General features: G+C 61.4%; 57 protein-coding genes (2 of these 57 only partly in view). 45 read left to right on the top strand and 12 right to left on the bottom strand.

Annotation, left to right across the window (positions count from 1 at the left end):
* The 8 genes from AC07X9_RS06875 to AC07X9_RS06840 all read left to right on the top strand — a co-directional run.
* Nucleotides 1-73, top strand: partial view of a two-component system sensor histidine kinase NtrB gene (locus tag AC07X9_RS06875; RefSeq protein WP_017184540.1) — the 3' end only. Its footprint begins 1,037 nt before the window's first position; 73 of the gene's 1,110 nt are visible here — the last part of the coding sequence; the start codon falls outside the window, past its left edge; the stop codon is at nt 71-73.
* Entirely contained in the window at nt 73-1,524 is a 1,452-nt protein-coding gene (ntrC, locus tag AC07X9_RS06870; RefSeq protein WP_017184539.1) for a nitrogen regulation protein NR(I), read from the top strand. The genes AC07X9_RS06875 and ntrC overlap by 1 nt, the downstream gene beginning before the upstream one ends.
* Nucleotides 1,525-1,633: 109 nt before the next feature.
* Nucleotides 1,634-3,889, top strand: coding sequence for a sensor histidine kinase (locus tag AC07X9_RS06865; protein WP_026002656.1), 2,256 nt, complete (start codon nt 1,634-1,636; stop codon nt 3,887-3,889).
* Nucleotides 3,879-5,249, top strand: a complete 1,371-nt coding sequence (gene ntrX, locus AC07X9_RS06860; RefSeq protein ID WP_017184537.1) for a nitrogen assimilation response regulator NtrX — start codon at nt 3,879-3,881, stop codon at nt 5,247-5,249. The genes AC07X9_RS06865 and ntrX overlap by 11 nt, the downstream gene beginning before the upstream one ends.
* A 157-nt stretch (nt 5,250-5,406) precedes the next feature.
* Nucleotides 5,407-5,889, top strand: coding sequence for an RNA chaperone Hfq (gene hfq / locus AC07X9_RS06855; RefSeq protein ID WP_006960545.1), 483 nt, complete (start codon nt 5,407-5,409; stop codon nt 5,887-5,889).
* A 129-nt stretch (nt 5,890-6,018) separates the two neighbouring features.
* The gene (locus AC07X9_RS06850) at nt 6,019-6,963 is read left to right on the top strand and encodes a glutaminase (protein ID WP_017184536.1); all 945 of its coding nucleotides are present in this window, start codon (nt 6,019-6,021) and stop codon (nt 6,961-6,963) included.
* Nucleotides 6,964-7,808: 845 nt separating this feature from the next.
* Complete coding sequence (locus AC07X9_RS06845) at nt 7,809-8,459, top strand: PAS domain-containing protein (protein WP_254908059.1); 651 nt, start codon at nt 7,809-7,811, stop codon at nt 8,457-8,459.
* Nucleotides 8,411-8,941 carry an ATP-binding protein gene (locus AC07X9_RS06840; RefSeq protein ID WP_369596852.1) on the top strand — a complete coding sequence of 177 codons (531 nt, stop codon included), beginning with the start codon at nt 8,411-8,413 and terminating at the stop codon, nt 8,939-8,941. Before AC07X9_RS06845 ends, AC07X9_RS06840 begins: the two co-directional genes overlap by 49 nt.
* 19 nt (nt 8,942-8,960) lie before the next feature.
* On the opposite strand, the gene AC07X9_RS06835 is transcribed toward AC07X9_RS06840, so the two are convergent.
* The 5 genes from AC07X9_RS06835 to AC07X9_RS06815 all read right to left on the bottom strand — a co-directional run bounded on the left by AC07X9_RS06835 (nt 8,961) and on the right by AC07X9_RS06815 (nt 14,410).
* Nucleotides 8,961-9,332, bottom strand: a complete 372-nt coding sequence (locus tag AC07X9_RS06835) for a MerR family transcriptional regulator (protein WP_254908099.1) — start codon at nt 9,330-9,332, stop codon at nt 8,961-8,963.
* 171 nt (nt 9,333-9,503) lie between these two features.
* On the bottom strand, nt 9,504-11,180 hold the full coding sequence (locus AC07X9_RS06830) for a long-chain-fatty-acid--CoA ligase (RefSeq protein WP_495197982.1): 1,677 nt from the start codon (nt 11,178-11,180) through the stop codon (nt 9,504-9,506).
* Nucleotides 11,180-12,481 carry an OmpP1/FadL family transporter gene (locus AC07X9_RS06825; protein ID WP_414690573.1) on the bottom strand — a complete coding sequence of 434 codons (1,302 nt, stop codon included), beginning with the start codon at nt 12,479-12,481 and terminating at the stop codon, nt 11,180-11,182. The genes AC07X9_RS06830 and AC07X9_RS06825 overlap by 1 nt, the downstream gene beginning before the upstream one ends.
* A 36-nt stretch (nt 12,482-12,517) precedes the next feature.
* Nucleotides 12,518-12,919 (bottom strand): DUF2147 domain-containing protein, encoded by a 402-nt coding sequence (locus AC07X9_RS06820; RefSeq protein WP_176342114.1) that lies wholly within the window; start codon nt 12,917-12,919, stop codon nt 12,518-12,520.
* Between the two features lie 126 nt (nt 12,920-13,045).
* Complete coding sequence (locus tag AC07X9_RS06815) at nt 13,046-14,410, bottom strand: DUF3422 domain-containing protein (protein ID WP_086485706.1); 1,365 nt, start codon at nt 14,408-14,410, stop codon at nt 13,046-13,048.
* Nucleotides 14,411-14,686: 276 nt separating this feature from the next.
* Here AC07X9_RS06815 and AC07X9_RS06810 point away from each other — a divergent pair, with 276 nt between their 5' ends.
* From AC07X9_RS06810 to AC07X9_RS06770, 9 genes are all read left to right on the top strand, one after another.
* Complete coding sequence (locus AC07X9_RS06810) at nt 14,687-15,823, top strand: thiolase family protein (protein WP_084277353.1); 1,137 nt, start codon at nt 14,687-14,689, stop codon at nt 15,821-15,823.
* Complete coding sequence (locus AC07X9_RS06805; RefSeq protein WP_086485705.1) at nt 15,820-18,147, top strand: 3-hydroxyacyl-CoA dehydrogenase/enoyl-CoA hydratase family protein; 2,328 nt, start codon at nt 15,820-15,822, stop codon at nt 18,145-18,147. Before AC07X9_RS06810 ends, AC07X9_RS06805 begins: the two co-directional genes overlap by 4 nt.
* A gap of 55 nt (nt 18,148-18,202) precedes the next feature.
* The gene (locus tag AC07X9_RS06800; protein WP_086485704.1) at nt 18,203-19,993 is read left to right on the top strand and encodes an acyl-CoA dehydrogenase C-terminal domain-containing protein; all 1,791 of its coding nucleotides are present in this window, start codon (nt 18,203-18,205) and stop codon (nt 19,991-19,993) included.
* Nucleotides 19,990-20,892: an NAD(P)H-dependent flavin oxidoreductase gene (locus tag AC07X9_RS06795; RefSeq protein ID WP_254908058.1), complete on the top strand. Its 903-nt coding sequence runs from the start codon at nt 19,990-19,992 to the stop codon at nt 20,890-20,892. The genes AC07X9_RS06800 and AC07X9_RS06795 overlap by 4 nt, the downstream gene beginning before the upstream one ends.
* A gap of 16 nt (nt 20,893-20,908) precedes the next feature.
* A complete protein-coding gene (locus AC07X9_RS06790) occupies nt 20,909-21,658 on the top strand; it encodes an electron transfer flavoprotein subunit beta/FixA family protein (protein ID WP_086485703.1) in 750 nt (249 codons plus the stop codon).
* Between the two features lie 25 nt (nt 21,659-21,683).
* Entirely contained in the window at nt 21,684-22,616 is a 933-nt protein-coding gene (locus AC07X9_RS06785) for an electron transfer flavoprotein subunit alpha/FixB family protein (RefSeq protein ID WP_086485702.1), read from the top strand.
* A gap of 3 nt (nt 22,617-22,619) precedes the next feature.
* Complete coding sequence (locus AC07X9_RS06780) at nt 22,620-23,042, top strand: PaaI family thioesterase (RefSeq protein ID WP_086485701.1); 423 nt, start codon at nt 22,620-22,622, stop codon at nt 23,040-23,042.
* A 20-nt stretch (nt 23,043-23,062) separates the two neighbouring features.
* The gene (locus AC07X9_RS06775) at nt 23,063-23,362 is read left to right on the top strand and encodes a polyhydroxyalkanoic acid system family protein (protein ID WP_086485700.1); all 300 of its coding nucleotides are present in this window, start codon (nt 23,063-23,065) and stop codon (nt 23,360-23,362) included.
* 101 nt (nt 23,363-23,463) lie between these two features.
* Nucleotides 23,464-23,700, top strand: coding sequence for an acyl carrier protein (locus AC07X9_RS06770; protein WP_086485699.1), 237 nt, complete (start codon nt 23,464-23,466; stop codon nt 23,698-23,700).
* Nucleotides 23,701-23,796: 96 nt separating this feature from the next.
* On the opposite strand, the gene AC07X9_RS06765 is transcribed toward AC07X9_RS06770, so the two are convergent.
* Both AC07X9_RS06765 and AC07X9_RS06760 read right to left on the bottom strand, forming a co-directional pair.
* Nucleotides 23,797-25,632: a sensor domain-containing diguanylate cyclase gene (locus AC07X9_RS06765; RefSeq protein WP_086485698.1), complete on the bottom strand. Its 1,836-nt coding sequence runs from the start codon at nt 25,630-25,632 to the stop codon at nt 23,797-23,799.
* 44 nt (nt 25,633-25,676) lie between these two features.
* Nucleotides 25,677-26,623 (bottom strand): IS630 family transposase gene (locus tag AC07X9_RS06760; protein WP_140159574.1). Its coding sequence is split into 2 segments (ribosomal slippage): nt 25,677-26,287 and nt 26,287-26,623, totalling 948 coding nucleotides; the frame shifts between segments, so codons are not numbered across the junction.
* A 453-nt stretch (nt 26,624-27,076) separates the two neighbouring features.
* Between AC07X9_RS06760 and AC07X9_RS06755 the strand changes: the two genes are divergently transcribed.
* The 11 genes from AC07X9_RS06755 to AC07X9_RS06705 all read left to right on the top strand — a co-directional run bounded on the left by AC07X9_RS06755 (nt 27,077) and on the right by AC07X9_RS06705 (nt 40,418).
* Nucleotides 27,077-27,928: an alpha/beta fold hydrolase gene (locus AC07X9_RS06755; RefSeq protein ID WP_086485697.1), complete on the top strand. Its 852-nt coding sequence runs from the start codon at nt 27,077-27,079 to the stop codon at nt 27,926-27,928.
* A 69-nt stretch (nt 27,929-27,997) separates the two neighbouring features.
* Nucleotides 27,998-28,213: a hypothetical protein gene (locus AC07X9_RS06750; protein ID WP_140159573.1), complete on the top strand. Its 216-nt coding sequence runs from the start codon at nt 27,998-28,000 to the stop codon at nt 28,211-28,213.
* Entirely contained in the window at nt 28,210-29,187 is a 978-nt protein-coding gene (locus tag AC07X9_RS06745) for an HlyD family secretion protein (RefSeq protein WP_025291871.1), read from the top strand. Before AC07X9_RS06750 ends, AC07X9_RS06745 begins: the two co-directional genes overlap by 4 nt.
* Nucleotides 29,184-31,964, top strand: a complete 2,781-nt coding sequence (gene rbbA, locus AC07X9_RS06740) for a ribosome-associated ATPase/putative transporter RbbA (protein ID WP_025291872.1) — start codon at nt 29,184-29,186, stop codon at nt 31,962-31,964. The genes AC07X9_RS06745 and rbbA overlap by 4 nt, the downstream gene beginning before the upstream one ends.
* Nucleotides 31,961-33,088: an ABC transporter permease gene (locus AC07X9_RS06735; RefSeq protein WP_086485696.1), complete on the top strand. Its 1,128-nt coding sequence runs from the start codon at nt 31,961-31,963 to the stop codon at nt 33,086-33,088. Before rbbA ends, AC07X9_RS06735 begins: the two co-directional genes overlap by 4 nt.
* A gap of 2 nt (nt 33,089-33,090) precedes the next feature.
* Entirely contained in the window at nt 33,091-34,608 is a 1,518-nt protein-coding gene (locus AC07X9_RS06730) for an efflux transporter outer membrane subunit (RefSeq protein WP_086485695.1), read from the top strand.
* Nucleotides 34,605-36,359, top strand: a complete 1,755-nt coding sequence (locus AC07X9_RS06725) for a PHA/PHB synthase family protein (RefSeq protein WP_086485694.1) — start codon at nt 34,605-34,607, stop codon at nt 36,357-36,359. Before AC07X9_RS06730 ends, AC07X9_RS06725 begins: the two co-directional genes overlap by 4 nt.
* Nucleotides 36,360-36,361: 2 nt before the next feature.
* Nucleotides 36,362-37,774, top strand: a complete 1,413-nt coding sequence (locus tag AC07X9_RS06720) for a bifunctional enoyl-CoA hydratase/phosphate acetyltransferase (protein ID WP_086485693.1) — start codon at nt 36,362-36,364, stop codon at nt 37,772-37,774.
* On the top strand, nt 37,771-38,970 hold the full coding sequence (locus tag AC07X9_RS06715; protein ID WP_086485692.1) for an acetate/propionate family kinase: 1,200 nt from the start codon (nt 37,771-37,773) through the stop codon (nt 38,968-38,970). Before AC07X9_RS06720 ends, AC07X9_RS06715 begins: the two co-directional genes overlap by 4 nt.
* The gene (gene fabI, locus AC07X9_RS06710; RefSeq protein ID WP_086485691.1) at nt 38,967-39,740 is read left to right on the top strand and encodes an enoyl-ACP reductase FabI; all 774 of its coding nucleotides are present in this window, start codon (nt 38,967-38,969) and stop codon (nt 39,738-39,740) included. The genes AC07X9_RS06715 and fabI overlap by 4 nt, the downstream gene beginning before the upstream one ends.
* Before the next feature lie 12 nt (nt 39,741-39,752).
* Nucleotides 39,753-40,418, top strand: a complete 666-nt coding sequence (locus AC07X9_RS06705) for a TetR/AcrR family transcriptional regulator (RefSeq protein ID WP_176342113.1) — start codon at nt 39,753-39,755, stop codon at nt 40,416-40,418.
* A 59-nt stretch (nt 40,419-40,477) separates the two neighbouring features.
* Here the strand turns inward: AC07X9_RS06705 and AC07X9_RS06700 are convergent, their stop codons facing one another.
* The 4 genes from AC07X9_RS06700 to AC07X9_RS06685 all read right to left on the bottom strand — a co-directional run bounded on the left by AC07X9_RS06700 (nt 40,478) and on the right by AC07X9_RS06685 (nt 44,361).
* Entirely contained in the window at nt 40,478-40,684 is a 207-nt protein-coding gene (locus AC07X9_RS06700; RefSeq protein ID WP_254908057.1) for a hypothetical protein, read from the bottom strand.
* A gap of 343 nt (nt 40,685-41,027) precedes the next feature.
* A complete protein-coding gene (gene istB, locus AC07X9_RS06695; protein ID WP_069338825.1) occupies nt 41,028-41,834 on the bottom strand; it encodes an IS21-like element helper ATPase IstB in 807 nt (268 codons plus the stop codon).
* Nucleotides 41,824-43,347 (bottom strand): IS21 family transposase, encoded by a 1,524-nt coding sequence (gene istA, locus AC07X9_RS06690; protein ID WP_086485527.1) that lies wholly within the window; start codon nt 43,345-43,347, stop codon nt 41,824-41,826. The genes istB and istA overlap by 11 nt, the downstream gene beginning before the upstream one ends.
* 258 nt (nt 43,348-43,605) lie before the next feature.
* Nucleotides 43,606-44,361 carry a Ros/MucR family transcriptional regulator gene (locus tag AC07X9_RS06685; protein WP_086485687.1) on the bottom strand — a complete coding sequence of 252 codons (756 nt, stop codon included), beginning with the start codon at nt 44,359-44,361 and terminating at the stop codon, nt 43,606-43,608.
* A gap of 355 nt (nt 44,362-44,716) precedes the next feature.
* Between AC07X9_RS06685 and AC07X9_RS06680 the strand changes: the two genes are divergently transcribed.
* The 4 genes from AC07X9_RS06680 (at nt 44,717) to AC07X9_RS06665 (ending at nt 47,542) form a co-directional block, all read left to right on the top strand.
* Nucleotides 44,717-44,923, top strand: coding sequence for a hypothetical protein (locus AC07X9_RS06680; RefSeq protein WP_086485686.1), 207 nt, complete (start codon nt 44,717-44,719; stop codon nt 44,921-44,923).
* 278 nt (nt 44,924-45,201) lie between these two features.
* Nucleotides 45,202-46,827: a PRTRC system ParB family protein gene (locus AC07X9_RS06675; protein ID WP_086485685.1), complete on the top strand. Its 1,626-nt coding sequence runs from the start codon at nt 45,202-45,204 to the stop codon at nt 46,825-46,827.
* Nucleotides 46,828-46,864: 37 nt separating this feature from the next.
* On the top strand, nt 46,865-47,293 hold the full coding sequence (locus tag AC07X9_RS06670) for a PRTRC system protein E (RefSeq protein WP_086485684.1): 429 nt from the start codon (nt 46,865-46,867) through the stop codon (nt 47,291-47,293).
* Nucleotides 47,294-47,335: 42 nt separating this feature from the next.
* Nucleotides 47,336-47,542, top strand: coding sequence for a PRTRC system protein C (locus AC07X9_RS06665; RefSeq protein ID WP_086485683.1), 207 nt, complete (start codon nt 47,336-47,338; stop codon nt 47,540-47,542).
* A 5-nt stretch (nt 47,543-47,547) separates the two neighbouring features.
* On the opposite strand, the gene AC07X9_RS06660 is transcribed toward AC07X9_RS06665, so the two are convergent.
* A complete protein-coding gene (locus AC07X9_RS06660) occupies nt 47,548-47,751 on the bottom strand; it encodes a hypothetical protein (RefSeq protein WP_176342112.1) in 204 nt (67 codons plus the stop codon).
* A 76-nt stretch (nt 47,752-47,827) separates the two neighbouring features.
* Between AC07X9_RS06660 and AC07X9_RS06655 the strand changes: the two genes are divergently transcribed.
* The 13 genes from AC07X9_RS06655 to AC07X9_RS06595 all read left to right on the top strand — a co-directional run.
* Entirely contained in the window at nt 47,828-48,709 is an 882-nt protein-coding gene (locus tag AC07X9_RS06655; protein ID WP_254908056.1) for a hypothetical protein, read from the top strand.
* Nucleotides 48,710-48,716: 7 nt separating this feature from the next.
* Complete coding sequence (locus AC07X9_RS06650; protein WP_086485681.1) at nt 48,717-49,535, top strand: PRTRC system protein B; 819 nt, start codon at nt 48,717-48,719, stop codon at nt 49,533-49,535.
* Nucleotides 49,532-50,191 (top strand): PRTRC system protein A, encoded by a 660-nt coding sequence (locus AC07X9_RS06645; protein WP_086485680.1) that lies wholly within the window; start codon nt 49,532-49,534, stop codon nt 50,189-50,191. The genes AC07X9_RS06650 and AC07X9_RS06645 overlap by 4 nt, the downstream gene beginning before the upstream one ends.
* The gene (locus AC07X9_RS06640; protein WP_086485679.1) at nt 50,181-50,939 is read left to right on the top strand and encodes a PRTRC system ThiF family protein; all 759 of its coding nucleotides are present in this window, start codon (nt 50,181-50,183) and stop codon (nt 50,937-50,939) included. The genes AC07X9_RS06645 and AC07X9_RS06640 overlap by 11 nt, the downstream gene beginning before the upstream one ends.
* A gap of 120 nt (nt 50,940-51,059) precedes the next feature.
* Nucleotides 51,060-51,527, top strand: a complete 468-nt coding sequence (locus tag AC07X9_RS06635) for a hypothetical protein (RefSeq protein WP_086485678.1) — start codon at nt 51,060-51,062, stop codon at nt 51,525-51,527.
* Nucleotides 51,528-51,650: 123 nt separating this feature from the next.
* The gene (locus AC07X9_RS06630; RefSeq protein ID WP_086485677.1) at nt 51,651-51,893 is read left to right on the top strand and encodes an antitoxin; all 243 of its coding nucleotides are present in this window, start codon (nt 51,651-51,653) and stop codon (nt 51,891-51,893) included.
* The gene (locus AC07X9_RS06625) at nt 51,890-52,282 is read left to right on the top strand and encodes a type II toxin-antitoxin system VapC family toxin (protein ID WP_086485676.1); all 393 of its coding nucleotides are present in this window, start codon (nt 51,890-51,892) and stop codon (nt 52,280-52,282) included. Before AC07X9_RS06630 ends, AC07X9_RS06625 begins: the two co-directional genes overlap by 4 nt.
* Before the next feature lie 388 nt (nt 52,283-52,670).
* Nucleotides 52,671-53,909, top strand: coding sequence for a hypothetical protein (locus AC07X9_RS06620; protein ID WP_086485675.1), 1,239 nt, complete (start codon nt 52,671-52,673; stop codon nt 53,907-53,909).
* 381 nt (nt 53,910-54,290) lie between these two features.
* Nucleotides 54,291-54,779, top strand: coding sequence for a hypothetical protein (locus tag AC07X9_RS06615; RefSeq protein WP_086485956.1), 489 nt, complete (start codon nt 54,291-54,293; stop codon nt 54,777-54,779).
* On the top strand, nt 54,776-55,051 hold the full coding sequence (locus AC07X9_RS06610) for a hypothetical protein (protein ID WP_086485674.1): 276 nt from the start codon (nt 54,776-54,778) through the stop codon (nt 55,049-55,051). Before AC07X9_RS06615 ends, AC07X9_RS06610 begins: the two co-directional genes overlap by 4 nt.
* 78 nt (nt 55,052-55,129) lie before the next feature.
* Complete coding sequence (locus AC07X9_RS06605) at nt 55,130-55,348, top strand: hypothetical protein (RefSeq protein ID WP_140159572.1); 219 nt, start codon at nt 55,130-55,132, stop codon at nt 55,346-55,348.
* 342 nt (nt 55,349-55,690) lie between these two features.
* On the top strand, nt 55,691-56,167 hold the full coding sequence (locus AC07X9_RS06600) for a hypothetical protein (protein WP_086485672.1): 477 nt from the start codon (nt 55,691-55,693) through the stop codon (nt 56,165-56,167).
* Nucleotides 56,168-56,327: 160 nt separating this feature from the next.
* Nucleotides 56,328-56,990 carry the start of a helicase-like domain-containing protein gene (locus AC07X9_RS06595; RefSeq protein WP_140159571.1) on the top strand. 4,482 nt of this gene lie beyond the right edge of the window, so the window shows 663 of its 5,145 coding nt (coding positions 1-663); the start codon lies at nt 56,328-56,330; its stop codon lies beyond the right edge, outside the window.

Here is a 56,990-nt window from a genome sequence, read left to right as displayed (position 1 = left end):
TGTGCAATATGCGCGCGATGCGGAGGCGGGTGAATCCACCTTCCGCATCCTGTTGCCGATGGGGATGGGCTGATGGCCGCGACGGGAACGGTGCTGGTGGTCGATGATGATCCGGCCATCTGCGTGGTGGTTGGTGAAGCGCTGCGGCGGCAGGGGCACAAGGTCAAGACCGCCGGGTCGATCCGCGAGCGCGCCGCGCTGATGGACAGTTTCACGCCCGATGTGCTGATCACGGACGTCATGCTGCCCGATGGCGACGGGTTGGAAGGGGTGGCGGACATCATCGCCGACCGCCCGGCGCTCAGCGTCATCATCCTGTCGGCGCAGAACACGCTCAACACGGCGATTCGCGCGACCGAAAAGGGCGCGTTTGAATATCTGCCCAAGCCGTTCGATCTGAACGAACTGACTCGCGCCGTATCCGATGCGCTGGGCACCCGGCAGGCTGAAAATGGAGAGGCGGAGGAGGGAGAGGGGGCTCTGCCCCATGACGGGCTGCCGCTCGTCGGGCGATCGCCTGCGATGCAGGAAGTCTATCGGACCATTGCGCGCGTGCTGTCCAACGACCTGTCGATCCTGGTGCTGGGCGAATCGGGCACCGGCAAGGAACTGGTGGCCGAAGCCATCCACAGTCTGGGCCAACGTCGCACCAAGCCTTTCGTCGCGATCAACATGGCCGCCATCCCGCGCGAATTGATCGAAGCAGAACTATTTGGTTATGAAAAAGGCGCTTTCACTGGCGCCCACGCCCGTACCGCCGGGAAATTTGAGCAGGCGCAGGGTGGCACGCTGTTCCTCGACGAAATCGGCGACATGCCGATGGAGGCGCAGACCCGGCTGCTGCGGGTGCTGCAATCGGGCGAAGTGACGACGGTGGGTGGCTCCAAACCTGTTCGGGTCAATGTCCGCATTATCGCGGCGACCAACAAGCATCTGCCGCAACTGATCGAGGAAAACCGGTTCCGGCAGGACCTTTATTATCGCCTGAATGTCGTGCCGATTTCCCTGCCCGCGCTGCGTGAACGGCGGGAGGATGTGATCCTGCTCGCCCGCCATTTTCTGGAGCGCGCCGCGCAGGAAGGCTTGCCGCGCAAGACGCTGGCGGACGATGCGACCCAATTGCTGATGGTCTATCACTGGCCGGGCAATGTCCGCGAATTGCAGAATATGATGCAGCGTCTGGCGGTGCTGAGCCGCGAAAATGTCATCACTGGCGAGATATTGCGCAACATGCTGCCGTTGGAGGCGGTTCCGGCCGACTATGCCGCCCCTGCCGACCATCTGGCCCATGCCGTGCGCGACTGGGCGCGGCGGCAATTGGGGGTCGGCATCGGCCAGCCCAACCGCAACCTGCATGATGACCTGCTGGCTGTCATCGAGCCGATCCTGTTGCAGGAAGTGCTGGCGACGGTCGATGGCAACCAGATCCGTGCTGCCGGCTTGCTGGGCATCAACCGCAATACGCTGCGCAAGAAGCTGACCGATTATGGGCTGGACCCGCTGCAACTGCGCCTGATTGATTGATCCAGATCATCATCGTGCGAGACGAACGGATGGCCTGGATCGACCAGTAACAGCAGAAGCGACAATTACTGTGTTTGATCGGGCACGGGGTTGTTGTAACAAAGCCACTATGAGCGGCGCGACTACAGTTTCACGGCGGGTGCCTGGATGGCGGAGGCATTTGCCGCCTTTCCTGCGTCGACGGCGCCTGGCGGCGCTGGTCGAAGCTGTGACCCTGGCGCTGTTCGTGGGCATGGCGGTGCTGACCTACCGGCTCGTATCGAGTAGCGGCCAATCCTATGCGCTGCTGACCCCGCCGATCGTTGCGCTGTTGCTGGTCGCCAATCTTGTGCCTGCCATCGCCTTGCTGGTGCTGCTGGGGCGGCGTGTCGCCAAGCGGCGCGCGGCGGCTTCGGCCATTGGTAGCGATGGCCAGTTGCACGTTCGGCTGGTCGCCATCTTCTCGATCGTTGCCAGCGTTCCCATGCTGCTGGTCGTGATCTTCGCCTCGCTCCTGTTTCAATATGGCGTGCAGTTCTGGTTTTCCGACAGCGCGCGCGGAATGTTGCAAAATGCCAGCGATCTGGCGCGTGGCTATTATGAGCAGAATCTGCGCGAAGTCGGCGATGAAACGGTCACCATGGCGAGCGATCTGCGCGACTATCTGGCCCAGTCGAAGGTCAGCAGCCCGCGCTTTGCCGAGGGCTTCATCTATCAGGTCGTAACCCGCAAACTCAATCGTTCGGCCATCATTGAAGTCGGCAAGGATGGCGTCGCCCGCACCGCCGCCACGGTCGACCCGGAAAACCGCCCCGCTGCGCAGATGTTGACGGATGCCGTAATCAAGCGGCTGAACGCAGGCGAAAATGTGGTCGTGCAGGCCAAGCCGCAGCAGATCGAGGCTGTGACGCTGCTCTATCCGAATTCGAAAATCTATCTTTATGCCACCCGCGATTCCGGGTCTTGGGCCTTCAGCAATGTCGAGCGCGCGCAAAAGGTGATCGCCGATTATGATATGTTTTCGGCGCAATCGCGCGCGTTACAGCTCCGCTTCAACATTGCCCTGTTTGTGGGATCGCTGCTGCTGGTGGGCATTGCGGTCTATATCGCGCTGGCCGTTGCCGACTGGATGGTCCGGCCTGTCAATGAACTGGTGACGGCGGCCCGCCGGATCACGGCGGGTGATCTGTCCGCGCGTGTCACCAGCCCGCTTGCCCGCGACGAAATCGGCACGCTGGCGTCCGCCTTCAATCGCATGACCCAGCGGCTGGAGGCGCAGACCGGGGCGCTGGTCGCCGCCAACAGCCAGTTGGACGAACGCCGCGCCTTTATCGAGGCGATCCTGTCGGGCGTGACTGCTGGCGTGCTGTCGGTTGACCGGAAGGGCGTGATCCAGTTGCTCAACCGATCGGCTGCGGCGATATTGGTGGAGGAAGGCGACGACCCGGTCGGCCGCCTGCTCAGCGACGTGTCGGTCGATCTGGCAGACCTGATCGCCTCGGACGAAAGCGCGGGGATCGTGCAGGTCCGCGCCCATGGCGATTTGCGGACGCTGGCGGTCAAGGTATCGGACGATGCGTCCGGCCATATCCTGACCTTCGACGACATTACGCAGCAACTGTCCGATCAGCGCCGCGCCGCATGGTCCGACGTGGCCCGCCGCATCGCGCATGAGATCAAGAATCCGCTGACGCCGATTCAACTGGCCGCAGAACGGCTCCAGCGTCGCTATGCCGACGAAATTAACAGCGACCGATCAACCTTCACCCGGTTAACCGGAACGATCGTGCGGCAGGTGGGCGACCTGCGCCGTATCGTCGATGAATTCTCCTCGTTCGCGCGGATGCCCAAACCCGTGTTCCGACGCGAGACGGTGGGCGATATTGCCCGTCACGCGCTGTTCCTGCACGAAGTGGCGCATCCCGACATTCGCTTTGACTATCATGCCGACGCGCCTGATCTGGAACTGGTATGCGACCGGCGCCAGTTGGGACAGGCGCTGACGAACATCGTCAAGAATGCGGTGGAAGCCATCGAGCCCAAGCCCGAACCGGCAGACGGTCAGCCGCGCGGGCATATATCGATGCAGGTCGCGCAGGTGGACGAGGATCTGGTCATCACCGTGCGCGATGACGGTATCGGCCTGCCCCCCGAGCGGGAGCGCATATTGGAACCCTATATGACCACGCGGACCAAGGGGACGGGTCTGGGCCTCGCCATCGTCAAGAAGATTGTCGAGGAGCATCTGGGGGAAATTCGTTTCGACGACGCGCAGGGGGGCGGCGCATCGGTAACATTGCGCTTTGCTGCGGCGGCGCTGGAAAAATTGGAAGAAGGGCAGGCTATCGCCATGCCCAAAGGAAAAGTGACGGCCAATGGCGCTTGATATTCTGATAGTCGATGATGAAGAGGATATTCGCGATCTGGTCGCGGGTGTACTGGAGGATGAGGGCTTTACCACTCGCACCGCCGCCAACAGCGACAGCGCGATCGAGGCGCTGGATTCGCGCCGTCCATCGCTGGTCCTGCTGGACGTGTGGTTGCAGGGATCGCGCCTGGATGGCCTGGAGCTGCTGGACGAGATCAAGCGGCGCGATCCGACGATCCCGGTGCTGATGATTTCCGGCCATGGCAATATCGACACGGCTGTCGCCGCGATCCGCAAGGGCGCCGCCGATTTCATCGAAAAGCCGTTCGAGGCCGACCGGCTGCTGCATCTGGTCAGCCGAGCAACCGAGACGGAACGGTTGCGGCGCGAAAATCAGGTGTTGCGGGCGCGGTTCGGGCAGGATGATGAACTGACCGGGACATCGGCGGCGGTCAACGGCGTGCGCGCCACGATCAAGAAGGTCGCGGGAACCGGCAGCCGCGTCCTCATTTCCGGCCCGGCGGGCGTCGGCAAGGAAGTCGCCGCGCGGATGCTCCATAGCTGGAGCGGGCGGGCTGATTCGCCTTTCATCATCGTCGCCGCCGCCCGCATGGACCCCGACCGGGTAGAGGAGGAACTGTTCGGTCTGGAGGATCAGAGCGGTCTGGTCCGTCCGGGCTATCTGGAACAGGCGCATGGCGGCACGCTCTATATCGACGAAGTTGCCGACATGCCGATCACGACGCAGGGCAAGATATTGCGCGTCCTGACCGACCAGAGCTTCACCCGTGTGGGTGGCCAGCGTCAGGTCAAGGTCGATGTCCGGGTCATTTCCTCGACCGCACGCGATCTGTCGACCGAGATTGAAGAGCGCCGCTTCCGGGAAGATCTTTTCTATCGCCTGAACGTCGTGCCGCTGGTCATTCCGCCCCTGTCCGAACGGCGCGATGATATTCCGCCGCTGGTCGAACATTATCTCGCCCGCTTCGCCGCGGAACGGCGCGTGCCGCCGCCAGATATGGCGAGTGACGCGATGGCGGCCCTGCAGGCCAATGAATGGCCCGGTAACGTTCGCCAGTTGCGTAATGTCATCGAACGCACGATGATTCTGGCGCCCGGTGATCGGATTGGCCGGATCGAACTGGACATGCTGCCCGCTGAACTGACCAGCAGTGGCGGCGGCGAAGGCATGGGGCAGTCCGCCATCATGGGCGCGCCGTTGCGGGAAGCGCGCGAAAGTTTCGAGCGGGAATATCTGCGTATCCAGATCCGCCGTTTTTCCGGCAATATATCGCGCACGGCGACTTTCATCGGCATGGAGCGATCGGCATTGCACCGTAAACTCAAGCTGTTGGGCATCACTGACGGCAAGGAATAGCAACAGCGATCCGGGGCGTGCCATTCCCCATGGACGCCCCTTCGCAATTGCGATACGATTGCTCCTGACCCCCGACAAGCGGGGGCAGGCAAGACACCCTGCCCAGGGGTGCAAGAGCGGGTAACGTCCCGCCAAGAATAAAGGACCGGCAGAGACCATGGCCGATAAAGTGAACAATCTTCAGGATATTTTCCTGAACAGCCTGCGCAAGAGCAAGACCCCGGTGACCATGTTCCTGGTCAAGGGCGTAAAGTTGCAGGGCATCATCACCTGGTTCGACAATTTTTCCGTGCTGCTGCGCCGCGATGGCCAGTCCCAGTTGGTGTACAAGCACGCGATTTCCACCGTGATGCCTGCCCAGTCGATGGATCTGACCGATCTGCGCAAGGCGAGCGATGGCAACGGCAAGGCCAAGCTGTTGCAGGAAATCTTCCTGACTGCGGTGCGCAAGTCCGGCAGCCCGGTGACCATGTTCCTGGTCAATGGCGTAATGCTTCAGGGCGAAATCGCCGCCTTTGATCTGTTCTGCATGTTGCTGGAGCGCGACGGGATGGTTCAGCTTGTCTACAAGCACGCCATTTCGACAGTTCAGCCGCTCCATTCGCTCGACCTGTCGGGCGAAAACGAACAGGACGACTGATCCTGCACGGCGCGCTTGGTCGCATCCCTTCTATAGAGCGTCTGGAAAGGCCGTATCGAGACATCATGCGATGTGTATGATCCTTCGATACGGCCTTTCGGCTTTGCACAACAGGGGCACGGCGCGGGCATGAGCCTCGATCTATCTTCCGTCATTGCCGATATTACGGCCACCATGGCGTCGATGGAGGATCGTGGGCAGGTTGCGACCTATATCCCGGAACTTGCCACGGTCGACCCGGCGCAGTTCGGTATTGCCATCGCTACCGCCGATGGCAGGATGCTGACCGGCGGAGACGCCGACACAGGCTTTTCGATCCAGTCCGTGTCCAAAGTGTTTGCGCTTACGCTGGCGCTCGGCAAGGTCGGCGATCAGCTGTGGGACCGGGTCGGGCGCGAACCGTCGGGCAATGCGTTCAATTCGATCACCCAGCTGGAACATGAGCAGGGCATCCCGCGCAATCCTTTCATCAATGCTGGTGCGATCGTCGTCGCCGACGTCAATCTGGGCGGTCACGAGCCGCGTGTCGCGATTGGCGAGATGCTGCGCTTCGTACGCTATCTGGCCGGCGATGACAGCATTGCCATTAACGAGGCCGTGGCCGCGTCCGAAACCGCCACCGGCTTTCGCAACATGGCGCTCGCCAACTATATGCGCGCCTTTGACAATGTGCGTCATCCTGCCGAACTGGTGCTGGGAAGCTATATCCATCAATGCGCGATCGAAATGAGCTGCCGGCAATTGGCGCTCGCCGGTCGCTATCTGATGCTGGATGGCCGGCATCCGGGCGGTGGCCGGGTCATCTCGCCGCGCCGCGCTCGCCGTATCAACGCGCTGATGCTCACCTGCGGCCATTATGACGCATCGGGTGACTTCGCCTTTCGCGTCGGCATCCCTGGCAAGTCGGGCGTTGGCGGCGGGATATTGGCGATCGTGCCGGGCCGTGCCGCGATTGCGGTCTGGTCACCGGGCCTCAATGCCAGCGGCAATAGCTGCCTTGGCACGCTGGCGCTCGAAGAACTTGCCCGCCGAACCGGCTGGTCGGTATTCAGCCCGCCGGAAGAGCGCGGCTGACAGTGATCGTCGGATAGTTTGGAGCCCGCACCGTGGGCGGCAGTATCGCCGCGCTGGCAGGAAAAACTGGCTCCCATTTCAGGATACGTCTAAAACAATTTTTCGCTTCGCAACCGATGAAGCGAGAAGGACGATATCCCGATATAAGGCATTAACTGCGGCTGGCTCCTTCACGAAAATCGCGGAAGAGGCAAGCGGATTTTTACAGGACGCGCCGCTTCCTTCGCCCCGAGCGTCCCGAAATCGTGTGAAACGGCATGGCCTCCGTGGGGACAAGCCGACGCTTCGAGAGAAGGCGGTGCATCTCGCGCTTCACAACGGAGAGGTGCGCACTAAGGATCTCACCGAAATCGGTGTCCCAAGATGCTATCTAAAGCGGATGTGCGACGAAGGGCTGCTTATAAAGGTCGGTTATGGCCGCTATCGCGCGACATCTCGCATCCTCATGTCGGGCGCTGACGGGATCCCACACAAAAAGAGCGGCTGACCGCCGCCCTTAGTTTAGGAGAGGATGCCTGAAAGGCACCATCGTTGTGCGCCGCAGCATTCTATTTTGCAAGTGCGAAATGTGCATTTGGGCATTCGATGGATTGGTGAAGCGATAGGGCCGTTGGCAGCGCATGATTCAGCGAGCGAATTCTATCTCCGGTTCTGAGTTACAGTTTCTCCCAGATTCTGTCGCCAGCGGTGTCATTCTACAAGTTACCAAACACGAGATTACAACAGTTGAGCATGGGCCAAGGCCGGCATCCTGGCCGGCCGCCTAAAAGCGGTCCCATGAAAGTGATGGTTTTGAGGCGAATCTTGCCGGTGTCCTCGTGATCGAATAGGACAGTGAGTGCGCCGTGCTCCGCCTCGAGACTGCGTCGGCCCAATTGGAAGCCATCCTCTCGCAGACCGTCGGAAAAGCGTTATATATGACAGGTGTACCTAGTAAATCGGATCTGAAGGCGAGCCTTGCAGAGAGCGAAGCCCGCGAAGCGAGCAGTCGCCGCGAGGCGTTTGAAGCCAGCGCCTGGCTAGCGGCAATCGTCGAAAATAGCGATGATGCAATTCTATCGAAGACACTCGATGGTATCATCATGACTTGGAACCGCGGCGCGGAAAAATTGTTCGGCTATTCGGCCGATGACGCGATCGGGCGGCCGATTACGATCATCATTCCGGAAGACCGCCTCTACGAGGAGGCGGAGATCATCCGTCAGCTTCGCGCGGGGCAGCGTCTCGCTCACTTTGAGACCGTTCGTCGTCGCAAAGATGGCAGTCTGCTCGACATAGCCTTGACGGTTTCGCCGGTGAAGGATGCTGTAGGCAATGTGCTTGGCGCCTCCAAAATCGCGCGCGACATCTCGCCCGCGAAGCGGGCGGCCGAACATCAACGTCTCCTTCTTAAAGAGATGAATCACCGGATCAAGAACCTGTTTGCCCTCACGCCGCACTTGTTTCGATCAGCGCGCGAGAGGCTCAAGACATCGACGAACTGGCCGACAATCTGACGGCGCGGTTCGCCTCGCTGGCGAGGGCGCACACGCTCACGATGCCCGATCTCGCCGGCGACGTGGTTGAGCAGACTGAAACGACCTTATTGGCGCTGTTGGATGCGATCTTGGCTGCCCATCAGGGAATCAATGAGGAGCGTATCAGTATCGAAGGCGACGATCTTCCTATTGGTCCCCATGCCCTTACTACGATCGCCCTGCTGCTGCATGAGCTCGCGACGAATGCAGTGAAATACGGCGGTCTGGCTACACCGGAAGGGCAACTGAGAATTGAAGTTGGAATCGCAGGTGAGCGCATGAAGATGACATGGCGCGAGACCGGCGCCCCGGCGAATGTCCGGGGCAAGTCAGACGAGGGCTTCGGCCGCCGCTTAGAGAGGGCGAGTGTTGCGACTTTGCATGGCAAAGTGGAGCGCGCATGGTTTGATCATGGCTTGGAAATCGGGTTGGAATTTCCCGTAGGCGATCTTGGCCGCTAAGAGGATCCTAGGGCGCGGACTATTTCTGCTTTCGCATGCGGTGCGTGGTAGCCTCATTTTCGATCTTGGTCAGTTCCTCGATAGTTAAATCAAGGGCCCGACGCTGACCCTTCAGATCAATAAGTCTCTCGCGGACGCGCTCTACGAGTCTGCCCATCTGCTCATGATGTCCCGGGTCGGCATCATATAGATCGAGGAACTCCTTGATCTCTCGAATGGAGAAACCCAGCCGCTTGCCCCGGAGAATGAGTTGCATCCTCCCGATCTCGCGCTTGGAATATATGCGCGTATTGCCGACGCGTTGGGGGTCGATCAAACCCTCCTTCTCATAGAAGCGGAGAGTTCGCAGTGTGACCCCCAACTCGCGGGCAACATCATTTATACCTTGCAGTGGGGGTGTAAATTCACGCGCATCCCGCGCCGCGGCACCGTGATTATCAACAGGCGCTTTGATCCGCTCACGTCTCACGTTCGCCTTGCTCCGCCTATCAATGTCCGCCACCCTCATCCCACGGTGCCTGTTGCAAAACAGCAAAGTTTGACAGTGGCAGGCTGGTGGCGCTCATGCGAGCTTTTTATTCTCCTCCTCGACAAGTTCCTTCTTCGATAGCTTGCCAATCATGGTCTTGGGCAGGCTATCGCGAATTTCGATCGCTTTTGGCATCTCGATCTTGCTGAGGCGCTCTCGAAGAAAATCCTTCAGTTCGCCCGTAGTGACGGTTGCATCCTTGTGTAGTGCCACGAAGAGCTTGGGCGACTGACCTCGGTAAGGATCCGGAATCCCAATGGCGATTGCCTCCTTGATGGCTGGATGCTGGTATGCGGCGTCCTCGATGATGCGAGGATAGACATTATAGCCGCCGCAAAAAATCACGTCCTTAATGCGATCGACAAGGAAGAGGTAGCCATCTTCATCGAGATATCCGATGTCCCCAGTCCGTAGCGCTCCCTCAACGAATACCGCCTGCGTGTCTTCTTCGCGCTGCCAATATCCTTTCATGACCTGTGGGCCCCGGGCGCAGACTTCGCCCTGCTCGCCTTGGGGAAGCACCCTCGTAGGGTTCTCCGGATCGCGGATTTCCAGGATGGTGCCGGGAAAGCGCGGCCCACAGCTGTTGTCTTTCACGAGGCCGTCCAGGGGATTACACGCTATGATAGGGGCCGTCTCGGAAAGGCCGTAGCCTTCAACGACTTTTGCCCCGGTCCGCTCTTCGAAACGCTCCCGGACATCGAGGGGCAGAGGGGCACCGCCCGATATGCAGGCTCTCACTGACGACAGGTTCGGAATCTTGTCGTCCGCGAGCCCGTTGAGAGCCACATAGATGGTGGGCACGCCGAAGAACTGGGTGGGGGGCTTGCGCTTCATGGTTTTGAGGACCTGGTCCATCTCGAAGCGAGGAAGCAGCACCATCTCCGCACCGATCTCGACGGAGAAATTCAGCACTGTGGTGAGCGCAAAGACATGGAACATGGGCAGAACGCCGAGTGTGCGCTCTTGGCGGGGGCTGTGCCCCCCAACATGCACGACCATCTGCGCGCTGTTGGCGGCGAGGTTGGCATGCGTGAGCATCGCTCCTTTGGGAACACCGGTCGTTCCGCCGGTGTATTGCAACACCGCAACGTCGTCCGGCTCACGCCGCACAGGATTCGGGAGAACATTGCTCGACAAGAGTCTGTTCAAACGGACGTGAATGCTCTCGTCCAGTACACGAGCATGATGCTTGCGCTTGAACAAGGTAAAGCCCAAGCCTTTCATCCGCGGCAACATGTCGACCATGCCGCACAGAATGATCTTGTCCAGGCCGGCGCTTGCAGCAACCGCCTCCACTTTCCCATGGATTGCTTTCAGATCCGGTACGGCCATCATCCGCGTGCCTGAGTCGCGGATTTGATGCTCAAGTTCTCGCTCGGTGTAGAGAGGGTTGAAATTCACGATGATCGCACCGACCTGGAGTGCGGCAAAATACAGGACAACGAAGTACGGACAATTGGGCAGGCAAAGGCCGAATCGATCGCCTTTCTTCAAGCCCTGATCCTGCAGGCCCCTGGCTGCCCTCTGCACGAGGCCGCCGATCTCACCGTAGGTCCAGGTTCTACCCAGGAAATCGATCGCTATCCGGTCTGGATAGAGCGCAACCGCGTTATCCAGCAGGTCGGTGATCAATCGGGGTGGAAGCGACGGATCCTGCTGTCCGTCGAAGATGTCTGAAATGGGTTCAGCCATGGCAGCCTCGAACATCAGAAGGTCAACCGACCACCAAGGGACAGCACGACGGCATGAGCGTCGTTCACCCCGCCGTTGACCAGGATGGGGGTCTGCGCGGCACTTCCAGCATAAGCGGCAGTTGTCCGATCAATCGTCTCGTCCTTGAAAGCGATGTAAGCGGCGGCGGCATTGAGGGTGAAATTGCGGGAAAGAGCAAAGCTGCTGCCCGCCGCGAAGTTCCATCGATCCGCATCTGGCACGCGCGCGTCGCGATTGCCGTCCCTCGTCGGGGTTTGATCGTGCTGCACGCCTGCGCGGATGGTCCATTGGGGGGAGGCAGAATAATCAATGCCACCCGCGAAGCTCCAGGTGTTTCGGTAGTTTTCCGGGATGGCAGTATTGAGCGGAGACCCCAGCTTGATGCTGTCGAACTCCGACCATCCGAAGCGGACAATCTGGCTGTTCAAGGTCAGCCTGGGAGACACCGCTACGCGTGCGCCGACTGTTGCCTGCCAGGGCGTGCGGAAACTCGCGCCGGTGTCGATCGAGCCATTTTGTCCGGCTAGCGGTCCGAGCAGCCCGGTCGTTGTGATCGAACCTTTCAGGTCATGCTTCACGCTGGACTTGTAGCTCGCACCCAGTGTGACGGGACCTGCGCGATATTGGAGACCAGCAGTCCAGCCCAGATCCCAACCATCGCCCTTGAGTTCCTGATGGCCATCGGCCAGGAGCGGGGAAAGATTGGGCAGATAATTAGACAGAGTAGCGTCCGCATATTCGATATTCAGCGCCGCGCCGATGCTGAGGTTGGGCGTTGGCATAAACGCGATTGACGGCTGGATATCGTAGGTGCGCAACTTCGTCTTATCGGTGGTGTAGCGCACCCAGCTTGTCGCCTCGTAGTCGGTGGTAAAGCTGTAAGGCGATGTCAGTGCGAGCCCGACGGCCAGTTTCGGGCTGACTGCAAAGGCGATCGCTCCTGATGGGAGGATGCCGTTGTTGATGGGATTACGCGATCTCTGATCACCACCGACCGCTGCAGGCGTCTGTCCCGGCCGTACGATGAGCGTATTGACGTTGTCGATACTACCCTTGGGGAGGATCGCGCTGATCGCGAAATGGCTATCGACGCCTGACACGCCCCCGATCGCCGCCGGGTTCCACCAGAGAGATTCCGCTCCCTGATCGGCAACTTCGCCTGAGAATGCGCGGCCCGCGCCCTTGACCGACTGTTCCTGAAGATAAAAGCCACCGGCATGTGCAACCTGCGGCACTGCCAGCGCTCCGACAAGAGCTACGGTTACATGACGTTTCAGGCCGTGTTTCAATGCTATTCTCCCCTCGCGTGATTTATTTCAGATGCGTTGATGTCAGCGTAAACGTATCCAGGTCTGGGTCTTGCACAGTGGCCAGACGATGCAGCCCTTCAGGCGCAAATGATCGCTGTCGATCACGGTGACGGTCGCGCCGTAAGTGCCGCCGTCCTCGGCGTTGTAGATGGTGCCGCTGGACCAGGAGCCGGATTTCCATTGGAAGCCCTGCAGGATTCGCAAGTCTTTCAGGGGGCGGCTGCGCAGCTGCGCATCCTTGTTCTTCTCATCGCGCAACTGCGGGTTCGCCCGAAGGCCGTCGGAGGACAGCAAAGTGCCGCAGATGGATGAACCGCATCTGGCAATCTCGACCACGCCATGTCGGTTTTCGGTCTGCCAACGACCCACCGCTGCGTCGGCCGGCATCGATGCCGCTGCCAGTATTGCCAGTAAGATTGTCATTCGTTCCGCTCCCATGAGGCACCGCTAACGCGATTGTTCTTTGCTGGACCGCGTCGAAGTGGCTCGAATCGGCCTCTCCCTCACCATCATGTTGACGTATAGGTAAGTCAAGGACTCAAATCGTCATCATTCTTCCGATTTAGTCCGGTGGCTGTTTGCCGCTTCCGGAGGCTGGCGATGCATCCCACCGCTGTCCGGGTTTTCTTTACGTATCGACTTGACCGAGGCGTCGGCGACGGCTCGGCGACGTGCGTAGGCGATTGAGAAAAATGCGATCACCGCAACCAGCGGAGCCAAACCCCCCAGGACAATAACGGAGGAAAAGGGGGGGAATGCCTTCTCGGCTGCCTTGAGAGGGTATCCGATTAGGCCGAGCGCGTAGTAGCCCACGGCAACCGCTGAGAGTCCCTCGACCAGGTGTTGGAGGCGAAGCTGCATGCGAACGCTGCGGTCCATTGAAGCAAGCAGCGACGCATTCTGATTTTCAATGTGTGTCTCGATCCGTGCGCGCAGGAGGGCAGTGAACTGTGCGGCTCGAAGGCTGACCTGGGCTAGGCGCGTCTGAAAATCCCGGCATGTTCGGACCGCTGGATTAAAGCGCCTTCCGGTGAAGTCGCTAAGCGACTGGAATCCTGGAAGGCGCGATGCAACGAGATCGGTAAGCCGCTCTGCGACGATCTCAGCATAGGCGGCCGTGGCGCTCAGCCTTGAATCCGTTTCACTCGCTAATGTTAGCAATCTTGCGGTCAGCGACGACAGAGAGGCAAGAAGGCTATCATCAGTGCGCGAAGAATCGCGCAATGCCCGACCAGTCTCGTCCAGACTGCGCTCGATCTCATCCAGCACGCTCCAGCCATGTCGCGCAGTCGGCAAACCGAGAAGCGCGAGGTTCCGATAGTTCCCCAGTTCCTGCACGCGCTGGATACAGCGGGAAACCTCGTCAACGCTTGCGCCATTGGTCGCGACCACTAGGCGCCCATACCCTTCTGCATGTATGCGAAAGTCGCTCCAGATCCGGATGGCATCGTCGACGACGCATGAAACCAAATGGGCAGGGTGAAATGCAGCTCTCTCGATAAGCTCGGCGGCAGCGCTGTCGCTGGTGACGACGACGATCTGCGTGGCGCGGATCACGCTACCAGGAAGCTCTTCCATCCAGGTCAAAGCCTCTGCAGAAGGTCCGGTCAGGGGTAAGTTCCACTCCGGATTTTTGTTTTCCGTAGCAAATGTAAGGGTGGTTGTGATTGCCTCGCTATGCCTTTCCCAAGCGATACGGACAGCATCTTTCCAGCCGGTTTCCATATGTCGCGCGGTACGATCCAGCTCTGCAACACGCAGATCGCTGATCACGGACCACTCCTTCTCCCACTGCTCGTCATCGAGCAGTCGTACGGTCTGTATGGCGAGCGCCGGCGGATCTAGTCTCGCAAATCGCCGCAGGTGCATTTCGTTGACGACCTGTCGGCGCAAGGCATGTTCATGAAGGCGCATTTCGAATCTCCTTCAGCGCGGCGCACGCTACCTTTGTGGATGGGCCGGGATCGCCGCATTGCCGGACGCATCAGCGTTTGCTTGGGTCGGGGCTGGGGGCGGGTTTTCAGGCATTCCTTGCTGTCACGGCCACCCTCCTTCTTCACATGGCCCGTGCTCGCTCGCGCCGCTTCTGGGTACCATGCCAAACATTTCTGTTGACGTATAGGTCAATCTAAGCACCATTAGGTCATCAGCGTGTTTCTGATTCCCGATTCCATGGAGAGGCTTCGATCGATGCGTAATGTGGTTGTCGCGGGTTATGCCCGTTCGCCGTTTCATCTGGCTGGCAAGGGCGCGCTTGCGCGCGTCCGCCCGGACGATCTGGCTGCTCAGGTCATCCGCGGTCTGATTGAACGTACCGGTGTAAAGCCCGAGGATATCGAGGATATCGTGCTCGGTTGCGCCTTCCCCGAGGGGGAGCAAGGCTTCAACGTCGCGCGTCTCATCGGCCTTCTGGCTGATCTGCCGCTCTCGGTCGCTGGCATGACGGTCAACCGCTTCTGCGGATCGTCGATGAGTTCTGTGCACATCGCTGCCGGGCAGATTCAACTGGGCGCGGGCGAGGTCTTTATCTGCGCGGGCGTCGAATCGATGAGCCGTGTACCGATGATGGGGTTCAATCCGCTTCCGAACGCTGAGCTGGCCAAGAAGACGGCCGCCTATCTCGGGATGGGCGACACTGCTGAAAACGTCGCCACCAAGTATCAGATTTCGCGTGCGCAGCAGGAAGCCTTTGCCGTCGCGAGCCAGGACAAGGCCGCCTCCGCCATCGCTGCGGGCAAGCTCGAGGCCGAGATCGTCCCGATCCCGACCAAAGCCGGCATCGTCGACAAGGACGGCACGCCGCGTCCCGGAACGACGGTGGAAGCGCTTGCCGGCCTCAAGCCTGCCTTTGCCCAAGAAGGAACCGTAACCGCAGGCACATCTTCACCCTTGACCGATGGCGCCAGCGCGGTTCTCATCGCCAGCGAAGACTATGCGCTTGCCAACGGGCTTCCCATTCTGGCGCGGATCAAGTCGGTCGCGGTCTCGGGATGTCAGCCCGAGATCATGGGCATCGGTCCGGTTGAGGCTTCGCGCAAGGCGCTTGGCCGTGCAGGCCTCGATGTTGGACAACTCGATATTGTCGAGTTGAACGAGGCTTTCGCCAGCCAGTCGCTGGCTTGCATTTCCGATCTTGGGCTCGATGTCGACAAGGTCAATGTCGACGGTGGCGCGATCGCCATCGGCCATCCTTTGGGAGCGACCGGCGCGCGCATCGTGGGCAAGGCTGCGGCGCTGCTGAAGCGCGAAGGTGGCAAATATGCGCTCGCGACCCAGTGCATCGGTGGCGGGCAGGGGATTGCGACGGTGCTGGAGGCAGCGGAATGAGCGGCCCTGCTTCCGTGAAGAAGGTCTGCGTCATCGGCGCAGGCACGATGGGTGCGGGCATCGCGGCGCAGGTCGCTAATGCCGGTATTCCCGTTCTCCTCCTCGATATCGTGCGCGATCCTGATGATCGCAACGCCGTGGCGGCGGGCGCGGTGGCCAAGATGCTCAAGACGGACCCGGCTCCTTTCATGTCGAAGGCGGCGGCAAAGCTGGTCGAAACTGGCAATATCGAGGACGATCTGGCGAAAATCGCCGATTGTGACTGGATCGTCGAGGCGATTGTCGAACGGCTGGATCTCAAGCACGGGCTTTACGAGAAGATCGAGGCGCATCGCAGACCGGATGCGGCCGTGTCATCCAACACCTCGACCATCCCGCTGGGGCAACTGATCGAGGGGCGGTCGGAAGGCTTTCGCAGCCACTTTCTTATCACCCATTTCTTTAATCCGCCCCGCTATATGCGGCTGCTGGAGATCGTGACAGGAGCCGAGAGCGATACGGCTCTGGTGGAACGGATCGCTGACTTCGCAGATCGCACGCTTGGGAAGAGCGTGGTTCGCGCAAAGGATACACCGGGCTTCATCGCCAATCGCATTGGCACCTTCTGGATTCAGGCGGCGCTCAACGCAGCCTTCGACCTGGGAATCACGGTCGAACAGGCTGATGCGATCGCGGGAAAGCCCATGGGGGTCCCCAAGACAGGGGTTTTCGGGCTTGTCGATCTCGTAGGCATCGATCTCATGCCCTATCTGCAAAAGAGCCTGACCTCGACCCTGCCGGCCGATGATCCCTATCAGGCGATCGCGCGGCCCGCGCCGCTAATCGACCGGATGATCGCGGACGGCTATACCGGCCGCAAGGGCAAAGGCGGCTTTTACCGCCTGAACCGAGATGCCGGCAAACGCAAGGAGGCCATCGATCTTTCGACCGGCGACTATCGGCCGGCCATTAAGGCGCCGTCTGTTTCTGGCGCGGCTGGTAAAGGCGACCTTGCAGCTCTTATCGCCCTACCCGGTGAGGCGGGCGCCTATGCCTGGGCCATCCTCGGTGCGACTCTGTCCTACGCCGCCAGCCTCGTGCCGGAAATCGCTGACGACATCGTTGGCGTCGATACGGCGATGAAGCTTGGGTATAACTGGAAGTTCGGGCCCTTCGAACTCATCGACAAGATCGGCGCGGCGAAGCTCGCCGAACGGCTCGCCGCCGAAGGCCGTCCGGTGCCGGCGCTGCTGACGTTAGCGGGAGATCGCAGTTTCTACCGCGTGGAAAATGGCAAACGGCAATATCTTGGACTGGATGGCGATTATCATGATGTCGTCAGGCCCGAAGGTGTCTTGTTGCTCGAGGACATCAAGCTCTCCTCGCAGCCGCTGATCAAGAACGGTTCGGCCGCACTCTGGGATATCGGCGACGGTGTGGTGGCCTTCGAATTCACCGGCAAGATGAACGCCCTCGACGGTGACGTCATGGCCCTGATCGGCAAAGCCATCCCGCTGGTGCAAGAGAAATACAAAGCGCTGGTCGTCTATAATGAAGGCAGCAACTTCTCGGCCGGCGCGAATCTCGGGCTTGCCCTGTTCGCGCTCAATATCGCGGCATGGGGCGAAATCGAAAAGCTCGTCGCGGGTGGCCAGGAAGCCTACAAGGCGCTTAAATATGCGCCGTTCCCGGTGGTGAGCGCGCCATCGGGCATGGCCCTGGGCGGTGGTTGTGAAATACTGCTGAACAGCGACGCGGTTCAGGCACATGCCGAAAGTTATATCGGCCTCGTCGAATGTGGGGTGGGCCTGATCCCCGGCTGGGGTGGCTGCGGTGAGATGCTCGATCGCTGGCGGCAGAATCCCGCTTTGCCCAAAGGGCCCATGCCTTCCGTCGCAAAGGTTTTCGAGACCGTTTCGACAGCGACGGTCGCCAAATCCGCGGCCGAAGCAAAAGAATATGGCTTCCTGCGACCCAGCGACGGCATCACGATGAACCGCGTTCGTCTTCTCAGCGATGCGAAGGCGAAGGCTCTTGCACTGGTCGAGGGATATGCGCCGCCCGCTCCGCCGGAATTTCGTCTGCCTGGAGCCGGCGGCAAGGTGGCCCTCGAACTCGCCGTCGAAGGCTTCCAGGCTCGCGGTCTCGCCACGTCCTATGACGGGGTGGTCTCGGGTGCGCTCGCCGATGTGCTGTCTGGCGGGGAGAAGGATCTGATCGATATCGTCAGCGAAGCCGATCTTCTCGCATTGGAGCGCAAGGCTTTCATGCAGCTCGTTCGTGACCCGCGGACGCAGGCGCGCGTGGAGCAGATGCTTGTGACCGGCAAGCCGCTTCGCAACTGACAAGATGCGGGTCGTGCGCCGTCAGGTGCGTTGGCCCGCGGGGAGATATTTAACCATGCAAGTCTATGACGCTCCACTGCGCGACATGCGCTTTGTCCTCAACGAGCTCCATCAGGATGACGGTTTCGGGGATATCCCCGCATTGTCCGAGTTCACCCCGGACCTGACCGATGCGGTGCTCGAGGAAGCAGCCCGCTTCTGCCGCGATGTGCTCTTACCGCTCAACCGATCGGGTGACGAGGAAGGCTGCCACCTCGAAAATGGCGTGGTGCGCACGCCGCAGGGCTTTCCGGAAGCCTATCGCCAGTTCGCAGAAGGCGGCTGGACCTCGCTCGCGTCCGATCCGGAATGGGGTGGTCAGGGTCTACCGGAGACGGTGAACAAGCTCGTGGAGGAAATGATCTGTTCGGCTAATCTGAGCTTTGGCCTCTACCCAGGGCTCACCCACGGCGCGACGACTGCCGTGGAAGGCCATGGCAGTGATGCGCTCAAACAGGCCTATCTGCCCAAGATGGTGAGTGGCCAGTGGTCGGGCACCATGTGCTTGACCGAACCGCATTGCGGTACCGATCTTGGTCTTTTGCGTTCGCGCGCCGTGCCCCAGGGCGACGGCAGCTACAAGGTCACGGGCTCGAAGATCTTCATCTCAGCCGGCGAGCATGACCTCACCGAAAATATCATTCATCTGGTTCTGGCGCGCCTCCCCGATGCGCCAAAAGGCGTGAAGGGCATCAGCCTGTTTCTCGTGCCCAAATATCTCCCGAAGGAGGATGGCACTCCGGGACCATCGAACGGCGTGCAATGCGCGGCCATCGAACATAAGATGGGCCTCAAGGCATCCGCTACATGCCAGATGAATTTTGACGATTCCGTCGGTTGGCTGGTCGGCGAGCCCAATAAGGGCATGGCCGCGATGTTCACGATGATGAATACCGAGCGCGTGTCGGTAGGCATCCAGGGGCTGGGCGTGGGCGAGGCCGCTTATCAGGCGGCGGCATGGTATGCGAAAGACCGGATCCAGGGTCGCGCACTTTCTGGACCCAAATATCCCGATCAGGCGGCCGATCCCATCATCGTGCATCCTGACGTACGGCGCATGCTGATGACGATGCGCGCCTATAATGAGGGTTGTCGCGCCTTGTCGGCCTGGGTGTCTCGCGCGCTCGATGCGGAGAAGCATTCGCCGGAACCGGAAGTGCGGCAGCGTGCATCGGATTTCATTGCGCTGATGACGCCGGTCGTCAAAGCCATGTTCACCGACATGTCCTTTGAAAGCGCCAACCTGGCGGTCCAATGTTATGGTGGACATGGATACATTCGCGAGAGCGGTGTCGAGCAATATGCTCGCGATGCCCGCATCACCATGATCTACGAGGGCACGAACGGGGTTCAGGCACTTGACCTCGTCGGTCGAAAGCTTGGCGCTCATATGGGTCGTTATCTGCGCAGCTTCTTCCATCCCGTTTCGGCCTTCATCGAGGAGAACAATGTCGACGGGCCGATGAAGCCGATGGTCGAGGCGCTGGCCAAGGCATTTGGCGCGCTTCAGCTTTCGACCGCGACAGTCGCCCAGCGAGCAATGAAGGATCCGGAGGAAGCCGGTGCCGCGTCGACAGATTATCTTCGTCTGCTCGGTCTGGTCGCGATGGGCTATTGTTTTGCCAAAGCCACCAAAATCGCCGGATTTCAGCTGTTTTTCGGAACTGAAGACAAGCAATTCTACGACGCCAAGATCAAGACGGCGACATTCTTCTTCGAGCGAATCCTGCCGCAGGCGACCGCGCACTTCCTGTCGATCAAGGCAGGCAAGAAGTCGATGATGGCGCTGGAGGATGAGATCTTTTGACGCTCCCCGCACTTCTTGGCGACCGACTTGCGATCCCGGCCATCGTCGCGCCGATGTTTCTGGTCTCTGGTCCGGACCTGGTGGTCGAGTGCTGCAAGGCAGGGTTGCTGGGCACTTTTCCCGTCCTCAACCAGCGTAGCAGCGAAGGCTATGGAGAATGGCTCGACGAGATAGAGGGACGGCTTGCGGGGGAAGAGGGGGCTGCGCCCTTCGGTGTCAATCTCATCGTTCACAAAAGCAATCCCAGGCTCGAGGCTGATCTGGAGTTGACGGTCCGGCACCGCGTACCGCTCGTCATCACCTCGCTGGGTGCGGCAGCCGAGGTGGTTCAGGTCGTGCAGGGTTATGGGGGTCTCGTGTTTCACGACGTTACCAGCGTGCGCCATGCGGAAAAAGCGGTAGCTGCCGGCGTGGATGGACTGATCGCGGTGGCAGCCGGGGCAGGGGGGCATGGCGGAACGTTAAGTCCTTTTGCTCTGGTCGAAGAAATACGCCGCTTCTTTTCGGGGCCGCTGGCGCTGGCAGGCGCCATTACGCGGGGCCAGCAGATCGCCGCCGCCCGTCTGATGGGGGCGGACCTGGCTTATATCGGCTCGCACTTCATCGCTGCGGAGGAGAGTCTCGCTGGCGGAGACCAGAAAGATATGATGATCGAAGCGAATGCCGCCGACATCGTCTACACCGATCGCGTCACCGGGATCGGTGCCAACTTCCTGGGACGTAGCCTCGCAGCCGCAAGCGTTCCCGAGCAGCATGGCGCCCTCTCGCTCTCCGAGGAAGCGCGTGCCTGGAAGACGGTCTGGTCGGCGGGGCACGGCGTGGGGTCGACGCAGGCGCGGCGCTCCGCGCGCGCGCTGTGCGATGACCTCAAGCATGAATTCGAAGCGACACTTCAATGACAGATAGGATGTCCTGATGAAGATCCTTGTGCCCGTGAAGCGGGTTATCGATTACAATGTGAAGCCGCGCGTGAAGGCGGATGGCACGGGCGTGGACCTGGCCAACGTCAAGATGAGCATGAACCCGTTCGACGAAATCGCCGTCGAGGAAGCCATTCGCCTGAAGGAAAAGGGCGCGGCGAGCGAGGTCGTGGCGGTATCGATCGGCGTTGCCAAGGCGCAGGAAACTCTGCGCACGGCGCTCGCCATGGGTGCGGACCGCGCAATCCTGATCCAGACCGATGATGATGTCGAACCGCTGGGCGTCGCCAAGCTGCTCGCCAAGGTGCAGGAAGAGGAAGGCGCTGGCCTGATCATCCTGGGCAAGCAGGCGATCGACGACGACAGCAACCAGACCGGCCAGATGCTCGCCGCGCTGCTGAACCTGCCGCAGGGCACGTTCGCCAGCAAGGTCGAGGTCGAGAGCGACAAGGTCAATGTCACCCGCGAAGTCGATGGCGGCCTGGAGACTTTGAAGCTCTCCATCCCGGCGATCATCACCACCGACCTGCGCCTCAACGAGCCGCGCTATGCCTCGCTGCCCAACATCATGAAGGCCAAGGCCAAGCCGCTCGCGACCAAGGCGCCAGCTGATTACGGCGTCGATATCGCGCCACGGCTGGAGACGCTCAAGGTCGTCGAGCCGCCCAAGCGTTCGGCCGGCATCAAGGTTGCCGATGTCGATGAACTGATGGCCAAACTCAAGGCCCTGGGAGTTGCGGCGTGAGCCGCCGGAAAGCAGGAGTTGCAGCATGACGAAGACGCTCGTTTGGGTCGAACATGAGGGCGGGGCCGTCAAGGATGCGACCCTTTCTGCCGTGACCGCCGCAGCCAAGCTGGGCGAAGTCCATATGCTGGTCGTCGGCCAAGGCGTCGACGGCGTGGCCGCAGAAGCCGCCAGGATCGCCGGCGTGGGCAAGGTCCATGTCGCCGACGACGGGGCTTTTGCCCATGCGCTGGCCGAGAATGTCGCGCCGCTGATCGTCGAACTGATGGGCCATCATGACGCGTTCGTCGCGCCGGCCACCAGCAACGGCAAGAACATCGCGCCGCGCGTCGCTGCACTGCTGGACGTCATGCAGATCAGCGACATCCTGTCGGTTGAGAGCGAGGACACGTTCACCCGTCCAATCTATGCCGGCAATGCCATCGCCACGGTCAGGTCGAAGGACGCCAAGAAGGTCATCACTGTTCGCGGCACGGCCTTTGACAAGGCGTCGAAGGACAGCGGCAGCGGTGTGGTGGAAGCCGTGAACTCGACCGGGGACAAGGGTATTTCCTCCTTCGTCGGCGCCGAGATCGTCAGGCTGGAACGGCCCGAGCTAACCAGCGCCAAGATCATCGTGTCGGGCGGCCGTGCGTTGAAGGATGGCGAGACGTTCGAAGCGACTATCTTTCCGTTGGCTGACAAGCTGGGCGCAGCGGTTGGTGCAAGCCGCGCCGCGGTCGATGCAGGCTATGTGCCCAACGACTATCAGGTCGGCCAGACCGGTAAGATCGTAGCTCCCGAAGTCTATATCGCCGTCGGCATCTCCGGCGCGATTCAGCATCTCGCCGGCATGAAAGACTCAAAGACCATCATCGCCATCAATAAGGATGAGGATGCCCCGATCTTTCAGGTAGCGGACATCGGCCTGGTTGGCGACCTGTTCAAGGTTGTGCCAGAGCTTGCAGAAAAGCTCTAGGCGATGACCGGTCTCGACGAGATCAAAAGCCTCATGGCAGTTGGTGAGCGACCGCCGATGATGGCTTTGTTCGATATCGACCTGGACGAGGTGGAACATGGCCGCGTGGTCTTTTCCGCTTCGCCCGGTCGGCAGAGCTACAATTTCATGGGCATTGCCCATGGTGGCTATGCCGCAATTTTGCTGGATTCCGCCTGCGGCGTGGCCGCCAACGCGGCCGCGCCATCGCCGGTCAACTGCGTCACTCTGGAACTTAAGGTAGCCTATCACGCGCCGTTGACCGAAGAAATCGGAAGGGTGAGGGCGATTGGCCAGGTTCTCTCAATAGGCAAAAGAGTCGCGCACACCGAAGCCAAATTGATCGACGCGCAAGGCAAGCTCTATGCGTCTGCTACATCGACGTTGCTGATAACGGCGCGCCAATAATCGATTAAAGGATAACGACCGTGGAAATCACCATCCCGCATAATCTGGGTCAGGCCGAAGCGAAGCGGCGCATTGATCAGGGGCTTCCAAAGCTCGAGCAACATATCCCAGGGGGTGGCTCGCTTAAAAGTGCATGGGTCTCGGAACATTCGCTTCAGCTTACCATCGGCGCCATGGGCCAGACGATACCAGTCCGACTGGATGTCGATGATGACAAGCTGCGGGGTGACGTAACTGTCCCCATGTTCCTGAAGATGATGTCGGGACAGATCGGCGACTTTGTTCGCACCAGCGCGGAAAAGATGCTGAGTAAGGCGTAATAAGCTGATCTAACCAGTTGCGCGAGGGAGTAAATTCAGAAGCGTTGCGCTGAGCAAATTAATTTGGATTTTGTTCCCCAACGCACTGGGAGGTTTAGGCCATGAGCGATATTTCTGACCGGGTCATCGAGATCATCGTAAAGAGCTTGGGCGTGTATCCCGATCAGGTGAGGATGGAGGCTTCATTCCACGAAGATATAGGTGCAGATAGTCTGGATGTAGTAGAGCTTGTCATGGCGCTTGAGGATGAGTTCGAGATAGCAATCCCAGACGACGCTGTTGGCGGGGTCAAGACGGTCGAGGATGCGGTGAAGTTGGTCGAAAGCTTTAAAAGCTAAAGCATCCAGAGATGAAGGTGCGTGATCTGCGGCCGCTCCTATGAGACGTAGAGTTGTGCCCTTATCGGCGCTAACCGAATGATCGCCCTTCGCGCTTCAGGCTGCAACGGAGAGGCAGTTTCGACCTGCCGCCTTTGCAGCGTATAATGCGTCATCTGCCAGTTTGATTGCCTGAGGAAGCGTCGCTTTTGCAGGTATTTGAGCCAGTCCAACGCTGACGGTTAGTGACACGGTCTGTTCATGAGTGAAAATGCTCGTCTCTGCAAAACGTACGCGGACGCGGTCGCATATCGTCCTGGCTTGATCTAAGTCGGCAGAAGCCAGCAGGATCGCAAATTCTTCTCCTCCGAGCCGAGCCACGACGTCCGTGTCACGTATGGATTGAAGTAAGATAGCCGAGAACGCCCTGATAACATCGTCTCCCGTGCCGTGGCCAAATCGATCATTCACGTGCTTGAATTGATCAAGGTCGAACATGGCAATACAGCGAGCGCCTTTGCCTCTCGAAGCCTCAACAATATTTTCGCTATAGATGGCCTCCAGCCCGCGCCTGTTCAGAAGGCCTGTCAGGGGGTCGGTCTTCGCGGCCTTGGTCAGTTCCAGTTCGCGAGCCTTGCGCTCAGACACCTCCCGAATAACGCTCACTGCCCCAGTTACCGTTCCTGCTTCGTCGATCGCCGCGCGACTATGGCTTTCAAACCATCCTGGCTCTCCTGTAGCCCGGATGGCGCGGAATTCTTGTATGAAAGTCTCGTCCGGATTGTTCAGAGCCCTGCGGTGCATCGCTGCGACATCGGCGATATCGTCCGGTAGGACGATGTCTAGCGCTAGACGTCCGGCAAGCGACTTGGGGTCCAGCCCAGATATCCGTCGGATGGAAGGCGAAGCAAACTTGATGGTTCCATCGATGCCCAGAACCAGCACGATGTCACCGGATCGATCTGCGATAACCTGATAGAGTGCAGTGCTATCCGCTAGATGCGCGTAAAGTTGCTTGCGCTGGTGGAGTTCAGCCGCGGGAAGCAAACTCATAAGAAACGCGGTTGCGAGGTAAAACTGTAGGAACTGTATATGCTGACCTGTCGCCCCTCCTATCAGATTGATTGGACCGAGTGCGTTTAGCGTGCAGACGCTGCCAATAGCTGCGAGCATGACGAGACCCACAGCGGCACCAATGCGCCCAAGCCGAAAAACCGCAATCATGAGCGGTAAGAAGGGAAGGAACAACAACGGCAGGCGATGCTGTACGAACACGAGGCAATCGACGCCGGCCATGACGATTAGAAGAAGGGTGCCCTCCAGCCAGTCTGTCCTTTGAGCCTCGGCCGCCCATCTCCGTAAATCGCCCCCGAGCGTCAACTTGGCCAATGGCATGATGGTAAGTGCGCCCAGGGCATGAGCCGCGAACCAACTCACCCAGTTGGTCGAGAAAGGCACTCCCGCGCACAGCTTGGCTGTTGCTGCGGCCGGAAATGCACTGATGAATGGAACGACAATTCCGGCAAACACAATGAGCATGCCGATTTCGCGAGGTGTGGACATATGACCTCGCTCCGGCTGGACCTTGTTGAGCAACCATGCCGTCAACACCGCCTCGCCGACGTTGATTACTGCGAGGGGAATGGCGGCCACCGGGCCAAGACCGACAGAGATCGTCACAACCATCCCCGCGAACCCGCAAGCGAGGCTACGCAAGGTCCAAGTATATTGGGGACGGTGGCGCAAATCGGCGCTCAGTATGCCGGTGGCGATCCAGATCATGGCTACGCCGCCCTCGAAGCGCGTGAATGTTACTGAAAGGAACGCCGCGAAAAAGTATACCGCCCCCAGCAAAGCGCTGTGGCGCAACTCGCCATCTATGGCCCGGAAATTCAGAATCCTGTCCAGCATGGTCCAATTATGGCACAACTCAATTAACAACGCCTTCCACATCTGCCGGCAGATTTCTCGATTCCAGCATCTAGAGCAGATTCCGATCAGTCTGGATCATAGCCGCATGAGCTGAAATAGTTGGCGCATTCCTGCGGCTGGAACAGGTCGACCAGCTTGCCGATCAGGGACCACAAGCCGGACACGGTCCGCTCGCCCGCTTTGCGCAGCATGGCTTTGAGGCGGGAGAAGGCTTTCTCGATCGGGTTGAAGTCGGGACTGTAGGGCGGGAGGAACAAGAGGCGGGCGCCTGCGGCTTCGATGGCCTCGCGGACGCTGTCGCGCTTGTGGCTGGACAGGTTGTCCATGATCACCACGTCGCCGCATCCCAGGTCGGGCACGAGGACCTGTCGGACATAGGCCTCGAACCAGTCGCCGTTGATCGGGCCGTCGAGCACCATCGGCGCGACCATGCCGGTCATGCGCAAGCCGGCGACCAGCGTGGTCGTCTTGCGATGGCCGTGCGGGTAGCCCATCCGCAGCCGCTCGCCCCGCCGGCAGCGGCCGTGGCTGCGCGTCATGTTGGTCGCGGTCCAAGTCTCATCGATGAACACCAGCCGCGCAGGGTCGAGATCGAGCTGGCCATCGAACCAGGCCTCGCGCTGGCTCAGGACGTCGGCGCGGTCCTGCTCGACCGCGTGCCCGGTCTTTTTTTGCGCGTGATGCCGTGCCGGGCGAAGAAGCGGTGCAGCGTCGAGATCGCCACCGTCACGCCAGCCTGGCTCAGCTCGCGACGCAGTTCGTCCAGCGTGATGTCGCGCCGCGCTTCGTGCAGCGCCAGCACCGTCTCCCGATGCGCCTCGATCCGCCGCGACCGCGTGTCCCCGCCCTGCGGCCTGGCAGCGTAGGTGCCCGTGCTGCGGCGCTGGTCGTCCCACCGGATCACCGTCGCGGCCGCTACCCCAAACCGCCTTGCCGCAGCCCGGCAACTCATCCCCTCATCAACCGCGGCCAGCGCTCGCGACCGCAAATCCATCGACAACGGCTTGCCCATCCATGCCGGCCTCCATCCAGCCAGCACCTTGAATCAGATCAGCGCGTCCGTGTGAATCCCCTTTGACTCGGGTCGGCCGGAAAACGCTCTAATCGCCGCTATCGCCTGCCGCTGCCTAGGTGGTGGGGATTCTTCGCCGATGAGACTAGACGCACTGGCCAGGGGCCAAGGGAAGAATGATTTGAGTCGCCGCGCAGCGCTTTTGGCGCGGAGACTGATTCGTCTCAGCCCATTAATGGCCATCCCGTTCTAATTGAGCCTGCAGGCTCAGCACATGCGGCAGACTCAAGATCGGAAGATGCCTGCTCCATCTCGCGCCAAAAATGCGCATTTGATTGACGAATATCAAATCTCATCCAAATATCATACGATATCTGTAATTTGAAAGCTGGGCGAAGTTCGCAGCGATGGGGCGGCGGGCGGGGGCTCGATATTTTATAGGGAATCCTGATTATGGCCGAGCCGTTAATCCGCGCGCTCACGATCGGCGCACGAGGTATGTTGTTTGACGCCCTGAGCTGCGGTCCCGAGCACGGACAGTTGGTCCTTTTCCTCCACGGCTTCCCTGAATTCGCCGATGCCTGGACCGACATCCTTCGTGGGGTGGGCGGGGCGGGCTATCGCGCGGTCGCCTTTAATCAGCGCGGCTATTCGGCCGGGGCAAGACCGTCGGGGGTCGAAAGCTATACGATCAATGAGCTTGTCGCCGATGTTGCCGCCGTAGCGGATGCCCTGGACGCTCGCCGCTTTCATCTGGTCGGGCACGACTGGGGCGGTATCCTTTCCTGGTGGATCGCTGCTGTTTATCGCGAGCGGCTTCATTCTTTGACCGTACTTTCGACGCCGCACACCGATGCGTTGTTGGAAGCTAAGCAAAGCAATCCGGATCAACGCCGCATGTCACGTTATGTCGATCTGTTCCGGCTGCCGTTCCACATCGCCGAATGGTTGCTCCTGCGCAAAAAGGCTGCCGGCCTCAAACGTGCTTATGCCGGTCAGCTCTCACAGGCTCGCCTGGATGAAAATATCAGACGCTTTCGTGAGCCAGGGGCGCTTACTGCCGCGATCAACTGGTATCGCGCGCTCGATCTCAAGGCTCGCGTCGGAACCGTCAGTGTCCCAACGCTGTTCGTCTGGGGTACCCATGATCAGGCGCTTGGGCGAGTGGCGGCGGAAGCCACCGCCCGATATGTTTCCGGACACTACCATTTTCTCCCACTCGCCGGCGCCTCCCACTGGTTGCTCGAGGAGGCGCCTGACCAGGTGCTTGATGCTCTTTTGCCTCATTTGGACCGATGGTCGTGAATGGCGCTTAAAGCTCTTCTGCCATGGGGCAACCGACAAAAGATCCCGCGTTTCCAATGAACTGAAAACTTGACGAATCTGTCATTTATTGGTGACATTGGTGTGGGAGAGATGGATGGGTCGGTGCCAACGTTGGAGGTTGGTGGCGGCAAAATCCGGGATGTCGCAATCCAGGCCGATTCAGAGGCTGCAAAAGCCTGGCCCGTTCCTCCGGCGTTGGAGTTCCATGTGACGCAGCAAAATGGTGTTGTTGGTGCCATAGCACGGCGTGGATATCGCGGATGAAACGAACTCGTTTCGTCATTGCGGTTGTTGCGATCGCCGCGCTGTTTGCAGGCGGTTATCTCGCATGGCGCTATCTCGATCGCCGTGACGCGCTTCCTGAGTGGATTGAGAGAAGCAACGGGCGGATCGAGATGACCCGCACTGACGTGGCCGTCAAATATCCCGGCAGATTGGTAGAGCTGCTGGTCCATGAAGGCGACAGCGTCCGCGCTGGCCAGATCGTCGCGAAGCAGGATGCTGCCGATGTCATGGCCCAACTCGACGGGGCGAAGGCGTCGCGGGAGAGAGCGCTCGGCGCTCTCGCGAGGGCGAAAGGCGAACATTCTGCTCATCAAAGCCAGGCGGATCTCGCAAGGCTCAACTGGTCGGAGACGGTCAATCTCCATTCACGCCAAATGGTTTCTGATGTTGAGTTGAAGCAACGTAGGCTGGCGCTTTCCGGCGCAGCCGATGCGGTCGCTGCGGCTGGTGGCGGAATCAGCGAAGCACGGGGCGCACTTGCGCAGGCGGATGCGCAAATCCGGCAAGTATCTACCGTACAGGAAGATCTGCATATCCGCGCTCCCGCTCCCGGGGTCGTCGAGTATCGGATTGTGGAGCCGGGAACCATGATGGCCCCAGGCGGCAAGCTCATATCGATCGTGAATACTGAGGACGTCTATCTGACGATCTTCCTGCCCTCCGGCGTCGCCTCGAGGGTCAGCATCGGCGACGAGGCCAGGATCGTGCCTCAGGGGACCAACAAAGCCTTACCTGCTCGCGTGACTTTTGTGTCGCCCGAAGCGCAGTTCACACCCAAGTTCGTAGAGACCGCAAATGAGCGGGATAATCTGTCTTACAGGGTCAAGCTGCAGATATCCGCTGAGGTCGCTCGACAATATGCAGGCCTGTTGAAGGCAGGCATGACCGCCGAAGGCTATGTACGCACCGATCGCCGTCGACCCTGGCCCGATCTGGCGTCCCTGCACCAATGACAAGGTCGGGTCTCATCGATCCCGCAGGCACGCCTGACAGTGCCATCGTGCTCGAGGGGGTCGGCCATCGCTATGGCCAGGTCCGGTCTCTTGAAAACGTGTCGCTGCAATTGCCGCGCGGCGCGGCTGTCGCCCTGGTGGGGCCCGATGGCGTAGGCAAATCGACGCTTTTGGGCCTCATATCGGGCGTGAAGCGCGTCCAGCAAGGACAGGTCCGCGTTCTTGGTTTCGATCTCAAGCGAGGTGGCGATCGGACCGCCTTTCTCAATCGGGTGGCCTATATGCCTCAGGGGCTTGGCCGTAATCTCTATCCCACCCTGTCTGTTTCTGAGAATATCGACTTCTTCGGTCGGTTGTTCGGTCTCGGCGCCGCAGAGCGAGCCGCGCACATGAAGCGCTTGCTGGATGCGACAGGGCTCGCTCCCTTTCCCGACCGGCCGGCGGGGAAGCTTTCGGGAGGAATGAAGCAGAAGCTGGGGCTTTGCTGCTCGCTGGTCCATGACCCGGATCTGCTCATTCTCGATGAGCCGACAACCGGCGTCGATCCCCTCTCGCGGCGCCAGTTCTGGGAACTGGTCGGCGCGATGAGGAAGGAGCGGCCGGGTATGACGGTCCTCGTTTCCACCGCCTACATGGAAGAAGCTGAGCAGTTCGAGCATCTCGTGGCGATGGATGCCGGTCGCCTCATTGCGCAGGGCAGGACGCGCGAAATCCTGGCGCGGGCCGGAGCGGCGAACCTGGAGGAGGCCTATATAGGTCTGCTTCCTGAGGAGAAGCGGCCCGCCGGCGAATTACGGGCGGTTGCTCCCTGGCAAGACAGCGGTGAAGCGCCGGCGATCGAAGCGCATCACCTGGTGCGCCGTTTCGGTGATTTCGTCGCCGTCGACGATGTGAGTTTCCGGATCGGCCGCGGAGAGATTTTCGGTTTCCTGGGATCGAACGGCTGCGGCAAGACGACGACGATGAAGATGCTGACGGGGCTGCTCGACGCCACCAGCGGCTCAGCAAGCCTGTTCGGGCATAGGATCACGCCGGGCGACATGCAGACCCGGATGCGGGTCGGCTATATGTCGCAGGCGTTCTCCCTCTATGACGAGCTGACTGTTCGGCAGAACCTGTTGCTGCATGCGCGGCTTTATCAAGTGGGGGGCGACAAGGCGCCTGTCCTGGTGAACGAAGCGATGGAGCAGTTCGCATTGCTCGAGCATGCGGATGCGGTGCCCGCTGCGCTGCCCCTCGGCATCCGCCAGCGCCTGCAACTGGCGGCCGCATGTCTCCACCGACCCGAAATCCTGATCCTCGACGAGCCGACCTCCGGCGTTGACCCGGCCGCGCGCGACATGTTCTGGGGCCATCTTCTGCGCTTGTCACGTGATGAACGGGTGACGATCTTCGTCTCAACCCATTTCATGAACGAGGCGGAACGGTGCGACCGGATATCGCTCATGCATCGTGGTCGGGTATTGGCAGTTGGAGCGCCGGCCGAATTGACGTTCCAGCGCCACGCCGATAATCTTGAAGACGCTTTCATTGCCCTGCTGGAAGAAAATGCCGATGAGGTAACGCCAGCTGCCAATCCGGGCACCGTGCCGATGGCGTCGGCACGGGAGGACGCCCCTTCGCAGACAGTGGGATCTCGAGGGGGCGTCCTGATCTGGTTTTCCTTCGTGTGGGCCTTCGCCCGGCGGGAAGCCACCGAACTGACGCGTGACCGCATCCGGATGGCATTCGCCCTGGCGGGGCCGATCATTCTGCTGTGCGTCTGTGCCTACAGTATCTCTTTCGATGTTCAGAATGTCCGATTGAGTGTGCTGGATCACGACCAGACTGTGTCCAGTCGTGATCTAGTTCGGCGCTTCGAGGGTTCTCGCTATTTTGTTGAAGCGCCTCCTGCCGTGAGTGAAGAGCAGGCACGTGCCTCTCTGCGGTCAGGGCATGTGCAGATGATACTCGATATTCCGCCCGATTTTGGGCGCGATCTTGCTGCCGGCCGGCGCCCGGAGGTTGCTGTCCTGATCGACGGGGCCAGCCCGTTTCCGGCCTCGAACATCCGGGCTTATGCCGATGCCATCATCCTCGCCTATGTTTTTGACATGCTGGCCTCTGCGCAGGTTCCGGTCGCCGTCGGGCTGCCTGCATCGATCGAACCACGCTTCATCTACAATCAGGATTTCCGCAGCATCTATGCGATCACGCCCGGCGTGCTCATGCTCACGATGATCCTGATCCCTGCGATGCTGACCGCGCTCGGTATCGTGCGGGAGAAGGAAATAGGGTCCATCACCAACCTCTATGCGTCCCCGGCGGGCAGTGGCGCCTTCCTGATCGGCAAGCAGGCGCCTTATGCGGCGCTGGCCATGGGGAGCTACTTCAGCCTGGTGGCTCTTATCATCCTCTTGCTCGACGTCCCGCTCAAGGGCTCCTTCATCGCATTGACGATTGGCGGGCTGCTTTTTGTGCTTGCGTCGACTGGACTCGGCATGATGATCTCGACCTTCGTGCGATCGCAGGTCGCCGCGATTTTCGCGACCGCGCTCATCTGCCTTATTCCGTCGGTCAATTTCTCCGGACTTCTTTATCCGGTTTCGACCCTCGTCGACGGCAGCTACTGGGTAGGCGTCGGCTTCCCCTCTTCCTGGTTCCAAGTCGTCAGCCTCGGTACTTTCACCAAGGGCCTTGGCATTGCGAGCTTCGGGCAGGCCTATCTGGCACTGGCGGGATTTGCGCTCTTTTTCATAATCGGCTCGCGCCTCATGCTCAGGAAACAGGAGACATGACGCGCTGGCTCGTCAATGTCTGGCTGCTCGGCGCCAAGGAATTGCGCAGCGTCATGAAGGATGTGACGTTGATCGTTCTCATCGTGTTTGCTTTCACCATAGCCATCCAGCTTGTCGCGTCAGGCGTGAAAGCAGAAGTTTCCAACGCCTCGGTCGCTATCGTCGATGATGATCACAGCGAGTTGTCGCGACGAATGCGAGACGCCGTGCGACCGCCTTATTTCAAGTCGCCCGTGGACATCGCGCGCGGCGATGTCGCGTCCGCAATGGACGAGGGGCGTTATATCTTCGTCATTGAAATCCCTCCGCGCTTCGAGGCGGATGTCCTGGCGGGGCGCAGGCCGATTGTGCAGATCCTAGTCGATGCGACGGCGATGACCCAGGCAGGCTTGGGCGCATCCTATTTCCAACAGATTTTTGCCGCTGAGGTGCTTGATTTTATGCACGCGCAGGGTTTGCTTGCACAGTTGCCAATCAAGGTGACAAGCCAGACTTTTTTCAATCCGAACTCGCAGTCGGCTTGGTACACCTCGGTCATGCAAATCGTCACCAATGTGACGGTATTGTCGATCATCCTTGTGGGCGCGGCGGTGATTCGCGAGCGTGAACACGGCACGATCGAGCATTTGCTGGTCATGCCTGTCCGTGCGAGCGAGATCGCCTTCGCAAAGATACTGGCCAATGGTCTGGTCATTCTCGTGGCGTCGATCGCGTCGCTATGGTTCGTTGTGCACGGTTTACTCAGTGTGCCGCTTGCAGGATCGCTTCTGCTCTTTGTGGCTGCGATGATGCTTTACCTCTTCTCGGTGACATCGCTTGGCATGTGGATGGCGACCATGGCGCCCAGCATGCCGCAATTCGGTCTGTTCGCGGTGCCCGTCTATGCGATCGCCTATCTCCTTTCTGGAGCGGCGACGCCGCTCGAGAGCATGCCGGTCGCTGTGCAGACGGTCGCGAGGCTTTTGCCAACGACCCAGTTCGTGAGCCTGTCGCAGGCTGTCCTTTATCGCGGAGCGGGATTGCAGACGGTGCTGGGTGAACTGCTCATGATCTGCGGGTGGGGCGCCCTTTTCGTCACCCTGGCAGTTCAACGGTTCCGCACGATGCTGGCGCGGCAGGGGTGACGATGCATATCCGAAACGACACCATCCATAGACTCCTGCAGCGCCTGACCCTTGGCTCCGCAGTACTGGCGCTGGCAGCTTGCGCGTCTGCGCCGCCTCTGTCGCCATCCTCGGCCAGGATCACGGCTCCGCAGCGGCTGGACGCTCCCGCTGCAAATGAGGCGTCTGAAGGGAACCTTGATCGGTGGTGGACCCTTTGGAAGGATCCATATCTCGATGCACTGGTCGATCGGGCCCTGGCGAGCAATGCCGATGTCCGCGTCGCCGAGGCGCACGTCAGAGCGGCCAGGGCGCTTGTGTCGGTCGCGGAATCCGCTCTGTATCCTTCGATTGCAGCGAGTGGTGCTGCTTGGGTAAATGCCGGCGACACCGACATCGATGGCGCGCTGGGGTCTGTGCTCCAACCCTACACGAGCGGGAAGACCGGAACCGGCTATCTGATCGGCCTCGGCGCTCAATGGGAGCCGGACATATTCGGTGGCCGACATGCCGATGTCGACACGGCGCACGCTCTTGCCGAGAGCACGGCCAGCCTGGCGGATGGTGTCCGGTTGGTCGTGATAGGTGATGTCGTCGAAAATTATCAGCAATGGGCCGGTCTGCAGCGTCGGCTTGCCCTTCTTGGTGAGAGTATCGCTGTCGCGCGGCGCCTGACCGATTATGCGTCGGCGCGCCAGCGAACGGGACAGGCAACCGCCATGGATGTGGCCAAGGCGCAAGGCGCGCTGGCTTCGTTGGAGGCATCCCGCCCGCCGATAATGTCGCTGATCGATGCGAGACAAAGGCGGCTCGCCGTACTCGCCGGTGACCTGCCCGAGCAATTGCCGAAGATGCCGACGGGCGTCCAGATCGCCGTGCCGCCGCCTCCATCCGGCCAATTCCCCTCGACCATATTGGGTCGCCGCCCCGATGTCCGCGCGAGAATGCTGATCGTCGAGGCGCGGGCCGCGAGGCTTAAAAGCTTGCAGGCCGATCTTATGCCACGTTTCGGTATCAGCTTCATGGGTCAGAACGGCCAGATCGGCTTGTCGGGTCTCCCGGGCTTTGGAGGCTCGCTCGGGCTCGTCAGCGTCAAAGCGAGCGTTCCGATCTTCACGGGCGGTCTGCTGCGCGGCCGAATTGCCGCAGGCAACGCGGAACTGGCGGCTGCGCTCGCGGCACAGGACCGCGCGATGCTCAACGCCCTAGAGGAGGTCGAGACGGCATATGGTTTCCGTGCCGGTCTGGACCAACGCCTGAGCGGACTTGATCATGCGCGCGATCTCTCTGAGAACCGTGCGGAGCTTGCGGCGAGCTTCTACAAAGCCGGACGCGTGCCCCTTGGAGACGTCCTTCAGGCCAGGCTCGATGCCCTGTCGGACCTCGACAGGATGGAACAGGCACGGATTGCTCAGGGTACGGCCACTGTCCAGCTATACCGCGCCGTCGCTGGCGGCTGGGGCGCTGGGGCATCGCCAATAGCGATGAGCGGAGCCGACAGTTCACAGCAGCATGATTCATCAGGGAGTTCCCCACAATGATCGACAGCCCCGGCACCGCTTCCGCCCCGGATCCGCTCGATGGCCTCGCGGAGACCTTCGACCGGGCCGCTTTCGCCGCGATCGCCAGCATGACGGGGGGCCTTTCGCCCGTCACAATTGCGCAAGCCTTTTCCGACTGGGCCCTGCATCTTGCCGCATCGCCGGGTCATCGCCTGGAACTTTTCGCCAAGGGCGCGCGCAAATATATCCGGCTGGCCGACTATCTGGCCCATGGCAGCGCTTCCGACCATCCCGCGATTGAGCCGCTGCCGCAGGATCATCGCTTCGACGACCCGGCCTGGAAGACGCCTCCTTACAGCGCGATCGCCCAGTCGTTCCTGCTGATGCAGCAATGGTGGCATGCGGCAACGACCGGCGTATCCGGTGTCAGCGACCATCATGAGGCGGTGACGTCCTTTGCGATGCGACAGATACTCGACATGTTTGCGCCGAGCAATTTCGCGGCGACCAATCCAGTGCTGCAACAACGGATTGTGGAAACGGGAGGCATGTGCCTTGTCGAAGGCGCACACCTGTTTCTGACTGACCTGGAGGATATGGCGCGTGGTGCTGCGTCCAGCAGCGTTGCGGACTTCAAGCTTGGAAAGGATATTGCCGCCACCAAGGGCAAGATCATCTACCGAAATCGCCTGATAGAACTCATCCAATATGAACCCACCACGGCAAATGTCCGCCCCGAGCCGGTGCTGGTCGTTCCAGCCTGGATCATGAAATATTATATTCTCGATCTGTCCTCGCACAACTCTCTGATCTCGTGGTTGGTGGGGCAGGGCTATGCGGTCTTTGCAATATCCTGGCATAATCCGGGCAGCGCCGACCGCGATCTCGATATGGACGATTACAGGCTGCTCGGCCCGATGGCGGCGCTAGAGGCGATCGGCGCCATAACGGGCGCTCAGAAGATTCACGCGCTTGGATATTGTCTTGGCGGGACGCTTCTCGCGATCACCGCTGCCGCGATGGCGCGGGACGGGGACGATCGGCTTGCTACGCTCACTCTGCTGGCGGCGCAGACCGAGTTCAGCGAGCCGGGCGAGTTGGGCCTGTTCATTGACGAAGCCCAACTCAACCTGCTGGATAGCATGATGTGGGAACGTGGCTATCTCGACAGCAGCCAAATGGGCGGGGCTTTCCAGATGCTGCGATCCAATGACCTCGTCTGGTCTCGAGTCCTGAACGAATATCTGATGGGCAACCGGCCGCCCTTGAACGATCTGATGGTCTGGAATGCGGACGGTACACGCATGCCTTACGCCATGCACAGTGAATATTTGCGGAAACTCTTCCTGAAGGACGATCTGGCAGAGGGGCGTTTCAAGGTCGATAATCGGACGATTAGCCTGTCAGCGCTGCGACTCCCCATGTTCGTGGTGGGCACTGAAACCGACCATGTCGCGCCATGGCGCTCGGTCCACAAGATCCATATGCTAACCAGCGCCGAGATCAGCTTCGCGCTCACCAATGGCGGCCATAACGCAGGCATCGTATCGGAGCCCGGCCATAACCATCGCCATTATCGGCTTCTGACGCGGCGTGACGGTGACCCGGCCCTTTCGCCCGAAGAGTGGCTGTTGCAGGCAGAAGATCATGGCGGCTCCTGGTGGGAAGCATGGGGCGAGTGGCTGGGTGTGCGGTCGGGGGAAGCCGGTGCGCCGCCGCCCCTGGGAGCGAGCGACAAGGGATATGCCCCGATCCTCGATGCTCCCGGCAGCTACGTGCTGGAGAAATGACTATGACCGCGCCTGAAATGATCGAGAACCGCACATATGATGAAATTGCCGTTGGCGAGACGGCAAGCTTGTCACGAACGCTGGGCGAACGCGAAATCCAACTCTTTGCCCTGGCTTCAGGGGACGTGAATCCCGCCCATCTGGACCCGGAGTTCGCCGCGGGCGACATGTTCCATCGCATCATCGCCCACGGCCTGTGGGGTGGAGGACTGATCTCGGCTGTGCTGGGAACGCAATTGCCTGGCCCCGGCACCATCTATCTCGACCAGTCGCTGCGGTTCGTACGGCCCGTTGGACTGGGCGACACTATTACAGCGCAGGTCAAAGTCTCCACGAAGGACGACAAGCATCACATTCTCACCCTCGATTGCCGCTGCACCAACCAGGACGGCGAGGACGTCATCACGGGCATTGCGACCGTCAAGGCGCCCATCGAGAAGATAAGACGTCCGCGTGCGGTCCTTCCCGACATCCAGCTTTCCGGCCATGACGGATATCGAAGGCTGATGGACGCTGCCGCGGGAAAGAGTGCCGTCCCAACCGCTATCGTCCATCCCTGCAGCGCAGCGGCGATCAAGGCGGTCGCCGAAGCGGCACAGGCCGGTCTCATTTTACCCGTTCTCGTCGGCCCCGAAGCTCGCATTCTGGCGGCTGCGCAGGAAGCCGGGGAGGACATCGGCGCGTTTCGAATAGTTCCGGCGCCTCATAGCCATGCCGCAGCCGCCGCAGCGGTGGAACTGGTTCGCGGTGGTGAGGCAAGACTCCTGATGAAGGGTTCCCTCCATACCGACGAACTGATGGGCGCGGTCGTTGCCCGAGAGACCGGGCTACGGACCGAGCGGCGCGTCAGCCATGTCTATCTGATGGATGTGCCGGGACATCCTACGCCTCTTCTCATCACCGACGCGGCGATCAACATCGCGCCGACCCTTGATGAGAAAGCCGACATCATCCGCAACGCTATCGACCTTGCCCATGTGATCGGCATAAGTGAACCACGCGTCGCAATCCTCTCAGCCGTTGAGACCGTCAATCCGGCGATCGCTTCCACTCTTGATGCGGCGGCTCTGTGCAAGATGGCCGATCGCGGTCAGATTTCGGGCGGCGTGCTAGACGGGCCGCTCGCCTTCGATAATGCGATCAGTGCCGCTGCGGCGAGAGAGAAGGGCATCGTCTCCCCCGTTGCGGGACGGGCGGAAATCCTTGTCGTGCCCAGTCTCGAAGCAGGCAACATGCTTGCCAAGCAACTCACGTTCCTTGGTGGTGCCGACGCAGCGGGAATCGTGGTTGGCGCGCGCGTGCCGATCATTCTGACCAGTCGGGCGGATAGCTTGCGCACGCGCCTGGCCTCCTGCGCGGTTGCCGTACTTCTCGCCGCTGCAGGAACAAAAGCTGCGCCAGGTCTTCCGGCATGACCCGCGCCATCATAAGCCTCAATTCAGGCTCCTCCAGTATAAAGTTTGGCCTCTATACGCTTGGGCCAGATGGACCACGCCATGTGGCAGGGGGAAAGCTCGAGGGGATCGGCACTAGTCCTCGCATCCTCATCCGTTCGGACGAGGGTGAAGTGCTTCTCGAAAAGCAGTGGATGGATGGCGCTGGCCTGACCCATGAGCCGTTGCTCGACGAACTCTACGATTGGGCTGCTACCCATCTCAATCGGCATGAGGTTGTCGCCGTCGGCCATCGGGTCGTGCATGGGGGAAGCCGCTTTTGGACACCGCAGCGGGTCGATGCCGCGCTCCTTGGCGAACTCGATGCCTTTTGCTCGCTTGCACCTCTGCATCAGCCTCACAATCTTGCCGCTATCCGCGAAATAGCCCGCAAGTCACCCCATTTGCTCCAGATAGCCTGCTTCGACACGGGCTTCCATCACGCCATGCCGGCCATTGCTTCTCACCTGGCCCTTCCTCGCGCGCTAAGCGACAGAGGTTTCCGTCGATACGGCTTTCATGGCCTGTCCTACGAATATATCGCCCTGCGTTTGCGGGAACTGGACCCGATACTGGCCCAGGGAAGGGTGCTTGCCGCGCATCTGGGCAACGGCGCGAGCATGTGTGCGATGCGCGGAGGGGTTAGCATCGACACGACCATGGGGTTCACGGCACTCGACGGCCTGATGATGGGCACGCGTACCGGCTCGATCGATCCGGGCGTAGTCGTGCATCTCCAACTCCAGGAAGGCTTTAGCGCGGGAGAAGTGGAATCCCTCCTCTATCGTCAGTCCGGTTTGTTGGGTGTATCAGGCGTGTCGAGCGACATGCGCGCACTTCATGCCAGCGCTGATCCGCACGCGGCCGAGGCGATCGAGCTTTTTGTCTGGAGCGCGGCCCGGCAAGCAAGTGCCTTGATCGGATCGTTGGAAGGGCTCGACGGGATCATCTTCACTGCCGGTATCGGCGAGAACGACCCGATCATTCGGGCGGCGATCTGCGCCCGCCTGGCATGGGCCGGTGTTAGGCTCGACGAGGGGGCGAATGTGTCGGGAGCGGACGTAATCAGCAGATCCGACAGCGACGTGACGGTCCGGGTCATCCCCACCGACGAGGAGCGCATGATTGCAATGCACACGTCAAATCTTCTTGAACATGAGCAGGGAACGGACTCGTGAAACCTCTCGTTGATCTTTCGGGCAAGCGCGGCCTCGTTATCGGAATCGCCAATGAGCATAGCATCGCGGCCGGCTGCGCTGAGGCGTTCGCGCATTGCGGGGCGAGATTGGCGGCGACTTATCTCAACGAGAAGGCAAAGCCTTTTGTGGAACCGGTAGCGACGCGGTTGGGGGTCGAGTGGCTGGCGCCGTGCGACGTCCGCGAGCCCGGGCAGTTGGAGGAACTCTTCACGCAAGTGCATGAGCGATGGGGCGGTCTCGATTTCCTGCTGCATTCCATCGCGTTCGCCCCCAAGGAAGACTTGCACGGCCGGGTCGTGGATAGCTCTGCCGACGGATTTGCGCTCGCCATGGATGTCTCGTGCCACAGTTTCCTGCGCATGGCCCGACTGGCTGAGCCATTGATGACAGACGGGGGCTGCCTGCTGTGCGTCACCTTCTATGGATCGGAGCGAGTTGTCGAACATTACAACCTTATGGGACCAGTCAAGGCAGCACTTGAGAGCGCGACCCGTTATGTTGCCGCAGAGCTGGGGCCCATGGGGATCCGAGCGCACGCCATCTCTCCAGGCCCCATCGCGACCCGTGCGGCCAGCGGGATCGGCCGGTTCGATGAGCTACTGGACCGTGCGGCCGCCACTGCGCCGCAAGGAACGCTCGTTTCGATCGAGGATGTGGGCGCGGTGGCCGCCTTCCTTGCAAGCGATGCCGCCCGCCGCATCACCGGCACGATCATTCCGGTCGATGCCGGCCAGCATCTGATGGCTTGAATGGCTCCGCGGATGGTCCAGCAGGTGCGTCGCGCATCGACCGGCAAGGGAGCTTACGCTCTTTCCGAAAAGCGCGAGACGACACGGGCACAGAACAGGGAGAAGATCGAAGCTGCTGCCTGGACGATATTCTCGACCATAGGACTCGATGCCGCCTCGGTTCGTGACATTGTCGCCGAGAGCCAGGTCTCGCCGGGCAGTTTCTATAATTATTACGGCAGTAAAGAGGCGGTGTTTGACGAGATCGTGGACCGGCTTATCCGGCGAATCCGAGAGGAAACAGCTGCGGCAAGGGCAGGGGCCGGTGATTTCGAAGTGATGCTCTTCGAGGCCTATCTTGCTTTCATGAACCTAATCCTGCCAATGAAAGGAGGGGCCGCCTTCTTTGAACTGAACCAACACCACATCCGCTCGCGCTTGTTCGGCGCAACGCAGATCGAGGCAATGCTCTTAGACATTGAAACCGACGTGGGCGAACGGATCGAGATCGACCGACTATCGCCGATAAAACGCCATATCCTCATATCGGTATTGTTCGCTAGCGGGACCGAAGCCATCTTCGCGGCCTTTCGGAGTGGCGTCTATGATGCAGGCGATCTCGCCGGTTTCCTGACCCGGCTATTTACGCCTGGTATCGTTTCAGCAGTCCACCCCGACCTTGCAAAACTCCATGAGTGAGAGTCCGAGATAAAGGCTATCCGCCATTCGGATTCGTTTTGGATGTCTTGCGTCTCAAACTATTTGCAGACCTGCCGCAAATCCTTTGGCGAGCCATCCGTATTTCGACCGGTCATTTGATACCATTGCTCGAGAGTACTTGGCGCGCCGATCAGTCTCTCAATCGCTTCGCAAACTTTATAGGCTACCTGATGTTCTTCCTGCTTGTCGAGGATCGCCAAGGCGCGGATGAGCAAATCTTTTGCGGTCACCAGTTCCCCGGTCAAAACTCGCTCCGTGAAATATACCATATCACACCTCTCGCCGGATCTTAGCACAGGTTAAACCGGTATTCATCCAGTGACGTGTTCAGATCGGGTGTTCTGCCATTCTGTCAAAGGCTATGCTTGGCACGGGGGGTGAAGCGGGTTCAGTGGACGCCCGTGGATAATCTTGGCGGACCTTTTGCCCGCTCCTTCCCTTTGCTGCGCGGGTGACCGCTATCGTTTTTCCCCCGAGAGGCTGATCAATGCAAGGTAGCCTGGTCCGTGCGAGTTGGCTGCCGGCATGCTGTTGATTTCCACTGAGAAGTGACCCGGGTTTTCCATCGAGAAGTGACCCGTCTGCGGATTATGTTTCGGGTGTCATGGGTGGGTCAACCCGTGGTTTTCTCCTTTGGGTTCTGGCCTGCTTGGCAGAGCTGTTTTTGAAGCGGAAGCTATCGTTGCCGGTCTCCAGGATGTGGCAGTGATGGGTAAGCCGATCGAGAAGCGCCGTGGTCATTTTGGCGTCGCCGAACACGGTGGCCCATTCGCTGAAGCTCAGGTTTGTGGTGATGATGACGCTGGTGCGCTCGTAGAGTTTGCTCAGCAGATGGAAGAGCAGCGCGCCACCTGAAGCACTGAACGGCAGATATCCAAGCTCATCCAGGATAACGAGATCGGAGTGCAGGAGGCGATTGGCGATCTGACCGGCCTTGCCCTGTGCTTTTTCCTGCTCGAGCGCATTGACCAGTTCGACCGTCGAGAAGAAGCGGACGCGCTTTCGATGATGTTCGATGGCCTGGATGCCCAGCGCGGTTGCCACATGGCTCTTGCCGGTGCCAGGACCGCCGACCAGCACGATATTGTCGGCGATGTCGATGAAGTCGCAGCGATGCAACTGACGCACCAGAGCTTCATTGACCTCGCTACTGGTAAAGTCGAAGCCGGCCAGATCGCGATAGACAGGGAAGCGCGCGATCTTGAGCTGATAGGCCACAGACCGAACCTCCCGTTCTGCTGTCTCGGCTTTGAGCAACTGGGAGAGGATCGGGATGGCGGCTTCGAAGGCTGGAGATCCCTGTTCCATGAGATCGGTGACGGCCTGCGCCATGCCATGCATCTTGAGGCTGCGGAGCATGACAACGATGGCGCCGCTGGCAGGGTCATGACGCATGACGCTTCTCCTTGCGCAGATCATCATAGCGTTCGACATTGGCCATCGGCTCGCTGACCAGCTTGAGCGCCTGGGGCGCCGTCACCGGCGGCGTGGAGATCGGTTTTCCGTCGACCAGCCTATAGAGCAGATTGAGGATATGGGTCTTGGTCGGAACGCCAGCCTCCAGCGCCATGGTGACCGCCGTCAGCACCAGTTGCTCATCATGATGAAGAACCAGCGCCAGTATTTCGACCATTTCCCTGTCGCCGCCAGGATTGCGCAACAGATGTCGCTGCAGACGCTGGAACGCATCGGGTAGCTCAAGGAAGGGCGCTCCGTTGCGCAGGGCGCCGGGTTTGCGCTGCACGACCGCCAGATAATGACGCCAGTCATAAACCGTATGACCTGGACCGTCGTGAGAGCGGTTGATGATGCGCTGATGCGCGCAGATTGGCTGCCCCTCGGCGACGACCTGGAAGCGATCAGGATAGACGCGCAGGCTGACAGTGCGATTGGCGAAAGAGGCCGGTACGCTGTAGCGATTGCGCTCAAAGTGGATGAGGCACGTCGGCGATACCCGTTTGCGATATTCCACAAAACCATCGAAGGGCCTGCCCGCAACCATCAGACACTCAGATTCATCGGCCCAGGCATTGGCAACCGACCCGGGTTCGATCCCGTGAGAGATGTCCTCCCATAACGCCTTGCAGCGCTCCTCCAGCCACAGGTTCAGCGCATCAAGGCTCTCGGCCTGCGGCGTGGGTTGCCACAGACGGTGCCGCGCATCCTGGACATTCTTCTCGACCTGCCCCTTTTCCCATCCCGCAGCCGGGTTACAGAACTCGGCTTCGAACAGATAGTGGCTGACCATCGTCAGGAAGCGTGCGTTGACGGTGCGTTCCTTACCACGCCCGACCTTGTCGACCGCCGTGCGCATATTGTCATAGATACCCCGGCGCGGCACGCCGCCCAGCACGCGGAAGGCGTGATTATGGGCGTCGAACAGCATCTCATGGGTTTGCAGAAGGTAGGCGCGCACGATGAATGCCCGGCTGTAACTGAGCTTGAAATGCGCGACCTGCAGCTTGGTCCGAACCCCGGCAATGATTGCCCAGTCCTCGCTCCAATCAAACTGGAAAGCTTCCCCCGGCGCGAACGACAGGGGCACGAATGTCCCACGCCCGCCAATCTGTTGCTGGCGCCGATAATCTTCGCGCCAGTCCCGAGCAAAAGCGGCAACCCGGTTGTAGGATCCTTCATAACCCAGGCTCACCAGATCGGCGTGAAACTGCTTGATCGTGCGCTTCTGCTTGCGCGATCGGCCCATCTCGCGCCGCAGCCAGGCCGCCAGATGCTCAGCAAATGGATCCAGTTTGCTTGGTCGATCAGGCACCTTGAATCGCGGATCGATCGTCTCGGACCGCAAATATTTGCGGATCGTGTTGCGTGATAGTCCGGTGCGCCGCGCTATCTCTCGGATCGGTAGATGATCGCGAAAATGCCAGCGCCGGATAACGCTCAATAACGCCATGTCCAACACTCCATATACCCTCGCTTGCCAAAGCCAGGGACGAGTTCAACATGGGTCAATTCTCAGTGGAAATTTACGCCCTACCCGGGTCACTTCTCAGTGGAAATCAACAATCGCGGGCGAGATCGGCGCGGCGAGCGCCTTCCAAGCCTATGCGATGGCAGGTCGTACCATCGAGACCGAATACCCGCCGGCAGGCTTCAAGGATTGGAACGACGTGCTGCGAATGGGCGGGGAGGGAGTGATGAGCCTGGCGAGCTAGCCGGCCGCAGGCGCCTCGACGGGCGCTGCATCCGGTAGCGTCGCTGCAGCGCCGCCGGCCTTCAATGCCCTGCTCCGTCTGGGTTTCGGTTCGGCCTTGGCTGCAACAGGCTTGGTTTCGCGATTGCCCGCCTTACGCCTGGCAGCCTTGGGCGTGACCCCCGCGGGTTCCGCCGGCGCAGCCTTTCCACGAGCGCGCCGCACGGTTGCAGGCTTGGCCGGAGCCGCCTCGACAGCAACCGTCACCGGCTCTTCTGCAGCACTTGCAGGCGCGGCTTCGGGTTCCGACACGCGAGGCGGCGATACGCTCTTGCGCTTTCCACCTAATCCAAGCCGTATCGCGACCTCGCGCCGTTCCGCCGAATAGCCCGGCGCGACCATCGGATAGTCGGCAGGCAGACCATAGCGCGCTCGATATTCGGCCGGCGTCAATCCGTGCGTCGAGAGGTGACGCTTGAGAGCCTTGTATGCTTTCCCGTCGATCAGGCTCAGGATCTTGTCGGGCGAGGCGAGGCTCTCCTCCACAGTTACGGCCGGCCTGAACTCAGGCGCGGGAGCAGGGGGCTCGACTGCGCTTTCCTCCGCCTTCACCTCGGGCACCGCGGCAGCGACTGGTTCGCCGCCCAGCAGGGCTCGTCGTGTCCCCTCGACGAGTGCAGGCAGTTCGCTGCTCGGAACGGTGTTGTTCGCAAAATAGGCGCTGAGCAACGTCACGGTCAAAGACATGACACCCGCTTCTTCGGTCTCGGCCATGCAACATCCTTCTTCTGGCTGGAAATAGCGGTCTTGAGCAGGGCTCAATTGCGCAAGCGTAAACGACAAGTGCCGATATTCAACGCGCAAGTCAAAAGGGAGGGGAGGAGGGTGGTCATGGTTGGCGTGGTGATTGGGCCGGCCAGTATCGTCCTGACGAATACCCACGGGGGATCGTTCTCCGCCCGATAGCCATCGGCGGCGAAGGCCCGCTCGCATGTGTTCCGAACTCTTCCGCCTGATCGCACTCAATCAGCTGCGGATCGCGGCAGCATCGCCCCTAGCTCCAACGCCGGCTCACGCTCGGCTTCGACCTCGGTCGGAGCCGCCCTTTTCATTCTGAAAGGAAGTCACCATGGACGCATCTTCCCACATCGACCTCCACAGCTTCACCGTCGAAATCGAATTCTCGAGCGGCGGCGAACCCTATGCGACCGAGACCTACAAGGTCGAGGCCACCGATTGGTATCGCGCTCAGCGCGACGCGATCGAGATGTCGGTCAGCAGCCCCTATGACAATGATCGTATCCCCAACCTGACCCGCCGCGTCATCACGCAATAATCAACGGCGCCAGTGACGCGCGACGCGCGAGATCTGCACTCCCGGCGCGGGGAAGCTCAACCCATTTTTCGAGAACGACTGCCCCGCCTCCAAAGGCTTCGGCCAACAGGAGGGAAGGGGGGAGCGTAGGGGTGATCGGATCGAGATTGCCGTCATCCCAGCCACTCGATGAACTGACCGACACCGGTCCGCGCGACTTCGCCATCGACAGCGCGGACCGCCGCCGGCGCAAGCGCCGCCCGATGGACGGCCAGCCACATTCCATAAGGAGATAAGCCATGGACGCACAACAAACGCCTTATCCCACCACACTGCCGCTCTCGAGGATCGAAAAGGGGGACAACCCTCGCCGCTATTTCGACCGGAAAAAGCATGACGAGCTGGTCGTGTCGATCCGCCTGCGCGGCGTGCTCCAGCCCCTTTTGCTTCGTCCAAAGGACGACGTCTTTTCCATTGTCGCCGGCGAACGCCGCTGGCGTGCCGCGCGGGAAGCTTTTGGCCCCGATGGCGAGGTGCCTGTCGTGATCCGCGTGATGACGGATCAGGAAGCCCTCGAGGCTGCGATCGCGGAGAATGACGACCGTGACGATCCTTCTGAAACGGAGCAGGCGGATGCCGCCGTCCGCTACCTCGCAGCGTGCCAGGGCGATCGCGCCGAGGCCGCGCGGCGGCTTGGTTGGTCCCGCACCAAGCTCGATCGTCGTCTGGCGCTGGCCGAGCTCTCCGACGCGGTCAAGCTCGCGCTCGATGAGCGCCGCATCAAGGTCGGACATGCCGAGCTCCTCGCCGCCATACCCTCAGACAAGCAGGACAAGGCCCTAGAAACGATCCTGACCGCCGGCCTCGACGTAAGCAAGACGCGCGAACTGCTCATGCGCGTCACGCAGAACCTCGCGGGCGCCTGCTTCGACAAGACCGAATGCATTACCTGCCCGTTCAATTCCGGAACGCAGCGCGCGCTGTTCGAGACACATGTCGACGAGGGCCATTGCACCAATCCGACATGCTTCCAGCTCAAGACCGAAGCCGCCGAGACGATACGCTTCGAGGAAGAGGAACGCGCCGCCAAGGCCGCAAGGGCCGCAGTACCTGTCACCATCGACCATGCCGACGACGACGAGCAGGATGGCCCCGCCGACGAAACCGACGTCGATGATGCTGACGATACCCTGCCGTCGGCTGACGAAACGACGGGTTCGCGTGCATCCGTGCCGTCGATCGCGGCAACTTCCGCGGGCAGTGCGGCATCGGTGCAAAAGCCGGCCATCACCGCGGAATCCATCGCGCGCCGCACCGCCGACCTTCGCGAAGCGACCTGGCGCACCGCGCTCGCCCGCGCGCTCGCGAGCAATACCAGCCACGCGCACATCACGATCCTCGTCGCGGCGATGTCGGGCACGCTGTCGCAGATCAAGGCCGACACCCTGACGTCGCGTGCCGGCCTGCTGGTCGGTGCGGCCTTCCCCGACCTCGACTACGGCGCCCAGATCGCGACGATCCGGGACCTGCCCGACCGGCAGGCGCAAATCGTGCTCGCCGTCATCGGCGCCGCCTACGCGAAGGACGTGGTCACATTCGGCCATGTCGCCGACCTCGCGAACGTCTTCGAGGTCGACCTGCGCGATAGCTGGAAGGTCGATCAGGCATTCCTCGACCGGTACACCAAGGAAGAGCTGAAGTTCATCGCCCGCGAATGTGGCCTGATCGCCCATATGGGCCAAAAGGCGTTCGCCAAGCGCCTCGCCGGCAAGAAGTCCGACCTCATCACCAGCATGCTCAATACGATCGGCTTCGATTGGTCCGGCCGGCTGCCGAGCGCCATGACCCTCGACAGCACCTATGGGGCGCCCCCCACGCGTGCCGCCCCGCAAGCCCAACTCCCAGACGCCGACCTCGCCGCCTGACCGGATTCCACCCTCTCCAGCACAAGGACTGACCGTCATGCTGATTGCAAGCCTGCTTCCGCTGCTCACCCGCTATTCGCTTGGGCTCGACCTCGTTGCCGGCCCCGACGACACTGTCACGCTCACCGTCATTCCCCGGAAGGCGGAAGGCGCGGGGGCCAAGCTCGAAGCCTGCGAGGCCCGGCCGATCTCGATCACGGGCAGCGCGGCAGAGATCGACGCCGAACTCGCCAAGGGGCCGCACGGCGCGCTCGGCGAACTCATCGCCACGCGCAAGACGCTCGCCGATCAGCTCGCCGAGCAACGGCAGGCCGCCGAGGCCGCCAGGACCGCCGCCGCCGAAGCGGCCAAGGCGAAAGCTGCTGCAGCGTCGAAAACGACCTCGCCCACCAGCGCCGCGGAAGTGCCGGTACGTACCAGTCCGCCACCCGACGCCAAGCCGGACGAGCCCGCTACGCTCTTCTGACGGGATTTTCTCGACCATTCTCACATCAGCCGGGAGGCACCCATGCAGATCAATCGTCTTACCCGCACCTACAGATATGACGGCATCGACCTTCCGGTCCCGCCGCACCTCGCCGATGACCTAGCGGCCCTGCGTGCCTACCATGCCACGCTCTTTCCGGCGATAGTCAACGCCGAGATGGTGGACGCCGGCGTGTCGGGCACTGCCCATGTCACCGAATATCGTCGCGCCGTCGGCACCAAGGGCTGACCATGTCACGCGACAGGCGCGCGGCGATCCCGGCCGCTCCCCGCAAGACGCTCCTCCAATGGATCGAGTTCGACGATGGCGACACGAACGACTTCACCCCGCCCGCCTGCGACGCCCGCATCCAGGCCCTCCACGCGCGAATGCTCCTCGGCCCGGAAAGCCGAACGGACGAAGGACGCGAGCCGCTCGAGCCGCCGCCGTGGCTTCACCTCCCGCCCCTCGGCTGATCTTGCGGGACGATCCGTCGCGATCTGCGACGATGTTCCTACCCTGTTCGACGGCCCGTTGGGCCCCCATCACAAGCTGATCGGCGCCTGGGCGGCCGCCCGCGAAACGGCGCCCAGGCGCTATACCCGCGCGCAGGCCCGCATACGCATCGAACAGGTCTTTCGCGCGGCAGTGCTCGACATTCTCGCGCCGTTCGATCTTGCCGATCTGCGGATGACCGTCCTGAAGGGCGAGGAAGGCGACTCGCCGGCGATCGCCATCGTCTGTGACAGCATGGGACAGATGGACCTCGGGTGGATCGAGACCAGCGATGCTCCGATCGCTTGGCGCGCCGCCGCCTATCATGCGCTCGAGCAAAGTCTGGGCTGCGTGCTTCCAGTCTTCGGATACCAGGATCTCTTCGAGCAAATCGCCATGTACTATTGGGACGGGGAGACGGACGACGAGGGCGCCCGTCAATCTCTGATCGACTACCATGGCGCGGACGAAGTCGATCTTGAGGAGCAGCCGCTGCCGTCCACGATGAATGCCCGCCGCCCCGATTGGATGATCACGGCGAACGCCGCGCGGTCGGCGCAACTCCCGACCGGCCTGCGACAGAATCTGCGCAGTCTCCACGATGCCCGTCGGGCTTTGAAGAGCCTGCAACCGGAACGCAATGCCTGGCACTGCGACATCGATCTCATCTACCAATACGTCCCCGGCTTCGAGGAATGCTCGTCACTGCCGCCGCTGACGCTCGTACCCACAGAGCAGTTCGCGCCCGAACTCGACGATGTCGGCCGTCACGGCATGGAAATGGGCTTCATGGACATCGCGGGACTTTGCCCGCTGCCGGATTCGGGCCGGATCGACGACTGGCTCACATCATTGCGGCTCGGCGCGCAATTCCTGCTCGTCGCCCAGGCCCTCATCGAACTCGATCCCACCAAATTGTGAGGCCGACATGCCCGACCATAGCACCCAATTCGAAGCGAGCGGCGGCGGCATGGTGCTGACCAACGCCATCCTGCTCTACCGGCGAGAAGCGCCGCGCGCCGCAAATTCCCACGGAGCGATGCGACGGGGTGCGCCGGCCTTTGCCAGCATCCACGCGGTCGAGCATGACGCCGAAGGCCAGTCGACGATCGCTGCGGGAGCGCCGCTGACGCGTGCGCACTTGCGGCAATGGACCGAGGCGCTGGGCCGGACCGTCCTGCCCGAGATACTGCCGGCCAACGTGCTGGTCGCCCATCCTGACATGCTCGCATGGTGGATTCCGGCGCAGGTGCGTTCCGCCTACTTCGCTCTGTCGAACCCGCCCGCCGGTCTCCGCGTGTTGTCCGAACGAACCGTCCTCCCGGTCCCATATCCGCCGCACCTGCTCGTCGCCACCCGCTCCAATCTCGGCGTTTATGCCCTCCCGAGCGATGAGCGTCCCACAGCCGATACCGAGCTGCTGCACTCGCCGGTCCTCAACGTCTATCTCGACGGACGGCTTTGCTGGGGGAATATCCCGGAGCCGAAATCACTGGCGATCGCATCCATCCCGGACTTCGAGCAGGCGGTGTTCGCGTCCTGGTCGACGCACCCCAATCCCGGCCCGGAAATGACCGTGACAGGCAAAGGCGGGCTGGTCAGGCTCTGGGATGATCTCGCCGCCCGCCGGGCCGGCCGCTTTCCGGTCAAGCGTCTCAGGCCCTTTCGCATCCGGCAGGGGTCACGGGGCGCGGCCGCCGCCCCGCTGACGGTCGGCAAGCTTATTGCGGGGAGCGTACGGCGATGACCCTGCTCGCCGACGACCCGACAGCGGCCGCGGTGCTCGCCGCGATACCCTGCCACCCGGTCCCGCCCCATGGGCGATCCCCCGCCCTCGACGCGCTCCGGGACGCGAGCGCCGGACACGGCTTCGCGATCGGCAACGATGGCGTGATGCTGGTCCTGCGCCGGCCTTGGCTCGCGCTCGATATTCCCGTCACGCCGCCGATCTCCGCCTATGTCCCCTATGGAAGCGTGGGCGAACCAAGGGCCGATCTCCTGTGCGGACGGATCCCGCATGAGCTTCTCGAGGAGATTCTCGATCACTTCCGCGCGGCACTCCCCAACGAAGCGGCCGCCTTCGTGCTCTGGAACGAAGAGACGAGGGCCTTCGCGTTGCATTTCCCCGACAGCGAGGAGGCGACACCGTCGCGGCTCGTCTATCGATCGCCGGTCCCGCAGCTAGGCTGGAACTTGATCTGCGACATCCACAGCCACGCAGCCGGACCGGCCTATTTCAGCGCCACCGACAATGCCGACGACGCCTTTGCGACGAAGATCGCACTCGTCGTTGGCCAGCTCGACGAGCCGGACGGTGCGCAGATCACATCACGCCTCTGCGCCTGCGGCATGTTCGTGCCCCTGCCGCGCAGTCCCTTCTCAGGAGAACCCCATGCAGCCTGACACCGGCGACCGCCACTATCTTCCAGCCGCCTTCGATAATCGCCCGATCAAGATCCTGCTTGCCGGCTGCGGCGGGAACGGCGCCCAGATGCTGATGGGGCTCGCCTCGCTCGACACGGCGCTACGCGCGATCTCTTCCCGATCGCTGCACGTCACCGTGGTCGACGACGACACCGTGAGCGAAGCCAATCTCGGTCGCCAGCCATTCTATCGGTGCGACCTCGGACATTCTAAAGCGCGCACGCTGACGGAACGGATCAACCTCGCGCATGGCCTATCCTGGAACGCCATTCACGGTCGCGCGCCCGCGGTGACCGGCGTCGACGATACGGACATCCTCATCACCTGCGTCGACACAGCGTCGGCCCGGCGCGCGCTCGGCGCTGCGATCACGAAGAGCAGGGCGCCTCCGTTCTACTGGATGGACCTGGGAAACCGCGCGACCGATGGACAATATCTGATCGGCTGCCCGGTGCGTGGGGACGGCGAGGCTGGCCCGCGTCTTCCGACGGCGCTCGAGTATTTTCCGGAACTCGCCGATGAAAGCACGGCAGACGACCACGCACCATCATGCTCGGTCGCCGAGGCGCTCGAACGCCAGTCGCTGTTCGTCAATCGTGTATTGGCGAGCCATGCTCTTTCGCTGCTGTTCGATCTCCTCGGCCGTGGCTCGATCCGCCACGCCGGCGCCTTCATCAACCTCGCCAGCGGACAAGCCGTCCCGATCCCGCTGCCGCCGCGCGGCTGAGGCAAACGCCCGATCAGCCACCATCAACGGCAAGGATATCCGCCGTCGTCGGTGCCGCTTTCCCGTCGGATGGCAAGGGGGGAGCGCAGACCTCGACAACCTCATGGAAGGAGACCGCGTATGCCGCACATCACCGAGAATGGCTGGACGCTTCGGTACACCATCGGTCGCGAACTGGTCTCGGCGGTCGATACCGGGGACACGGTCCATTTGCCGGGCGGCCTCGACGACCTGATCGTGCTCGGAGGCCGATCACCACGGCGCATCAATGACCCGGGTTGCGTGATCGTCCGGGGTTCCGTCACGCAATCCGGCGGCGAGACGGAGGTGAGGCCCGGCGCCTTGGGCATGGTCTGGATCAGCGCCGCCGGCGGTTGGTCGGAGACAACGGCAAGCGAGAAGTCACCGGCCTACAACGCCGAATCCGTGCGACAGCAAATCGAGCGCGATCGCCGGCGTCATTCGATTAGCAAGAGGGAAGAACGGCTGATTCACGCGCTGCTGAAGGGCTCGGCGAGTGAACGACCGGCTCAGAATGAACCCCCGCACAGCGAACCGGGCTGGGGTCCGATGGGCGAGAAATCCTGATCGCCGCTGCTTCACCCTTTCAGGAACGGTATTCAAGGCGGAGGACGAGATGTCGGCACTTCCCGTACGCCGCGCAGCATGGTATATATCTTCGATACATACCAAAGGCTTTGAAAGGTGAACATGGAAATCGCCAAGATATTCAAGACCGGCCGCTCCCAGGCCGTGCGTCTGCCCAAGGAGTTTCGCTTCGAGGGGGATCAGGTTCACATTCGACGGGAGGGAGATGCCGTCATCCTTGAACCGATCTCATCCGACTGGAACTGGCTCAAGGCGCTGGTCGGACCGGTGGACGAGGATTTTGAGGCCGCGGTCAACGCGCCGCAGAAGTTCGAAATTCGCGACGCCATGGACCCTGATGCATGACGTTTTCGCTCGATGCCAACACAATCATCGCGCTGTTCAAGGGAAATAAGCAGGTCTGGAAGAATCTCGAGCGGCACAGCACGCTCGATTGCGTCGTGTCGTCGATCGTCATGCACGAACTCTATTTCGGCGCGTTCAACAGCGCGCGAGTCCAGGAGAATCTGGATCGGATCGGGGCCTTGCGGTTCGAGGTCGTTGACTTCGCGCGCGCAGATAGTCGAACCGCCGGAGAGGTTCGAACGAACCTGGCCCGCATAGGTAAACCCATCGGGCCGCTCGATACCCTGATCGCGGGCCAGGCGCTTGCGCGCGGGTACACCGTGATTACCCGCAATATCCGCGAGTTTTCCCGCGTCGAGGGGCTTTCTTTCGAGAATTGGGAAGACTGAACCATCGGAGCAGAAGAGGGGGAGGAAGAGGGCGGAAGGTAATCCATAAGGAGGTTGCCATGCTCACCACCCGCAGCCAGCGCTGGCGCGATCGACGCTGCCGCTGGATCCCGAACGCCACGGAAATCGATCCCAAGCGCCTCGCCGTCGATGTCATCAACACCAAACGCCAGACGGCGCCATTCGTGCAGGCGCATCACTATACCGCCTCTATGCCTGTGGCGCGCCTTTCTGTGGGCCTCTTCGCAAATGGCGGCGGCGGTCGGTCCGAGCTCGTTGGGGTGTGTCTTCTCGCACCCGGTCAACAACGCCAGCGTGCCCAAGAGCGCGGGTCTCATCGATCCACGCACGGCTTGCGATCTCGGACGTCTCGTCATCGACGACTCCCATGAACGATCTCTTCGATCCCGCCGATGCGGGATGCTGGATAGCGCGCGGCCGTCCGGCCCGCCACGCCCAAGCGATTGCCGAGGCCTGGCGTTGCTTCCCGGAACTCCCGCACGACGCACCGCTGGGCGCCCGCCAGGCGCGTACCCGCGAGCGCGTCCAGATGCTGCGACCGCTGCACGACGCCATCAGCCTGGAAACCGAGCAGCAGCGCAGGGCCGCAAATTTTGCCTTTGTCGAACGCCGGATTGCCCAAGGCAGCAATGACACCCGCCATGCCGCGATCCTCCATGCCCGCGACCTTCTTGGCTATGACTGGGACGCCGCCCATGCCTATGCCGACGGCCACTATGCCGCTCGTGCCGGATGGGTGTCACGGCCGCCTTCATGGTCCCGACCCGGTCAGCCAAATGAACGGCGTCCTGCCTATGACCAGGGATTTCTCGATGGTGGCGGCCAGCCCGACGACATCTTCGACGTCGCCCGGCGATCCTTTGCGGCCGCATCGTCCAAGCCCGTGCAGACGGACAGTCCGCAAGTCGCACGGCGGCTTCCCAGCCAGTGGCCGAGCCCGACCGACATCCCGCCGCCGGCCTCATGGCATCGGCGCCTGCTCCTGCTCGGGGCGTCCGAGCTGGCCGCAGAAGCGATCGGCATCCTCGCGATGCTGCGCGGTCGGCCCGGACATGAGAGCGCGACGCTGCTCGCGATCGACAGGAAGGACGGGCTCCTGTCGCTGTCGCTTTCGGCCGGCCCGGCCGCCATCGACAGCGTCGCGCTCCGCGACCAGCTGCACCAGAGCGACTATGCCGACATTCTGGTCGTTGCCGACGATGGGGAACTCGCTCGCATCGACGCCGACGCCGGCGTCCTGCCGCTCGCCCGCACCATGGAGCGAACGCGCAACTCGGTACTCCAGCAGCGCGCGCAATTCCGCCATTGGCTTTTTCGCGGTCGCGCTCCCGGCGATCAGTTCGCCGCCGGACATATCCGTTGGAGCAAGATGGCCGCCGGACTCTCGGGGCGACTGGGCGATTTCACCGCGCGCTATGCGGGGCCGGCGAAGCCGCGCGGTCACCGCATCGTTGTCGAAGATGCCAGCGGCGAACCGGCGTTCGGCTACCGCACGGCGCTTGGCCAGGAACTCCAGCCGGAGATCCTGATCGGCAACAAGAGCAACATCCGAAGCGCGATGGCCCACTTGCTGCGTGAATATGCCGCATCGCTTCGTCTCGGCTGAACGTCGGCCCGGTGCAACCTCCCCAGCCACTGGCCACCCCGACACGACGACCATCAGGTTTCTCCGCAGACAGGAGCCCTACATGCCGATCCCGCGATCCGTCCGCTCGCCCCCCGATCGGCGCTATACCGTTGCGCCTGAACATTGCGGGCGGCCGGGCGATGCTTCTTCGCCCGCTTCTGCGGTGACTGGCTCGGCCGATCCGCAACCCGCGCTGATGCCGTCGCGCACGCCAGTCGCTCGGCCAGGCGCAAGCCGCCTTCGACCTTTGCCGGCACGCTCGGCCGCGAGAGCTGACGGGCAGCCATTCTCCAAACGCATCCACACCAGTCTCTTCCACCTTGCCGCTTGTCGAGCGGCGGCCAACCTATGGAGGTATTCATGGCTAATCGTGTTTCCGCGTCCATCCGACTGGGAGGGTCACTTCCCCCGGCCATCTATGACGAATTGGCCCAGATCATCCTCACCGAGGGCCTGGCGGTCGAATGGGACGGCGAACCCTTCGACCCTTCCGACCCCTCCCATCGCACGCCCGGGAAGCCGCTCGACCTTTATGCCCACGAGGTGAGTGGCGGATGTTTCGAGGAACTCGAGGACCGATGCATCGCGCTCAAGCTGCCCTATCTCCGCTCCTGTGACGGCTATCCCGGCGAATGGAGTCCCGAGCGTGTCGTCTTCACCGGCGAAGGCGAACCTGTATCCTATCCCGCCGACGAAGCCGGCCATGTCGTGATGAATCGGGGCACCGCCGAGCGGCTAGGCTCGCTCGAGGCGATTGTCGCCTGGTTCGACGCCGCTGATTTTCGTGTGCCACCCCTGATCATCGAGGGCGATCCCGTCGACGGCCCGCTCCCGGAAGGAAAGCTATGATGACCATCCAACGCAATGTGCTGGTCGTCATGCGCTCCAGCCATCTTCACACCGAACTGGTCGAGGTCACGGCGAAGGTGAAGATCATCGGCGACGCCATCCATCCGAAGGTCCAGGCCGATCTCGCCGCGATCGAACGGCAGGCGCGCAAAGCCCTGCGCAACCAGCGGCCGCTGCCTGGCCAGACGCAACCCGGCTTTGGCCCTGGTACGAACCCGAGAACGCATTCGAAGTCGACTATGTGCTTTGCGCGCCCATTGACGCGGCGATGAACCGCGGCCGCATCGTGCCCGTCGAACAGGTGGCGACCGCGACGGTCCAGCGCTGGGGCAAGGGGAAGGAGACGCACGATGCCTAGATACGAGGTCGAGGTGAAGGCGTTCATCACTGTGATCGTCCATGCAGATGATGCCGGCGAGGCGCGCGAACGCGCCGACCGCTTCGTCGAATGGCTCTCTCCCGCGATCGAGCAGATCGACGACTACTGCGCCGACCACGAGCCGATCGACACCGATACCGGCCCGTTCGGCATCGATGGCGAGAGCTGCGTCGAGGAGACCGACGGATGAGCAAGCTCCACCATGTCCATGTCTATACGACGATCAGGGTCAAGTTCGCCGTGATTGCGGAGGACCACGCTGACGCAATGCGGCAAGCCGAAGCGATCGTGGGCACGGGCGTCTTCCCCGTTCACCTGTTTCCCGGCGCGGCGGCGGTGATCGAGCACAGCCGGCCGAGGAGATCACCGCGTATTTGGTCGACGAAGCGGACGATCCCGAGTGCGAGAACAGCTGCTCCTACGGCCCGGACTTCCGCCCGGAGGGCACGCGGGAAGGCCTGCGCTGATCGAATGGAGGGAAGGGGGATGGCGGGCGGGGCTCCGTTTGGTGGAGCGGTCAGGAGCTTCCCCCATGCATATCGAACTGCGAAACGTCCACTATAGCGCTGCGCTCTCCCAGGAGACCACCGCCTATGCCGCCGAAATCTGGATCGACGGCGAACTGGCCTTCCATGCCCGCAACGAGGGCACGGGCGGCGCGGACTTATATAATCGGGTCGGCCGGTGGACCGAAGCCGAGGTCGATGCCTGGCTCAAGGCCAACCGTCCGCCGCATGCCCTGGATGACTTCACCTGCGATCATGATCTCGAACTCGAGGTAAGCGATCTTCTCGCCCGCTCGGTCGAGGGCCGTCGGCTGAAGCGCCTGCTCCGCACCAACCTGATCACGATCGAGAACGGTCAAATCCTCCAATATCCCCTGCGCAAGCGGCCGCTGGCGATTGTCGCGCGCGCCGTGCGCGTCACCAACCCCGAGGCAGTCATCGTCAACGACGCCGGCGAGGATGTCCGCGCGCGCGCGCTTGGCGTGCTCCTCTCCGGGCGCTGACGCGACCAAGGCCCCCGCGCGGGCGAAATCTCCCAGCCACGGCGCCATCGAGGCGCGCATTTCCGTCTCCCAGATCTCCCGACCCCGCCGCGGTCCGGCCTCCTTCGGGATCCGGGCTGCCGCACCGCGTCCGCGAGACCTCAAGAAAAGGAAGTACCCCATGCGAAACAGTGCATCCGCGCTGGCTCTCCAGCTCAGCCTTGACTTCGACCAGATCGTTGCCTTCGCCAGCGAGGCCATCGCCCGTGACAGCGAGCAGCCGACTTTCCTTGCCCCGGCCGGCACGCCGCCTGCAGCGTCGTTCGACTTCTCGTTCGCCGGGGCGCGGAGCCTGTCACCGTCCTGGAAGGGCCGCGCGCAGGACAATATCGAGGCGATCAGGCTCCTGAACCTTCTGGACCGCGAGCATAGGCCGGCCAGGCCGGATGAGCAGGCGGCGATTGCGCGGTTCGTCGGCTTCGGTGCATCCGAGCTTGCGAAGAATATCTTCGCCGATCGTACGGGCGGATTCCGCGAGGGCTGGGAAGATCTCGGACAGAGCCTGATCGCCGATACGACCGAGCGCGAGCTCCAGTCGCTCAAGCGCGCAACGCAATATGCCCATTACACGCCCGAATATATTGTCCGGGCAATGTGGGACGCCGCCCGCATCCTTGGCTTCACCGGCGGCCAGATACTCGAGCCAGGATGCGGCAGCGGCCTCTTCATGGGATTCCGGCCGGACCATCTCTCCGATGACACGGTCTTCGTCGGTATCGAGAACGACCCCGTCACCGCCCGCATCGCAAACGCGCTCTATCCAAACCAGGTCATCCGCTGCATC

Source organism: Sphingobium sp. GW456-12-10-14-TSB1, from assembly GCF_059424385.1.
Note: the sequence above shows the minus strand (reverse complement) of the source record. Positions and strands in the feature narration are given on the sequence as shown.

Excerpts from the sequence above, each read along its gene's own strand:
- ntrC (WP_017184539.1), top strand. The coding sequence starts at position 73 with ATGGCCGCGACGGGAACGGTGCTGGTGGTCGATGATGATCCGGCCATC.
- AC07X9_RS06865 (WP_026002656.1), top strand. The coding sequence starts at position 1,634 with ATGAGCGGCGCGACTACAGTTTCACGGCGGGTGCCTGGATGGCGGAGG.
- ntrX (WP_017184537.1), top strand. The coding sequence starts at position 3,879 with ATGGCGCTTGATATTCTGATAGTCGATGATGAAGAGGATATTCGCGAT.
- hfq (WP_006960545.1), top strand. The coding sequence starts at position 5,407 with ATGGCCGATAAAGTGAACAATCTTCAGGATATTTTCCTGAACAGCCTG.
- AC07X9_RS06850 (WP_017184536.1), top strand. The coding sequence starts at position 6,019 with ATGAGCCTCGATCTATCTTCCGTCATTGCCGATATTACGGCCACCATG.
- AC07X9_RS06830 (WP_495197982.1), bottom strand. The coding sequence starts at position 11,180 with ATGTTCGAGGCTGCCATGGCTGAACCCATTTCAGACATCTTCGACGGA.
- AC07X9_RS06820 (WP_176342114.1), bottom strand. The coding sequence starts at position 12,919 with ATGACAATCTTACTGGCAATACTGGCAGCGGCATCGATGCCGGCCGAC.
- AC07X9_RS06815 (WP_086485706.1), bottom strand. The coding sequence starts at position 14,410 with ATGCGCCTTCATGAACATGCCTTGCGCCGACAGGTCGTCAACGAAATG.
- AC07X9_RS06810 (WP_084277353.1), top strand. The coding sequence starts at position 14,687 with ATGCGTAATGTGGTTGTCGCGGGTTATGCCCGTTCGCCGTTTCATCTG.
- AC07X9_RS06805 (WP_086485705.1), top strand. The coding sequence starts at position 15,820 with ATGAGCGGCCCTGCTTCCGTGAAGAAGGTCTGCGTCATCGGCGCAGGC.
- AC07X9_RS06800 (WP_086485704.1), top strand. The coding sequence starts at position 18,203 with ATGCAAGTCTATGACGCTCCACTGCGCGACATGCGCTTTGTCCTCAAC.
- AC07X9_RS06790 (WP_086485703.1), top strand. The coding sequence starts at position 20,909 with ATGAAGATCCTTGTGCCCGTGAAGCGGGTTATCGATTACAATGTGAAG.
- AC07X9_RS06785 (WP_086485702.1), top strand. The coding sequence starts at position 21,684 with ATGACGAAGACGCTCGTTTGGGTCGAACATGAGGGCGGGGCCGTCAAG.
- AC07X9_RS06780 (WP_086485701.1), top strand. The coding sequence starts at position 22,620 with ATGACCGGTCTCGACGAGATCAAAAGCCTCATGGCAGTTGGTGAGCGA.
- AC07X9_RS06770 (WP_086485699.1), top strand. The coding sequence starts at position 23,464 with ATGAGCGATATTTCTGACCGGGTCATCGAGATCATCGTAAAGAGCTTG.
- AC07X9_RS06765 (WP_086485698.1), bottom strand. The coding sequence starts at position 25,632 with ATGTGGAAGGCGTTGTTAATTGAGTTGTGCCATAATTGGACCATGCTG.
- AC07X9_RS06755 (WP_086485697.1), top strand. The coding sequence starts at position 27,077 with ATGGCCGAGCCGTTAATCCGCGCGCTCACGATCGGCGCACGAGGTATG.
- AC07X9_RS06745 (WP_025291871.1), top strand. The coding sequence starts at position 28,210 with ATGAAACGAACTCGTTTCGTCATTGCGGTTGTTGCGATCGCCGCGCTG.
- rbbA (WP_025291872.1), top strand. The coding sequence starts at position 29,184 with ATGACAAGGTCGGGTCTCATCGATCCCGCAGGCACGCCTGACAGTGCC.
- AC07X9_RS06735 (WP_086485696.1), top strand. The coding sequence starts at position 31,961 with ATGACGCGCTGGCTCGTCAATGTCTGGCTGCTCGGCGCCAAGGAATTG.
- AC07X9_RS06730 (WP_086485695.1), top strand. The coding sequence starts at position 33,091 with ATGCATATCCGAAACGACACCATCCATAGACTCCTGCAGCGCCTGACC.
- AC07X9_RS06725 (WP_086485694.1), top strand. The coding sequence starts at position 34,605 with ATGATCGACAGCCCCGGCACCGCTTCCGCCCCGGATCCGCTCGATGGC.
- AC07X9_RS06720 (WP_086485693.1), top strand. The coding sequence starts at position 36,362 with ATGACCGCGCCTGAAATGATCGAGAACCGCACATATGATGAAATTGCC.
- AC07X9_RS06715 (WP_086485692.1), top strand. The coding sequence starts at position 37,771 with ATGACCCGCGCCATCATAAGCCTCAATTCAGGCTCCTCCAGTATAAAG.
- AC07X9_RS06705 (WP_176342113.1), top strand. The coding sequence starts at position 39,753 with ATGGTCCAGCAGGTGCGTCGCGCATCGACCGGCAAGGGAGCTTACGCT.
- istB (WP_069338825.1), bottom strand. The coding sequence starts at position 41,834 with ATGCGTCATGACCCTGCCAGCGGCGCCATCGTTGTCATGCTCCGCAGC.
- istA (WP_086485527.1), bottom strand. The coding sequence starts at position 43,347 with ATGGCGTTATTGAGCGTTATCCGGCGCTGGCATTTTCGCGATCATCTA.
- AC07X9_RS06685 (WP_086485687.1), bottom strand. The coding sequence starts at position 44,361 with ATGGCCGAGACCGAAGAAGCGGGTGTCATGTCTTTGACCGTGACGTTG.
- AC07X9_RS06680 (WP_086485686.1), top strand. The coding sequence starts at position 44,717 with ATGGACGCATCTTCCCACATCGACCTCCACAGCTTCACCGTCGAAATC.
- AC07X9_RS06675 (WP_086485685.1), top strand. The coding sequence starts at position 45,202 with ATGGACGCACAACAAACGCCTTATCCCACCACACTGCCGCTCTCGAGG.
- AC07X9_RS06670 (WP_086485684.1), top strand. The coding sequence starts at position 46,865 with ATGCTGATTGCAAGCCTGCTTCCGCTGCTCACCCGCTATTCGCTTGGG.
- AC07X9_RS06665 (WP_086485683.1), top strand. The coding sequence starts at position 47,336 with ATGCAGATCAATCGTCTTACCCGCACCTACAGATATGACGGCATCGAC.
- AC07X9_RS06650 (WP_086485681.1), top strand. The coding sequence starts at position 48,717 with ATGCCCGACCATAGCACCCAATTCGAAGCGAGCGGCGGCGGCATGGTG.
- AC07X9_RS06645 (WP_086485680.1), top strand. The coding sequence starts at position 49,532 with ATGACCCTGCTCGCCGACGACCCGACAGCGGCCGCGGTGCTCGCCGCG.
- AC07X9_RS06640 (WP_086485679.1), top strand. The coding sequence starts at position 50,181 with ATGCAGCCTGACACCGGCGACCGCCACTATCTTCCAGCCGCCTTCGAT.
- AC07X9_RS06635 (WP_086485678.1), top strand. The coding sequence starts at position 51,060 with ATGCCGCACATCACCGAGAATGGCTGGACGCTTCGGTACACCATCGGT.
- AC07X9_RS06630 (WP_086485677.1), top strand. The coding sequence starts at position 51,651 with ATGGAAATCGCCAAGATATTCAAGACCGGCCGCTCCCAGGCCGTGCGT.
- AC07X9_RS06625 (WP_086485676.1), top strand. The coding sequence starts at position 51,890 with ATGACGTTTTCGCTCGATGCCAACACAATCATCGCGCTGTTCAAGGGA.
- AC07X9_RS06620 (WP_086485675.1), top strand. The coding sequence starts at position 52,671 with ATGAACGATCTCTTCGATCCCGCCGATGCGGGATGCTGGATAGCGCGC.
- AC07X9_RS06615 (WP_086485956.1), top strand. The coding sequence starts at position 54,291 with ATGGCTAATCGTGTTTCCGCGTCCATCCGACTGGGAGGGTCACTTCCC.
- AC07X9_RS06610 (WP_086485674.1), top strand. The coding sequence starts at position 54,776 with ATGATGACCATCCAACGCAATGTGCTGGTCGTCATGCGCTCCAGCCAT.
- AC07X9_RS06605 (WP_140159572.1), top strand. The coding sequence starts at position 55,130 with ATGCCTAGATACGAGGTCGAGGTGAAGGCGTTCATCACTGTGATCGTC.
- AC07X9_RS06600 (WP_086485672.1), top strand. The coding sequence starts at position 55,691 with ATGCATATCGAACTGCGAAACGTCCACTATAGCGCTGCGCTCTCCCAG.